The following is a 57,671-nucleotide window of genomic DNA, read 5'->3' as shown; positions in this document are numbered from 1 at the left end:
AGCTCAGGGCGGCGCGCGGTGCCTCGCAGAATCACCTGGGCAGCGGAGACCCCATCGGCGGATTCGAGGTCGGCGGCGACCGCCTCGGCGATGACTTCCGCATTGACCGTCGTCAGTCCCGTCCTGGCGTCGGCCTGCATCCGGAAGGGCTTCGCGAAGTCCTTCCGCGGCACCTGCGCACTCAGCCAGCGCAGTCCGATGACGGCGAGGACGAGTGCTGCGAGTACGGCGATGAGCGCCGAGTAGGGCAGTGCGAGCACCGAGGCGGCCGGAACGAGATCGGCACCCGCCTCCAGGGCAGGGTCGATCGAAGCGGTGAGACCGAAGCCGATGGCGAGCAACGTCAGCCCGAGAGCCACGGCGATGAGGCCGAGGATGATCAGCCCCGTGCGGTTCGCGGCGGCAGCCGTGCGTCTCATGACTGGCTCCTTCTGGCTTGGACCTTCACCGCGGGGGTGCGGTCGAACGAGATCGCGGCGAAACGGTCCTTGACAGCGGCCTCGACCTCGGCGCGGATCGGCTCGAAGTCACGGATCGGGGTCGAGAACGTCACGATCGTCGACTTCGCGTTCGACGATGCCTTGACCCCGCTGACGCCATCGACCCCGTCGGCGGCAGCGGCCGCGATCTGCGACAGCGCCGAGGTGGGCATGGCGACCTCGAAGTCACCGATGTGTTCGGAGCCGTCGGCCCTCACACCCAGGATCCGGCGAGCTCCGGGGGAGAGGCCGAGGATGAGGGAGATGAGTCCGAGCAGAGCGAGGACCACCCCCACGGCGATGACGAGGGCCGAGTTCCAGTGCAGGTTCCCGGCCGCCTCGGCGGCGGAGGTGCCGGAGGTCCCGGTCAGTGGAGCGACGACGGATCCGGTGGCGACGAAAGCGGCGATGCCGGCCCAGCCGAGTGCCACGGCCAAGGCCAGCAGCACGATCGCTGAGAGCGTGGCCGGCCCGATGCGAGAGGGCCGGTTGCGCAGCAGGCGTGTGCTCATTGCAGGCGATTCCTTCCTCGATTCGCACCGGCGGAATCCGGGGCGAGCCACCGCACGCTGATGTCGACCTGACGGACGGTGACACCGGTGAGACGTTCGACTTCGGCGCTCAGGGTTGTGCGCAGTCGTTCGGTCGCCTCGGCGATGGGGGTGGGATAGGCCAGGCCGAGCCGGACGGCGAGCGTGCAGCTGCGTCCGGACAGGGTGACATCCACGGACGGGCGGGTGTCCAGGCCGGAGCTCGCCCCGATTCCGAAGAGGCCCGAGCTCGTGCCGCCGACACCGGGCAGGTCTTTGAGGACCTGCCCGGCGGTGCGCTCCACGACCTTGTCCGCGATCGTCAGGCCGCCTCGGCGCGCGGGAGCGTCGTCGAGTGTGGGGGCCACGGCGCTACCTCCGCGTCGTCGAGCGCGAGCTCAGCGCGGAGAGGTCGAGGCGCCCGTCGAGGACGAGGCCGACGACCAGACCGAGTCCGCCGCAGATGGCGACGACGAGGAACGCGAGGAAGCCGCCGAAGTAGGCGACGATTCCCAGCGTCAGGCCGACGAGGAGTCCGATGAGAGTTTTCGACATGGCATTCCTTCTGCCGAGGTGGTGCTGCGGATGAGGGTCAGTTGAGTTCCGGCGAATCCTTGGCCGGGGCCTCTTCGTCGTCCTCGGGCAGGTGGACGTCGGTGACGTCGATGTTGACCTCGACGACCTGGAGTCCGGTGCCCTGTTCGACGGCGCGGATGACGTTGCGGCGGATCGCCTCGGCGACCTCGACGATGGAGGTGCCGTATTCGACGACGATGGTGAGGTCGATGGCGGTCTGCTTCTCACCCTTCTCCACGGACACTCCGCCGGAGACGTTGGTCTGCGAACCGGGGATGCGGTCGGTGAGCGTATCGAAGGCGCGGCGTGCGGCAGTGCCCATTCCGTAGACGCCGGGAACCTCGCGAGCGGCGATTCCGGTGAGCTTGGCGACGACGTTCTCGGCGATCGTGGTGGTGCCCATCTCGGTGACGAGCGGACTGCGCACGGTGTCTTCGACCGGGGTCTGATTCGACGGTGACTGCTTTGCTTCTGGCATTGCCTCTTCCTTTTCGTCGTTGCTTTCAGAGCTGCTGACATCGGTACAGACGCAGCCTCGCAGGAATCCTCACGCGGATTTCGCAGAATTTTTTCTCCGTGGCCTACGATGTGGATATGACAAGGGGAGATGATCGTATCGACATCGTCACCCTGGTCGTGCGCGCTCGTGAGGGCGACATCGCCTCCTTCGAGGCTCTCGTCGACGAATACGAGCGGAAGCTGCTGCGTTTCGCCTGGCGTACGCTCGGGGATCGACAGGATGCCGAGGACGTCGTTCAGGACACACTCGTCCAGGCGTGGAAGTCGCTGGATGCCCTGGCCGAACCCGCGGCCTTCGGCACGTGGATCTACCGGATGGCCTCGAACCGCTGCACCGATGTGCTGCGCCGCCGCACATCCAGGCCCGCCGACGCTTCGGACCCAGAGGATCTGGGTCATCATGTCGACGGCGCCGCCTCGGTCGAACGGTCCGTCGAAGCGCGCACGGCACTCGAGCATTTCTCCGAGATTCTGCAGACTCTGTCATCGGAGCAGCGTGTAACGTGGGTGCTCCATCGGATGGAAGGTCTCAGCTACGCCGAGGTCGCCGAGACCTTGGGAATCAGTGAAGGCAGCGTGCGCGGACGCATCCACCGCGCCCGGACTGCCATCGCCGAGGGCATGGAAGGATGGGTATGAGCGACGAGTCCGTCAGCGCCACGGACGCCCACCTGCGCGGCATCATCGACGAATACATGGGGGCCTTCGAACCCGACCCCGGGGAGTCCGTCGGCCTGCGCGAGCGCATCTTCCAGATCGTGCGCGAGGACGCGGCTCTGGCGCCGGCCACGAAGCTGACGACCGAACGCGGAAATCCTTTCCGGATCACGACGGCCGAGGTGCGCGAAATCGTCCGCGACGCCGTCGACGCGGTGCCCGGAATCCGCGCCCGCAGCGTCACCGCGACCCCGACCGGCGATCCCGAGGGCAGCGCCGTCGACATCACCCTGACCGTGGCGATTCGTGCGGGGACGGCTTCTGTTCCCGCCGCCGAGGAGGTCCGCCGCAGCGTCGCCGGAGCCCTGACCGCTCAGCTGGGGATCCCCGCGATGCGGATCGACATCACCGTCGAGGACGTATTCGTCGCCGAGGAGGCCGCCGATGGCTGAGAAACCGATCGCTGAGAAACCGATGGCTGAAAACGATACCTCACGCGGATTCGATGAGGCGGAGGTCTCGGCCCGTCTGACCGATTCCGTCACCGGAGTCGACGGCGTCACCGGTCTGGCACCGGGGCTGCGCGACATGGTCGCCAGCGCGGCCGCACGAGTGATGCGCCGATCCGGGTCCGAGCCGCTGCGGGTCGAGGTATGGCGAGCAGACGAGGACTTCAGCGTCCGTGTCGATGTGCACCTCGACGACAGTCGACCCGTGACCGAGATCGTCGATGAGCTCTTCGCCGTCATTGCCGTCGACCTGCGAGCCGCGGTCGACGGTGCCGTAGGGGACATCGACATCGACATCCGCGTCGTCAGCCGCAGGCGCTGAGCCCGGTCCGCCGGCGGGCAGCCACCCGAAAACAGGGGATTCCACCTTCGGTACACCTTTTTCGGTACACCTTGCTCTGAATTGCCCACTGAGGAAACTGTGCACTTCAGAGAAGGGTGTACCACAAACCCGCTTCAGCCGTGACTGGTGCGGGCCGACATGCTTTCGGCACAGAAAAAGGCGAATAGCCCAAGTTTGAAACTGGGCTATTCGCCTTTTTCTGTGCCGTAGCGGGCTGTGCCGTAGCGGGCTGTGCCGTAGCGGGCTGTGCCGTAGCGGGCTGTGCCGCGAACGGGCTGTGCCGCGAACGGGCTGTGCCGCGAACGGGCTGTGCCGCGAATCGGCCGTGCCGCGAACCGGCTCTCCCGGAGGAGCGGGGGGTCAGGCGGTCTTGCTCTTCGACCGTCCGGTGATGAGGCCCCAGACGATGAGCACTATCAGCGAACCGCCGATTGCGCACAGCCAGGACGACAGCGAGAAGAACGAATTCATCTCCGCACCGAAGATCGCGCCGCCGAGCCAGCCGCCGAGCATGGCACCGATGACGCCGAGGATGAGGGTGGCGAAGATGCCGCCGCCCTGTTTGCCGGGCAGGATCGCCTTGGCGATCGCTCCGGCGATGAGTCCGAGGATGAGATATGCGATGAAACCCATGTTGCTCACGTCCCTTCTGAGACAGTTGACCGGCTGGGTTGCACGGTGCTGTTGCCACTGTACAACCGAAGCCCACAGTCAGCGCCAAGCCTCGTTGATTCTTTATGACATCTATACGGACGCAGGACCAACCGGATCCTCACGCACGATTTCAGCCGGTCGCACAGAAGTGCGCCCGGTCACTGAGACGGTGCTGAACGGTCGCAGGCCGACTGCCCCGTAGACTGGAGACCATGACCGACAGCGCTGACACTCGCCGACAACTGCTCGACCTCATCGACGATCTCGCCGTGGTGCGCGGCAGAGTGACCCTCTCCTCCGGCAAGGAGGCCGACTACTACCTCGATCTGCGTCGGGTCACCCTCGACCACCGCTCGGCACCGCTCGTCGGCGATGTCGTCCTCGACCTCCTCGAGGCTCATGATCTGCTCGACAAGGTCAACGCCGTCGGCGGCCTGACCATGGGTGCCGACCCGGTCGGCACAGCGGTCATGCACCGGTCGGTGGTGCGCGGCACACCGCTCGACTCCTTCGTCGTGCGCAAGGAGGCGAAGAAGCACGGCATGTCCCGCCGGGTCGAAGGACCCGACGTCGAGGGCAAGCGCGTCATCGCCGTCGAGGACACCTCGACGACGGGCGGTTCCGTGCTCACCGCCGTCGAAGCGCTCAAGGAGGCCGGCGCCGAGGTGGTCGCCGTGGCCGTGGTCATGGACCGTGACACCGGCGCCAAGGAGCGGGTCGAAGCCGCGGGAATTCCGTACCTGATCGCGCTGACGACCGCGGATCTCGGACTCGACTGAGACCCGCCTCGGCGAGGTGGGGCCGGCACAGTGCCGCCTCGGCGAGGATCAGCTCACCGATCACGACCTGGGACTCGACTGGCAATTCTGTCGAAATCGAGGACGTGGTTTGAAACAAGTCTCTTATTTCAACACGATAGATGAGACACTCCCCAAGAACTGTTTGATGTAAAGGATGACGCGTGCTCACACTGAAAGAGGTTTCCCTGCGCAAAGGGAAGCGGACATATCTGGACGAGGTGAGTTTCACCGCCGAGGCGGGCCGGATCACCGCAATCGTGGGAACCCGCTCGGCGGGCCGCACCGAACTGGTGCGCATCATCATGGGCCTCATCGCCGCTGATGAGGGCACCATCGAACTCGAGGACTTCGAACTCGACTTCGGTGACCGGCAGAACTTCGGCTATCTGCCCGCCGAACGCGGCGGATACCCGAACATGCGCGTGCTCGACCAGATCGTCTACCTCGCCCGCCTGCACGGGATCACCCTGGGCGCGGCCGAACGGAATGCGCTGACCCTGTTGGGCCACCTCGAGCTCGCCGACCGCGGATACGCTCCGCTGAAGAACCTCTCTGGAGCCGAGGTCGCACGCGTCGACATCGCCGCGACCCTGGCCGCCGATCCGGACGTCGTCGTCATCGACGATGCCTTCGCCGGCCTCGACGCGGCCTCGCTGCGACTGGTCACGTCTCTGCTGCGGGCCCACGCGTCATCGGGAGTGCCCGTCATTCTGGCCACCGACGACTGGGAGGCCGCACAGACCTTCGCTGACGACGTCATCGTCCTGGGCCAAGGCAAGGTGACCGTCTCCGGCAGCGTCGAGAAGCTGCTCGGTGACCCGCGCTACCGGGTCGAGACGACCGACACCGAGGCGGCCGCCTCCGCGCTGAGATCCCGGACGGGAATCAGCGACGTGAAGACCGCCGGTCGCGAAGGCGTGAGCTTCCGCGCCGATGATGCGAAGACAGCCGCCGCTGCCGTGGCCGAGCTGAAGAGTGTGAAGAACTTCGAAAGTGTCCGCCCGACACTGGCCGAGCAGTACAAGGAGGCTCTGTAATGGCGCGCAAGGACAAGGGTGCGAATGACGAGCCCCAGGAACCGCTCGTCTCGAAGGGCACTGCCGGTGAAGACATCGACGACCTGGGCCTCCCGGGTGATGACGATGTGATCGAAGACGAGACCACCGCTGACGAAGCCGAGTCGGACGATGCCACCGTTGGTGGGACCAAGGGTGCGGCCGCCTCGGCGAAGGACTCTGCGGCGAAGGAATCGGCTGCGAAAGACCCCGACGCGAAGGAATCGGACGATTCCGGCGCCACCGCCGGCCTCGATGACGTTCCCTTCGAACTCGCCGAGGACACCCCCGACCCCGACGAGCTGCCGGAGACCGGACTGGTCTCGGAGTTCGTCGACGTCGGCAACCGCCAGGCCGCGTGGCTCGTGTCGAACCGTGAGAGCACCACTGCCATGCGCAGTCCGTACTTCCTGGTCACCTCCGCTGTGATCATCCTCGGTGTGCTGGCTGCGATCATCTCCGGAATCGTCGCCGGCGCGCAGAAGGATTCGGGCACCCCGACCATGGCGATGGTCGGAGTCGGCGAGCAGGCTCAGATGTACGAACAGCAGCTGGGTGTGGAGATCACCGATGCCGAGGACGCGCAGGCAGCCGAGAAGCTCGTGCGTGAGGGCAAGGTCGACGCCGCATTCATCCAGGATCCGAGCGGTCAGGGTCAGCCGACGATCATCGCTCTCGACAAGCAGCCCGACGCCCTGCTCGAGAAGCTCGCGCCGAAGACCGAGGCGACGCTGCTCGAGACCCCGGCAGTCGACAGCGCCGTGGCCACCCCGCTGCTGTGGGGAATGGTCGCGCTGGCGCTCCTCGTCGTCGCCACCCTGGGCACTGCGCTGTATCAGAATCTGCGCTTGGAGAAGCGCAACCGAATCACCGAGATCATCGCCGCCACGATTCCGCCGCGTGCCTCGGCCTCGGGCCGGATCACGGGCATGCTGTCCCTGGTCGTCGTCCACCTCGTTGCGGCCGCCGTCGTCACCGAGCTCGGACTCTCGCTGTCGGGCAAGACATCGCTGGCGTTCGCCATGCTGCCGGGCCTCGGCTGGTTCGCTCTGACCCTGCTGCTCACCGCCTGGTCTGTGTTCGCGCTGCTGGTCTGGGCATCGACCGTCGTCGGGTCCAAGGCCCGCGCCACGTTCGTCTCGATCATCGGCGTCATCACCGTGGCAGGTTTCTTCGCCCCGGTCATCATCGGTCCCTCGGGCACCGTAGCGAAGGTGCTGTCGTGGACGCCGTTCACCTCACCGCTGGGCATCGCCGGACGCTTCTTCGCCGGTCAGACCGAGTGGTGGGAGGGGCTCGTCGCCGCCGGCATCGCCCTGGTGCTCGCCGTCATCCTCCACGCTCTGGCCTCGGGCGCGTATGTGCGCTCCGTGCTTGCCGGAGGCGGACGCAGCGGCAAGACCGTGAAGATGAGCAAGCGCGCGCAGAAGGTCGGCGCCGTCGCCTCGGCGAAGGGCTCAGCGAAGAAGTCCGACGAGAAGTCCGACGCGACAGACGAAGAGGACGAGAAGTCCGACGAGAAGTCCGAAGCGACAGACGAAGAGGACGCGAAGTCGGCGGATGAGTCCCGCGACGACAAGTGAGCGAAAGCGCTGAACCGCAGGTGGGGGGCGGTCCGTGGACCGACCCCTGGCCTGTGGCGGAGCACTTCGACCCGGAGCTGCTGAGTGAGGGCGATCGACGCAATGTCGTCGACAAGTATCGCTACTGGAAGCACGATGCTATCGTGGCCGACCTCGATGCTTCGCGGCACGACTTCCACGTCGGTGTCGAGAACTGGCAGCACGACCTCAACATCGGTTCGGTCGTACGCACCGCCAATGCGTTCAACGCCGCGGCCGTGCACATCGTCGGCAAACGCCGCTGGAACCGGCGCGGAGCGATGGTCACCGACAGATACCAGCACGTCATCCACCATCCGAGTGTGGACGACCTGCTCAGCTGGTGTGCCGAGAACGATGTGCCGCTGCTGGGCATCGACAACTTCCCGGACTCCGTGCCGCTGGAGACCTACGACCTGCCCAAGCGATGCCTGCTCCTGTTCGGTCAGGAAGGGCCGGGCCTGAGCGAAGAGGCGCACCAGGCGAGTCGGGACGTGCTCTCGATCGCGCAGTACGGTTCGACGCGGTCGATGAACGCCGCCGCAGCCGCCGCGATCACCATGCACTCTTGGATCCGCCGACACGTGTACAGCCAGCCCGTGAACTGAGTGCCCCGCCGCTACATCTGTTGCCGGTCCGATCGGCTTGTTTGTGGTCAGAGAACCGAGGCGACGTCGCCGAAATCGTCTTTTCGCCTCGGTTCTCTGACCACAAACGGAGTTGGTGCAGAAGAGACGATGCTGATCGCTGCTGACTCGGCAGAGCCGATGAACGAGCAGCGCCGAGGAGGCACGCGAAAGCGCCGAGGGGGGCGCGACAGGCTCCGAGGAGGCATGCGAAAGCGCCGAGGCGGTACGACCGGAATCGTGCCGCCTCGGCGCTTGTCGTTCATAGGCTCTCGCCCGTCTCAGTGGGCGTTCGGCCCGCCTCGGTGGGCGTTCGCGTGGCCCGAGGCTCAGCGCCGCACTCTCGATCCCGAGTCTGCGGCGCTGCAGCGGACGCAGTCTCAGTTCAGATCGGCGGCCCGGGGTTCGATGAGTCCGCCGAGTTCGGCGAGCTCCGCGGTCAGCGAATCCGCGTCGTCGAAGGTGCGGGTCATGACCGTCAGGCGCTTGGCGTAGTGACCGATGGGGTATTCCATGGTCATGCCGATGCCGCCGTGCATCTGGATCGACTCCTGGCTGATGTTGCGAGCAGCCCGGTCGACGATGATCTTCGCGGCGATGACGTCGCGGTGGCGGTCCTTCTCGGCGCCGGGGACCTCGGAGGTCACGGCCAGGCGTGAGTACAGGGCCATGCTGCGCGCGTACTCGAGTTCGGCGTAGAGGTCTGCGGCGCGGTGCTGCAGGGCCTGGTTCGCTCCGATCGGTGCACCGAACTGTTCACGGGTCTTCAGGTACTCGGCGGTCATCGTCAGCGAGGCTTCGAGCGCACCGACGGCCTCAGCCATGATCGCGGCATTGCCCAGGTCGAGGACCTCGGAGAGGACGGCGTTGGCGTGGGCGGCGTCGAGACGCTGAGCGGCGACTCCGTCGAGCTTGAGGTTCGCGCTGCCCAGACCATCGGCCTGACGCTGAGCGACGCGGGACAGACCCTGGGCATCGGCGGCGACGAGGTAGAGGCCCAGTTCGCCGTTCTGCGTGGCGGTGACGATGAAGTGGTCGGCGACGTCTCCGCCGAGCACGTTGTTCTTCTCACCGGTGAGGGTGAAACCGCCGTCGGCTCCCGAAGCCTGAGTCTGCGGAGCGTCGACGGCGTAGCGCAGTCCTGGCTCGAGTGCGGCGAGGGCGAGGAACGTCCGGCCTTCTGCGACACCGGGCAGGATGGCCTGCTTCTGCTCCTCGCTGCCGCCGAGCAGGACGGCGTTGGCGCCGAGAACTGCGGTAGCCAGGAACGGTTCGAGCACGAGTGAACGACCGAACGCCTCGGCGACCACGGCCACCTCGTTGAAGGTCATATCCGCGCCGCCGTAGGACTCGGGGATCGCGAGACCGAGCAGGCCCATCTCGGCGAAGGCCTGCCACTTCTCACGGGAGATGCCCTCTTCGCTGCGAAGGATCTCTTCGCGCTGGGCGGTGTCGTACTCGGTGCGCAGGTACTTATTCAGGGTGCTGGCGAGTTCTTGCTGAATGTCGTTGAGTTCAAGATCCATTGTTGTCCTTCTTCAGAGATCGTGTGAGCGTCGGTATCTCAGAGACCGAGCAGTGCCTTCGAGATGATTCCGCGCTGCACCTCGGACGAACCGCCGTAGATGGTGACCTTGCGGTTGTTGAAGTAAGCGGGCAGGGCATCCACGGCGCCGTGGGGCAGGTCGGACAGACCCTGGCCCTGCACGCGGTCGGAGACGAAGTCGAGACCCTGCGGGCCGAGCACGTCGACGAGGAGTTCGGAGATGTCTTCCTGCAGCTGGGAACCCTTGAGCTTGAGCACCGAGGAGCGCGGATCCGGCTTGTCGGACCCGGCGGCCTGGGTCGAGAGGATCCGCAGCTGGGTCATCTCGAGCGCGGTGAGTTCGGCTTCGATCTTCGTCAGACGAGCGGAGAACAGGGGGTCATCGAGCAGAGTGCCGCGCGCGGTCTTCGTCACCGCGGCATAGGCCTTGGCACGGGCGAGGTTGACCTTCGACCCGCCGATGCGGGCGATTCCGGTGCGCTCGTTGCCGAGGAGGAACTTCGCGTAGGTCCAGCCCTTGTTCTCTTCGCCGACAAGGTTTTCGACGGGCACCTCGACATTGTCGAAGAAGACCTCGTTGACCTCGTGGCCGCCGTCGATGAGCTGGATCGGACGGACGGTGACGCCGGGGGTCTTCATGTCGATGAGCAGGAAGGAGATGCCGGCCTGCTTCTTCACATCCGGATCAGTGCGGACGAGGTTGAAGATCCAATCCCCGTACTGGCCCAGAGTCGTCCAGGTCTTCTGACCGTTGACGATGTACTTGTCGCCCTGTCGCACTGCCGTGGTTTTGAGCGAAGCGAGGTCGGAGCCGGCGTTGGGTTCGGAGAATCCCTGCGACCACCAGATGTCGATGTTCGCGGTGGCGGGCAGGAAGCGTTCCTTGATCTCCTGCGAACCGAAGGTCGCGATGACGGGTCCGACCATGGAGACGTTGAACGGCAGCGGCTGCGGGACGCAGGCCAGCTGCATCTCTTCGAGCCAGATGTGGCGCTGCACCGGAGTCCAGTCCTGACCGCCCCATTCGACCGGCCAGTTCGGAACTGCGTAGCCGTGCTTGTTCAGTATCTGCTGCGAGGTGACCATGTCGTCCTTGCTCAGCTCCTGGCCGGTGGCGACCTTGAAGCGGAGCTCCTCGGGGATCTCCGTGCGGTAGAACTGACGCATCTGCTGCGCGAAATCGCGCTCTTCAGCATTCAGTAGGGTGTCCATGCGAACTCCTTATAGATCGTTCAGTAACTTGATTCCAATGGTACGGTCCGGTGTTCGGGCTCACAAGTGGGTGAAGGCCGAGATCCTCGCCGAGGCGCCCCCGTCCGATCGGATGTTCATGTCACAATCGGCTAACTTTGTTTCAAAAATGTATTACTACACCTATCGCGAGTGGTAAGACTAACTCAGGAATTTCATTGTTGAATCCGAAATGAGAGCGCATCCGGAGTGAACCCCGTGCCGATGGGCTCCGCATTCCCCGCCGCAGAACATCCCCAGGGGTACGGAAAGCTGAGTGACGTGTCAGGTCGGACTACACGCATCCCCCCGGTCGCACCGTCGCGCCGACTCTTCGGATATGGGTCCGAGATGTCGACGGTCGTCGATGCGATCGCCGGTGAGAAGCATCTGGGAGCGCTCATCGTCGGCGCGGCGGGCGTCGGGAAGACCGCGTTGGTCAACGCCGCACTCTCGCGCCTCGACGTCGATCTGTCGGTCACCCGCCTGCGCGGATCGGGCAGCGCTCGAGTCCGAAATCTCGGAATCTTCGAAATACTCCTCTCTCGCGAAGGCCTCGGCACCGACCTTCCGCCCGGTCGAGCGCTGTCGGTGATCGGCGATCTCTTCGAGCGCAGATCAGCGGGAGGACGCCCTCTCGTCGTCGTCGACAATGCTGATCTCGTCGACGATCATTCTCTGGCCGTGCTGGCGCAGCTGACGGACGCGCGTCGGATCAAGATCGTCATCGCCGCCGAATCCGCGCGGCCCCCGGTCGATCTCATCGCCGGGCTGTGGCTGACCGGAAGCGTCGTCAGGGTCGATCTGGACGGAATCGACGAGGCCGATGCGATTGCGATGATCAACAGCGTCGGACTCATGGAGGCAGAGACGAGATCGGTCTCAGAGCTGAGCGCTCTTGCCCATGGCAATCCGCGGCTGCTCGAGAGACTGCTCTTCGGGCGCAGCCGGACCGGTGGAGTCGAGACCGCGATCGCCCGTGCCGATCAGCCCAGCCGAGAGGTCATCGAAACCGTCTCGCTCATCGAAGCAGTGCCCTATGACGTGCTCGTCGGACTGACCAGTCCCCGGATCATCGATTCTCTGGCCGAGGATGGCCTCCTCGCGATTTCGAAGGGGAGAGGCGGAGAGGTGAGCATGCATGAACCAGTCACGGCCGAGAATGTCCGCGCGGCGGTCCCGCCCTCTCGCAGCCTCGAACTGCTCACCCGGTTCGATACCGGAGTCGACCATGCGGCTCTCCACGGAAGGGCGCTCTTCGGTTATGCAGCGTGGTCGATCTCCTTGGGTCGGGTGCCGACTCCCAAGCAGGTGCTGGACGCCGCCACCTGGGGAAACTCACGTGGCAGGTACCTCGGAGCCGCGGAGATCATCCGCACCAGCGGCTACCGGGGGCCCGAGCTCGACCTCGAACTCTCCCGTTGCGAATGGGGCGCCGGCCGACTCCGACAAGCCAGGGAGATCATCGACCCGCTCGTCTCCGAGGCCTGCCTGAACCCAGGGTCCGGGGCAGAGGAGTACCTGTCTCGGCTCGCCTCGATGGAGTTGCGGCTGACGGACCCGCGCGCCCCTGAACGACTGCAGTTGGCATGGGTCCGTGACCGGCTGGCCTCGCCTGCTGATCTCGGCCGGCTCGACGCCACGCGGGCCCGATTCGAACTCAAAGGCGGTCGGATCGCCGCTGCCTGCTCGCTGGCCGAAAGCGTCTATCTCAACCATGCCAGTCTGGTGCGCCACCGCCTGCGGGCATGTGCGTTCCTCGGCGTTGCCGAAGTGTTGGCCGGCCGGATCGAACTGGGACTGAGCTATATTGCCCAAGCCCGGCTGATGTTCGAACTTCCAGGGCCCGAATCTTTCGAACGGGAAGACGCCGTTCCACAGTTCTTCGTGGCGAACTTCGTCGCCGGAGACTGGGCCGATGCGCGGACCGCCATGGACGAACTGACCTCCAGCCGGCGACTGACCAGATTGACGAACGCGCTCATCGACCTGCGCACCGGAAATGTGGCGAATGCCCATCGCACCCTCAGCGCACTCAATCTCGTCACCGACCCATCCGACATCGTCGATATAGCGGGAATGGCCAGATCGGCGCAGAGTCTCTCTGCCGTGCTGACACATCAGCGGACCGACGTCATCTCAATCGCTGTCGACGAGGAGGCCGAAGCCAGCCGGCATTCGTGGTGGGCTTCATTCGAAGCCAGACTCTTCGATCTTCAAGCACTGGCGCAGGCTTCGCCGGTGCCCGCGGCTCCTCAGCTGAATGATCTCGGAACGTGGGCCGAAGACCACGGCGCCCACACTCTTGCCTGCCTCGCGTGGCTCGAAGCCGGTCGACTCGGGCATGAACAGGCCATCTGCAGCTTGTCCGCGTCGGCAGGCAGAATCGATGGCGCACTCGGTCGCCTGCTGCGTGCCATGGCTCATGCCTTCAGCACAGACGATCTGCAGGCCCTCATCGGTGCGGCGCGTGAGGCACTTCTGTTCGGCGCCGTCGTGCTCTGTGCCCAGCTGTCCGGCGAGGCCCGAAAGCGCGCTGTCGGCGCAGGCGATGCCGCAGCCGCCAAAGAAGCCCGGGCACTCCTGGGGAGGAGCCGACGGGTGCTCGACTTCGACGCCGACGGGAAGCGATTCGCAGAGAGCCTGAGCGAACTCGAGCACTCGATCATCACCGGCGTCGTCGAAGGCCGGACGAGCGCAGAGATCGGAGAGGAGCTGCATCTGTCGGCCAGAACCGTCGAATGGCACCTCGGTCGTCTCTACCGCCGGACGCATGTGGTCAATCGGCACGAGCTGCGAGAGGTGGTGGCGGAATGGCTGAGGAAGTGAGCATTGCATCGGCCGCGAGCACCCAGACCGGGACGAAGATCTTCGGTCGCACGGCCGAACTCGACCTGATCCATGAGACTCTGCGCTGCTCGGAATGCTCGGGCATCCTTATCGAAGGCGAGATCGGCGTCGGCAAGACCCTCCTGGCGCGAACGGTCTTCGAAGACGCGGGCGACGCGATCTGGATCTGCGGAGACCGGGTCCATCAGAACGTCGAATTCGGCGTCTTCGGTCTGCTCGTGGATCTCGACGGAGACCCGTCCACGCTCCTGGGGCGTATCGTGTCCCGACTCACCTCGACCCGAGCCCCGCGGGCGGTGTTCGTCGATGATGCCCATCTGCTCGATTCCCGTTCGCAGGAGATCCTGACGGACCTGGCCAGCGTCGGATCGATCCGGCTCGTCGCGATGTCGCGCGCCAACATCGACGATGGGCTGATTCCGTTCTCGGCCCTGGTCGAAGACCATGTCCTCCAGCATCTCGTTCTCGGCCCGCTGCCGCGCGAGGACTATCGGTCGATGATCGAACACCGCCTCGGCCATATCGTGTCCCAGGCCGTGGTCGACATCGTCGACTTCCATTCGAGGCGCAACCCCGGGAGGCTGATCGAACTGCTCGAGTACACCGGAAGGCGTTCGCGTTTCCTCATGCGTCGAGGAGTGTGGATTCTCGACGGACTCGACATCGACTACGATGCGCGTGCCCGCGACTATGCACGGATCGGTCTTGCCGACCATTCGCCGAAAGAGGCAGAAGCCCTCGAACTGGTCGTCCTCGCAGGAGAGGTGGAGCTTGCGACGCTGCTCGAGGCTGGACTCGGAGAGGCCGCAGACGAGCTCGTGGCCGCCGGAGAGCTGAAGACCGATCCGAGGAGAGCTCATATCTACGAGGCGGTGGAGAACCACACCTCGGACACGATCAGGTACACAACGCCGACCGGTCGGAGCCGAGAGCGGTTCGATTTCATCGATGCGTGTGGAGATGCGCCTTCGGAGTGGGCACAGATGGTCAGGGCCGAATGGGGACTGATCTGCGGGGCAGAGATCAGCGAGTCACGGACCATCGAAGCGGCACTGATCGCTGCCCGCCTCGGGGATTGGCATCGGGCCATGCGGCTGATCGCGGAGATCCCGACGGAGCGGATGGGCCCGCACGACCTGCTCGCGGTCGCTCTGCTCTATTGCGGATGCAATAAGATTCCGCTCGGCCTCGACCTCGTGGCCCACGGTGTTCGCACCGCCTGCTGTGCTCAGCTCGTCGTCGACTCCCTCGTGGTCTGGATGAACCGGGCCTTCAGCACGATGTCTCCCGCTCTGCGGCTTGCGGATTTCCGCACCGCTCTGGAACGGCTTCAACTCGATGGTGATGGGCATCCCGGGGCGGGAGTGGATGCAGAATTCGGACTCAGGCTGCTCGATCGAGTCGCTGCAGTCGTGGCTGAGGGCCGACCGCTCACCGTCGATGTCTTCGCCGGGCTCTCCCACGAGACTGCGGCGCCGGGCAACTTCCACCTCCTCGATACCATGCTGCATGCAACGGACATGCTCGACTCGGGCCGCACCTTGGAAGCACTCGCCCTCCTCGAATCCGCTCAGACCGAATTCCACTTCGAAAGCACGGGGGTGCTTCACCTGATCATGCTGCGGGGACGCACATTGCTGCAGCTGGGACGGATCGCCGAAGCGAAAGAGCTGATGACAACATTGCCGACGCATGACATCGCATATCTGTCAGCCCGTTCGGGTCCGGTCGATCTGCTGTGGGCGCAGACCCACCTGCTTGAGGGCAACCTCCCGGGGGCGATGAAGGCACTCCGTGCAGCGATCGAATCGCTCACCTATTGGAACCAGGGCACTCAGCTCGCCATCGCCTTGGCCGAGGCCGAATATGCGGTTTCACGTGTCGGAACCCCGGCTGAGGCCGATGACCTGCACGCCCGCTTCGACGAGCTGCCCGTCACGGCTCCCTACCACGAATACCGCCGGGCACTCGTGCTGCGAACCACCGCACGAGCGATCCGAACAGGAGAGCCCCGGTACGAGCACGAGCTGCGACGGAGGCTGAGAGAAGCCGAAGCCGATGGGGCCGCAGCGATCGTCGTGCTCATCCGTCTGCACCTCTTCCTGCACTTCGACGAGATCGCGCCGGAGGCGATGTGCGAAGCGGCCACGCACGGAACCGGGCGGGAGTTCGATATCGTCGGCCGCCTCGGCGCAGCTCTGCGGAACGCTGATCGGGCAGCGCTGACGGCTCTCGCGGAAGAATACGGACCGTCGATGCCCGACCTGGCCGGCAAGTGCATGGCATTGGCTGAGCGATTCGGCTCTCACGGAGTTCAGAATCGCGGCTCGGGCGGTCGGCTCGCGGAGCTGACTGCACGAGAGAAGCAGATCAGCGCACTCATCGTCGCAGGCCGATCGAATGCGGAGATCGCGTCGGAACTGGGGGTGCGGGTACGCACGGTCGAGGGTCACACCTATCGACTGTTCCGCAAACTCGGTGTCGAGCGCAGAGAACAGGTCGCCGAGGCGATGCGGAATTCCGAAGGTCGAATGCGGGCCTGAGCCGGAAGCGAGTATCCGCAACTGCGGGATTTCGGCCACGAGCGAGTACTCGATGCGATGGTCCAGTGGTGACCTGGTGGTGACTGAGTAGTTACCCGTTGGGGACTCCCGTGTCGGCCACCTGGTTGCGGAGGGCTCCCGGCGAGCACCATCGGTGTATGGACATCAAACTTCAGCCTCCTCTGCGAACCGTTCACCGCGCTGCACGAACGGCAGCGTCCGTCCCCGTACCGGGAATCATTCTCCGAATGATCTCCCCGGACTCCCTGACCGGAGGTGGATCATGCGTCAGGTGATTCGTCGCAAAGAAGTCGGCGACCTCCGCTCCCTCCTCTCCCGGCATCGCTCCGCAGCTCTCACCGGCGGCTTCGGGACCGGCAGGCGTTCGATCCTGCGCGCACTCGAATCGGAGTGGGAGGGGACAGTCATCAGGGTGGCATCGAGCCCGTTCGACGAGGACACCCCCTTCTCCGGGATCGGCGGTCTGCTCGCCGCCGTCAGCGCATCCGCCGACGGGCCCTCGGACCCGGCGGAGCTCGCCGCCGATGAGATCGTGCCGAGCATCATGACGGCCCTCCGATCGATCCCGGGAGAGGAGGACACGCTCATCCTCGTACCCAATGCCGACGAGATGGACATGGACTCGCAGCGGGTGCTCGGGCAGGTGCTCCGCCGTCTGAAGATCGGACGCCTGCATATCGCCATCACCTCACGGTCGATCGACGATGACGGTCCGTTCGCCTCGGTGCCGGAGATCGAACTTGCGGAGCTGAGCATCGCCGAACTCATCGAGCTTGCCCGCGACCTCGCGCTCGTCCGCTTCGGACACACGAGGATCGCCGAGGAGGCGGCCCAGATCGCCGCCCACGCCGCGTCGGGCCGGCCCTTGGCGGTCAGCCACATCCTCGAGGAGATGGCGCCGAGTGAGATGCGCGGTGAGATCGCATTGACGATCCCGGTGCGAGTGGGACCGGCCAGCCGTCCGATGATCGCCGACTATGTCGAGGGGCTGACGCCCGATGCCGATGAGCTGCTCAGGTGCCTGTCCCTGTCCCCGCTGACTCCTCTGCGGCCCCTGGCCAGGAGAATGCCCGGGTTCTGGGAAGCTGTCGACGAGTTGGAGTCGCGCGGGACGATCGAACGCCGGGGAGCTTTTCTGCGGATACCGCACGGATTCGTCCGCGCCATGGTGCAGCAGTCGATGGGGGCGAGCGAGCGCCGCAGAACCCATCTCGCACTGGTCGAGGACTGTGCCGACACCTGGCCGCAGGTCGAGGCGTGGCATGTCTCGTTCGTCGACCCGGGGGAGGAGACCGCGCAGCATCTGGCGGCGCACGCTCTCGGATTGGTCCGACGCGAACTCACCGCCGGCGGCGTCGAATTCGCCGAACGAGCCATCCGGGTCTGCAGCGATCTCGAAGAGGTGCGCGGTCAGCTGGTCGAGATCGCCGAGACATTGTCCGATCACGGGCAGTTCGCCTTCTCCCGTCGCTATGTGCGAATCGCCTCCCGATCGAACCGGGCAGCGGTCGTCGTCCGCGCTCGGGCCCTCGAAGTCCGCAACGTCTTCCTTGAGACGCAGACACTGCCTTCCTCACTGTTCACGTCGTGGAGCAGGGACGAATCGGAGCAGGCGCCCGTCGAAGTGGCGCGCCTGCAGCTGACTCTGGCGCTCTGCCACTGTGAACGAGGAGAATTCTCCCGAGCGCAGGAGCTCCTGACGCTCGCCGAAGCCGCCAGCGAGCACTTTCGCGCAGGAGAGCAGCAGCTTGCGCAGGCAGTTCGCATCCTGCTCGACAGCAACAGCGGACAAGACGGATCGGCACTCGCCGGATTCGCGAGCCTGCAGGAACACCAGGATTCGATCAGACCGAGCTTCGGACTCGCCGTCGCCACCGGGCTGATGCTCACCGAACACTACGAAGCCGCCGCAGCTGTGCTCGACCACATCGGTGAGACGAGCGCTGCGAACCGAGTCTGGAAGCGACAGGTTGACTGCGTCCGCGCCGATCTGGAAGTGCGCCTCGGCCGTGTCAGCCAAGCCGTCGACATCATCGACAGGATCATCGGGGAATCGGCCGCCGACAAGAGCAGAGGACTCGCCGTCGTCCGTCGGGACCGGACTCTGCTGCTGCACGCCTGGAAGCTGCTGCTGACCGGACGTGTCGGAGAAGCGGGGCCGGTCGAAGAGCAGACCGCAGCTCTGGCTTCGGCGACGAACAATCACCGCCTGCTGGCCGAACTCAATGCGCTTCAGGGCAGATACCTGCTGCGCACCGACTGTCCGGCCGAAGCCCTCGGACACCTTCGGCGCTGCGAACAGCTCTCCGCGGCTGTGACCAATCCGAACGTGCGTCGTTTCGAAGGCGATCTCATCGAGGCGTTGGTGAGTGTCGGCAGAAGGGAACATGCGACTCTTCTGCTGCAGAAGCTGCGCGGCCGCGCGAAGACATGCCCTTCTCAGTGGACCGAACTGGTCGTCGGCCGGAGTGAAGCACTCCTGGCCGCCGGGGATACCGCCACCGATCTCTTCGGGCGAGCACTGCGACAGGCCAGCTCCTCCGAATTCGTCTTCGAGAAGGCAGCCACTCATGCTGCTTTCGCATCGAGGCTCACCGACAACGGCTCGAAGCTGAGGGCGCGCGAACAGAGGCTCGCGGCTGCGGCACTGCTTCGCGAAATCGGGGCCGGTCGGCTCGCCGAACACCTCCGCACCGGGCAGATCGTCGAAGAGCCTCAGGCGCCGGCAAGACCTGAGCTGCCGCGCCTCGGCGAACTCAGCGATGAGGAGCTCAAGGTCGTCGAGCTGGTCCGTGCCGGACTGAAGAACCGGGAGATCTCCGAACGGATCTTCGTCTCGCTGCGCACCGTCGAACTCCGACTCACCGCTGTCTACCGCAAGCTCAACGTCGGTTCGCGAACCGAACTCGTGTCCCGCTTGGCGGGCAATCCGAGTCTCGCCGCCGTCTGAGCACCGGCGGAGGAGGAACCCTCTGAGCGGCATACCGCACGGCCGTCGCGGATGACCGCAGTCCCTCCTCCGCAAGCGGCGGAGCAGCCACCGAACCCCCATAGCGTGAAGTCGACGCATTCCGCAGTTGGAATCGCTGCATCGCCGGCTCTCACCGACGATGCCCGGCTACCACAACGACTGGGCCGGATCAGTCGAGCATGGGAGATCACGATGACTGTGTCAGAACATCCGAATCCACTCACCCGCACGGGAACTGTGAGCGCGCCACCACCGGCCCCGGTGACCTCCGGTGCGTCGTGGCCGGCGCGACTGGTGACGCGGATCTGGAGGCGCAAGACCAGATTCCAGCTGGTCTTCGACGTGGCTGCATGGGCCATTGCCGGACTGCTCGCATCGGCCGTCATGGGCACCGGCGTCGTCAGCGGAGTCGAACTCGGTTCCGCGCTCACGGCCGCGCCGGTCCTGCAGCTGCTCCTCGGCCTGCTCATCGGTCTCTACCGCAGCCGCTACCATTACGGCAGCTTCGCCGAATACGGCGGTATCGCCATCATCGCCCTGATCATCGCGTGCGGTCTGATGGCTGTCACCTTGGGGGATTCCCCGTTCGTTCTGCTCACCGTGTTCTCCGCAGTCATCTTCATGACCGGCAGCCGTTACCTCATCCGTTGGTCCCACCAGATCGCAACGCGCCCTCTGCAGGGTGAGCGAGTGCTCGTCGTCGGCGCCGGTACCGCGGCCGAGTCCCTCATTCGGCAGATGCTCTCTGATTCGGATGGCGCATATCTTCCCGTCGGGCTCATCGACGATGACCCCCACAAACGTCAACTGAGTATCCACGGGGTCCGTGTCCGCGGGACGAGTGAGGACATCGCCGAGGTGGCCGGATGGCTCAATGTCTCCGGCGTCATCGTCGCGATCGCCGATTCGGAAGCGGAATTCCTGCAGACCTGCCGTGATCGTCTGCAGCCGACAGGGAAATGGCTGAGGACGATCCCACCGCTGGCAGAGATGGTCAATCGAAGGGTCGAGATCGGCGATATCCGCGATATCAAGGTCGAGGACCTCATCGGCCGTGCCCCGGTGCACACCGATCTGGCAGAGATCGCCGAGAAGGTGGCCGGCAAGAGGGTGCTCGTGACCGGGGCAGGGGGATCGATCGGCAGCGAGCTCTGCCGGCAGCTCTTCGCTCTCCACCCCGAGAGCCTCGTGATGCTCGATCGGGATGAGACCGCGCTGCACGGAGTCGAACTCACTTTGTACGGCTCGGCGCTGCTGATGTCGCCGAACACCGTGCTCGCTGATATCCGCGACCGGAGCGCCCTTGACCAGATCTTCGCTGAAGCGAAACCGCAGATCGTCTTCCATGCGGCGGCACTCAAGCATCTGCCGATGCTGCAGCGGTTCCCTGAGGAGGCCTGGAAGACGAACGTCCATGGCACTCTCAACGTCCTCGAAGCCGCGCATGCTGTCGGAGTCGAAACCTTCGTCAACATCTCGACGGACAAGGCCGCCGCACCGACGAGTGAACTGGGCCGGAGCAAGAGGATCGCCGAACGACTGGTCAGCGGATTCGCTGCGAAGTCTCCAGGCACCTATCTCTCGGTCCGCTTCGGCAACGTCCTCGGTTCGCGCGGATCGGTGCTCCTGTCGTTCCAGGAGCAGATCAGACAGGGCGGTCCGATCACGGTTACCGATCCGGAGGTCCGACGCTTCTTCATGACGATCCCGGAGGCCTGTCAGCTGGTGCTGCAGGCGGCGACGATCGGCGAAGACGGCTACGTCATGGTCCTCGATATGGGCGAACCGGTGCGCATCGTCGACATCGCCCGCAGCCTGGTTGCGATGTCGAATCAGGACACCGAGATCGTCTACACCGGTCTGCGCGAAGGCGAGAAGCTCGATGAGGAGCTCTTCGGCGACTACGAAGGCACAGTCATCCGAATCCACGACAAGATCAGCCGGGTCGAAGCGCCGGAGCTCTCACCTGCCGATCTGCCGGTCGTCATGGCTGAGCGAGGCGTCATCGACGAGTTCTGTGACCGCAGCTGCCGTCCCCAACCGGAACTCGGTCATCAAGTGGACCGCCGAGAACCCGTCGGCGGAGCTGTCCACCTGCCGGTGCCGACCACATTGATTTCGGACGAGGTCAGGCCATGACGATCTCGGACGCGGCACCGACGAAGCCGCAGACCGCACCGGAGCCTCAGCCTGTCCCGGCCGCCGGCCGGATCCTCCTGTCGGGCCCCGACGTCGGGGAGCTCGAAGAGGAATTCCTGCTGCGCGCGTTTCGCAGCGGCTGGATAGCACCTGTCGGTCCGGACCTCGAAGCGTTCGAGACCGAGCTTGCGGCAAAAGTCGGAGTCTCTTATGCGGTTGGGCTCTCATCCGGCACGGCGGCTCTCCACCTCGGCCTTCTCGGTCTCGGAGTGCGGCCGGGAGACCTGGTGATCACGTCGACGATGACTTTCGCCGCAACGGCGAACGCCATCACCTATTGCGGAGCCGAACCTGTATTCGTCGACTGCTCCTCGGACGGAAACATGGATCCGGCACAGCTGCACCGGGCTTTGAAGAACTCGATCCGAGGTAAGAAGAAGCCGGCGGCAATCGTCCCGGTCGACCTGCTCGGACGGCCCGCCGACTACGACCGGATCTTGCCGATCGCGGCCGAATTCGAAGTCCCCGTCCTCGTCGACGCTGCCGAATCGCTGGGATCCCGCTATGGAGCTGTCACCTGCGGCAGCTTCGGCGACGCCGCGGTCGTGTCATTCAACGGCAACAAGATCATGACCACCTCGGGCGGTGGAGCACTGCTCACCGACGATTCCCGACTGGCAGAATACGCCCGTTTCCTGTCGACCCAGGCCCGGGAGCCGGTGGCCCACTACGAACACCGGGAGATCGGGTTCAACTATCGGCTGAGCAATCTGCTCGCCGCTCTCGGACGGGCGCAGCTGACCCGGCTCGACACGATGGTCGATCGTCGCCGGGAGATCCGTCGACGCTACAGCGACACAATCGCCGCGGTGCAGGGGGTTTCTGTGTTCGGCAACGACAACGACCACCGCGACAATGCCTGGCTGACTGCGATCCTCGTGGACGAGCGTCGGACCGGATTCAGTGCGGCCGAGTTGGGAGCCTGGCTGGCCGAACACGATATCGAAACCCGACCGCTGTGGAAGCCGATGCACTTGCAGCCGGTCTTCGCCGAGGTGCCGATATACGGCGGAGAGGTCTCCGAACGCATCTTCTCCACCGGCCTCAACCTGCCGAGCGGATCGAAGATGACCGATGCCGACATCGATCATGTCATTGTCACTGCGACTGCGTACTTCGAGCTTCGAAGCGCAGCCGTCGATGGAGCTGCACCGTGACTCAGTCCCGTGGCAGACGGTCCCATACTCGAATTCCCCAACGCGCCAACGCAACCTGACACAGATACTCGGAAGAGGAGAAGGGAAACTTCATGTTGTCCACGGCCCGCCGATTCGCGGCTCAGATGCTGCCGAACGGAGTCTCACCGTCAGTCGTCGAAGAGGTCTATTCGACGCTGAACAACCCCGCATCCCGTTCTTCCTCTGCCGCATTGGAACAGATCGCGCGGCATGCTCGCACTCATGTGCCCTTCTACCAGAACTTGAAGGGCGAGGGTTTCGAGTCACTGCCGGTGGTCACGAAACCGATGATGGTGGCGGACCGTTCGCAGTTCTTCGATGAGCGGGTGAATTCTGACAACCTTGCCAGCCGTTATTCGTCTGGGACTTCTGGTGTACTCTACGATTCCTACTTCGACGCCGACCGGATCTCTCATCACAGGGCCGAAATGGTAGCTGCTTTTCGATTCCTCGGCGCCGACCCGTTTGCCCCGACCCTCCACGGCACGACATGGTTCGACGTTTCGGTCAGATCGAAGCTGGTGTATTTCCTACAAGGCAAGCGGATGTACAGCGGAGAGCACGATGAGCAGAGTATTCGGGCGATCGCTCGATGGCTGAGGCGCCGACGCGGCACCATCGTCGTTGCGCTGTGCTCCTATCTGGATGCGCTCTTCGAGGGCTTCCGCAAGTACGACATCGAGTTCGCAGAAGGAGTCGTCGGTGCAGTGCTTGGAATCGGTGAGCCCGCTACCAGCTCATTGAACGAACTCATCCGGGCCCAAGCAGGAGTTGATCTCGCTATGAGGTACTCCAATACCGAGAACGGGATCTTCGGGATCTCGGACGGCGCGCTGACCCGTTACAGGCTCAACACTGCGACCTTCCATTTCGAGATCCTGGACCTGGACTCGGACCGCCCGGCTCCGCCGGGCGGAATCGGACGAATTGTGGTCACAGACCTGTTCAATCGTGCTTCGCCCTATATCCGATATGACACAGGGGACGTCGGGCGGTTCGCTCTCGACGACGCCGGTGCGACGATTCCCGGCATATTGCAGGAGCTCAGTGGGCGCAACCGGGATTTCTGCATCGGCGGTACCGCAGAGGTGCCTCAGAGGATACTGCATATGGGCATGATGGAACTTGCTGACCAGCTCCAGGAGATCCGACAGTTCCAGCTTCGTCAGAACGATATTGGGAAGTTTACGTGGGTGCTCAATGCGCCCCGATCCGCAGCCCTCGAGCTCCGTCTTCGCAGTATCCTCGACGACTGCGTCGGAGACATCGTGCGCTGTGACTTCACCTATGATTCGCAGCAACTCGTCGTCGGGTCCGGTAAGCGTCAGAGCTTCGTCAACGAGATTCCCAATCCAGAGAGTCTGTTCAGGTCCCGATCACTCTACTGAACTGGTAGGAGTCACCGGCACCCTTCCGGCGACTCGAATGCTCTCGTACTTCGCCGAGACAACGCCGGGCTCATAACGACCCCACTCGAACCCGTCGTCTCTGCCCATGGCCTGGGCCAGATAGTACAGCGGGACATCGGCTCCGGCGAGATGCACGAATGGATATCCGCCGCCGAAGCGCGGATTGATGTCGATGACAGTGCTGTGTCCCTCCCCGTCGAGGAACATGTCGACATCGATGAGTCCGGTGAGTCCAGCCGCTTCCGCGATGAGAGCCGAATTCGCAACGAACGGGGCAGGATCCACCGTAACCGCTTTGTCTGTCTCGCCCGCTCTCATCCGCAGCTTGCGTCGGGCAAGGACAGCGGCGAGGTCACCGGGGGCATGGAGTGCACCGACGATATCGACACCGTGTTCGGTGCCGGAGAGTTTGGGCTGGACCACGACATCGTCGGCAGTCGGCTCACCGCCCGATTGCGCAGGTGCGGAGAGCAGCGATTCGGCCACAGCTTCTTCTGCCCGGGCAGCGGACACGATTGCGAGACCCGACGAACCGCTGCCGAACCGGTGTTTGACGACGACGTCATCGGTATACGCTGCAAGTGCCGACAGGCCTGCACCGTCTCCGCCGGTGACCGTCGGCGCAGTTCGCACGCCGATCGCGGTGAGCATCTGCGCCATCCGTAACTTGTCGACGCATCCGCGCTGCCATTCGGCGGACACACCGGGGACGAGCACTCCTAACTGCCGCATTCGGTCCGCGAGGTCCGTATTCACATGGAGATGATGGAGCTCATAGTCGTTGACGGAGATGAACAGCTGCGGTTCGAGGTCGGCGATGAGGTCCAACAGGGCGGTCTCATAAGCAGGGTCCGAGAACTTCGGCATGATTCTGCCGATGTCGCCATAAGTCGCGGACGAACTCGTCTTGTCGTTCTCAGTCACGACCACTCGACCGTCGATCTCGAGTGTGTCGAAGGCTTGCCGGAACCAATCGATGAGATACAGGCGGCGGCCGGCCGAGCCGATCACGACTGTGGCTGGAATCGACGTCATGTGGTCCTCCTGCAATCACTCAGCGTAGTGCGAGCTATGGGCGTATGTTTCCTCGGCGCGAAGAAGGCTGACACCTTTGAACGACCGTCTGAACGACCGTCGTCGGCCTGTTACTCAGAAGCTTATCCGCCTCTGAGACGACGAACCAGGATTCGCTCCGCTCCAGACCCGTTCGAGCGGGTCACCGCAGGGTCACTGCGGGTCACCGCAGGCTCATGTGGAGCCCCGGTCCGAGCTCCTTCCGCGCCGGTAGCGTGAACCCCGAAACGCCGAGCTCTCCGAGCCGGTCAGAACGGTGCAGAAGAGTCTTTGAGAGCTCGCCGGTGTCGTCGGTCGCAATCATCGACAGCAGTCCTGCGCGCAATGGTTCCGCAGTGTGAAAGGACACGTTCATGGGCAAGTTCGAAGTGGATCCGCTGTCGGCGGTTGCTGTCGACGCAAAGGTGACGATGCAGAGTACGGAGGAGCAGTGACACCTCAGACGTTCCATGTGCTCGCTGTCTGCACCGGCAACATCTGTCGGTCGCGCATCGCAGAGCTGGCGCTCGCAAAGAGGTTCGCCGACGTATCCGAGATCCGTCTGCGTTCGGCCGGGACACGGGCCGCCTCGGGGTGGCTGATTCCGGAGGAGGTGCGAGAGATCGCCGGTTACATGGGCGTCGAGGAAATCCGTACCCGTCGCACGAAGCAGGTGAGCGAGCAGACTCTCGGCGATGCCGACCTCGTCCTCGTGATGACACGGGACCACAGGCGGGAAGTGGTCGAACTCAATCCGCGAATCATCCGCAGAACCTTCACGATCCGTGAACTCGCCAGCCTCGCCGCGGTGACCCGCGACGCCGACATCATAAGCGAAGGCGGCGGGCCATCAGCAGACCGGGCCGCGCGCCTGCGCGCGGCAGTCGGAGCAGCCGCACGGCGACGCAGCCGGCGGCGGTCCCCGAAACAGGTCACAGTCGACGATGTCATCGATCCTTACGGCTGCGATCGTGACACCTACGCCCGCTCGGCGCTTCAGCTGGCTCCCGCGGTCGAAGGGGTCGCGGCTCTGTTCCAAAGGGCGCTCAACCTCGGGGAGGGAGAATGATGGGCGAGTTCGATCCGAAGACGCCGAGCCGGCGGCGAGGTCATCAGACCGTGGTACGCCGGAGGCGGCCGTATGACACGGTGAAGCGGACGATCGATGTCTGTGCCAGCGCGCTCGGAATCATTGTGACGGCACCGGTGCAAGCGGGAGTCGCTGTGATCGTCCTCGCCGTGCACGGCCGGCCGGTGATCTTCCGCCAGCCTCGTCCGGGGCGAGGGGAGGAGATCTTCGAGATCCTCAAGTTCCGGACCATGCTCCATCCCGACGACAAACATGTCACCGACGGCCAGCGCCTGACCCCGCTCGGACGGTTTCTGCGGGCTTCGAGTCTCGATGAGCTGCCCTCGCTGTGGAACGTCCTCAGGGGCGATATGAGCCTCGTCGGACCGCGGCCGCTGCGGGTCGAATACCTCGAGCGCTATACGCCGGAGCAATCGCGACGGCACGAGACTCTGCCGGGGATCACCGGTCTGGCACAGGTGCGAGGCCGCAATGAGCTCGACTGGGATGACAAGTTCCGGCTCGATGTGGAGTACGTCGACCGCCGGTGCCTGCGTCTCGACCTGCACATTCTGCTGCAGACGGTGCAGACCGTGCTGGGCAGACAGGGCATCAACAAAGGCGGATTCGATACGATGCCGACGTTCACCCGAGAGAAGGACCCCGGCGATGAACGTACGTGACCGCTTCGGCGGCGCCAAACTCGCCGCCGCGGTGCTGGTCGCTTCGCAGGTGTTGGCCGCCGGCGGCGCCGTGGCAGTGAACCTGCTGGCCGCTTTCGTGCTCAGCCCCGCCGGGCGCGGTGATCTCGCATTCGCACTTCAGCTTGCGTACTTTCTCTCAGTCTTCGCGATCATGGGCCTCGAACGACCCTTCATCGCGGCACGCTCCGGGGGATTCGGCACCGAGTACCGAGTCTTCTCCAAAATGGTGACACCGGGAACTCTCTGCATCCTGCCGGTCGTGGTCCTTGCCGCCATGTTCTCGCCATTCAGCACCGACTGGCTGTGGCTGGGCGTCATCGCGATCGCCGGCTATGTCGCACTCAATTCCCTGGTGCGGGCACTGCGCGTCGCCTATGTCTGCAGCCGTGAATGGAAATGGTTCACGGTCAATGCGGTCGTCACCCAGGTTATCATCGTCATCGGTGCCATGCTGCTGGTGCTCTTCAAAGTGGACGATCCGGTGCTGTGGATGTGGGCCTACGCCGCCTCAGCGCTGCCAGCCGTGGCGCTGCTGTTCCTCGTGCCCAGGTCGTGGAAGTCTGCGACCCCGTCGCGGGAGGAGAGTCGGGGGCTGCGCCGCCGCGGCCTGGTCCTGCTGCCCTCGGATTTCAGCAACACTGCAATGCTCCGCTCGGACCGACTGCTGCTGCCCGTGCTGAGCAGTTCGGCGGCGCTCGGTCTCTACGTCACCGTGGCCACTGTCCTGGAGATGGCCACCTGGCCGGTGCAGCAGTGGGTGGATGCCTCCCTGCGCAGCTGGTCGACGTCGTTCTCATCGCGTCCGCTCCCCGTCGTCAGGCTCATCGGCGGCAGCCTCCTCCTGCTCGCCGTCTTCGCCGGGCTGCTCGGGGCCGCAGCCTGGGCCATGATCCTCTTCGTCCTCCCGGAGTCCTACCTTCCGGCGACCACGGTGATCATTCCCCTCGCAGTGTCCGCCATCGTATTCGGCCTCACCCGTGTCCAACAGGGACTGCTCATCGCCGCGGATGCACCGGGAACCGTGTCGATCGTCGAGATCATCGGCACCGCAGCCTCGCTGCTGGCCTACCTCGCTCTGATTCCGCCCTTCGGAATGCTCGGCGCGGCCTACGGATCGATCATCGGCTACAGCGTCTGCGCTGCGGCCGGTGCGATCGCCCTTGCCAGGGTGCTACGGAGCAGAAATGAGGGAACGATGCGAGCACAACCACCGGAATGTGAGCCGGTTGGTGCGGTGAGCGACGCAGAGACGCCCGCGCTGATGGCGGCGACCGAGGAATCTGCCCCTGAGACGACCGACCGATTCACAGACGAGACGAGGAAGTGAACCCATGGACATCCTGATGATCGCTCATTTCACCGGTGGTGGAAGCCACCCCAATGACCGTTTCGACACCTTGGCGAGCATACTCGCTCGGCGTGGAGCGCAGGTGGAACTCGTCACCTCGTCATTCCATCACCTGTCGAAGTCGCAGCGGGATCTCACTCTCATCCGGAACCCGCAGTATCTGACGACGTATCTGGCTGAACCGGACTACCGAGGCAATGTCTCCATCGGACGTCTGCGCAGTCATCGTGTGCTGGCCAAGAGACTCAGCGAGTATCTGCAACAGCGCAGAGTCCCTGATGTCGTCTACTGTGCCGTCCCCTCTCTCGAGGTCGCGCAGGTCGCTGCCGACTATGCCGAACGGCACGGAGTGCGATTCGTCATCGATGTCCAGGACCTGTGGCCAGAGGCCTTCGAAATGGTGCTCAGACCGCAGTGGGCAGGTCGTCCTCTGTTCGCGCCGCTGCGCCGAACGGCCGAACGGATCTACCGGGCAGCCGACGCAGTGATCACCGTCTCCGAGACCTATTCGAGCCGAGTCGCCGATGCACGCGGTGACGATTCAGCAGTGAGCACCGTCTACCTGGGAACGGATCTCAGCCGCTTCGACCGATTCACAGCAGAGCGACCGAGCGACGACGGATACGTCGAACTCGCCTATATCGGGACCCTGGGCCACAGCTATGATCTGCCCACCGTCTTCGGTGCTGTCCGCAAGCTGAACCACGATGGCATCCGCATGCGGCTGCACGTCATGGGCACCGGGCCGTTCGAAAGCCAATGGAGGCGTGAACTGGCCGATCTGCCGGACGAAGTCATCTTCTACGGACGACTCGAATTCCCGGAGATGGTTGCCCGCCTGCGCGGTTGCGATATTGCGATGAATCCCATCGTCGCCGGGGCCGCACAGTCCATTACCAACAAGATCGGTGACTACGCGGCGGCAGGCCTGCCCGTGGTCAACTCTCAGGAATGCGAAGAGTACCGCGACCTCCTCGAGGACTACGGTGCCGGCATCAGCTGTGATCCGAGCATCGAATCCATGTACCAGGCCCTGGTGGAGATGGCGACCGGCAGGCAGCTGGCCGAACGCGGACGCGGATCCCGCCGCATGGCCGAAGAACGGTTCGACCGTGCCGTGACCTATGAACGACTGGGTGAGGTGGTCCTCGATGCCAGCTGAACTCGCACACCCCGGCATGCTCCACCGGAACAGAGCCGGGAGCCCAACAGACAACCATCAGAATCCCTCCAATGGAAAAGGCCGATCATGAGCGTTCAGCGTTATCTCACAATTCTCCGCGAGCGGTGGGTTGCCGCATTGTCGACGGTTGTTCTTGTATTGGCCGCCGTCGGCGGGGTGACTGCACTGCAGCCGCCGACCTACGAGGCATCGGCGAACGTCTTCGTGCGCACGGACCCCGGAAGCTCTGTTGCGGACCGCTCCGCTGCCGCCGATTATGCGCGCCAGCAGATCTCCACCTACGCCGACCTGGTGAGCAGCCCGATCGTCCTCGACCCGGCGATCGACTCGCTCGGACTGACCACCGATGCCGGAGAACTCGCGAAACGAGTCTCGGCCACGGTTCCAGAAGACACCCTTCTCATCTCGATCACGGCTCAGGCCGGCGATGCCCGATCCTCGGCAGAACTGGCGAACGCAGTGGCAGCGAGTCTCCGGTCGCAGGTGGCGGAGCTCGAAACGGCGAGTGGACCGGCAACCGTCCAACTCACGGTCGTCACCCCCGCCACCGCTCCGAGCAGTCCGGCGTCACCGAACCTGGTGCAGAACTTCGTCCTCGGTCTGCTTGCCGCGCTGCTGGCCGGACTCCTCGCTGCTGTGCTGCGAGATCTCCTCGACAACAGGGTCCGCAAGACCAGCGATGTCGAGGCTCTGACCGATGCAGCGGTCATCGGCACCGTGGCCCGGATGACGGCAGGAGACGATCACACCCTCGTTTCGCAATACGGAACTGAAGTTGATCAGTCCGAGTCCTATCGGGAACTGCGATCCAATCTGCGGTTCCTCGAATTGGGCGAGACGAGTCGCTCACTGCTCGTGACCTCATCGGTGAAAGGAGAGGGGAAGTCGGTGACGTCCATCAACCTTGCTGCTGCGCTCGCCCGTGCCGGCTGCAATGTCCTTCTCGTCGACGCCGACCTGCGGGATCCCTCACTGCACAGCTATCTGGGGCTCGAAGGAGGAGCAGGGCTGTCGACGGTGCTCATCGGCGATTCCGATCTGGACAATGTGGTGCAGCCCGTGGAACTGCCGAACCTCACTGTCCTGGCCAGCGGTCGGGTTCCTCCCAACCCCGCTGAACTCCTCGACAGCGACCAGATGACGGCCTTCCTCGACGAAGCCGCAGCCCGGTATGACGTCGTCATTGTCGACTCAGCTCCGCTGCTGGCGGCCACGGACGCCGCCGCGCTCGCCCGGCGGGTATCCGGGACGATCTTCGTTGCCGGCAGCGGAACCGTCCGCCGGACCCAGATGTCGCAGGCACTGCGGAAGCTGCAGCTCGTCGATCGGCGCCTCCTCGGCGTGGTGCTCAACGGAATGCCGAAGACCGACAGCACGACCTATTCGCAGATCTACAGAGACGCCCATGCAGCACGGGCCTCGCAGACTGATGAAACGGCAGCGCCGCGACGTCGTCTGCGCCGTGGAGCGCGCGCATCGGAACAGCGTGCAGACGTGTCAGCCGTCGAACCGGATGTTCGCGCAGCCGTGGACGAACTGACGGAGAGTCTGCCGGGGCGCAGCCGGAGTCGACATTCGGCATCGCACGGGCTGTGGGCTGCCGGCGATGACTGAGCACCTGGCTGTTCATACAGCAGAGAGAGCGGCAGGAGGTGAATGGTTGTGTCCCTGACATTGGTGGAGAAGAAGCTGTCAGCCGATCGCCCGGCTGACTCGGATCCGCCCGTCCATTCTCCGCTCTTCGTCATCGTCTTCACGTCTGTCTGCCTCCTCGTCGTCATCGTTGCTCGTCTGTGGTTCTCGACAGACTCCTCAGTCGTGAACGTCTCCAGCGAGGTGATGTCGATCGTCTCGTTCGTCCATGGAATGACGCTGTTCGTGTTCCTGGGCCGTGACCGCATAACGATGCCCGGTTACTTCATGGCCTCCAGTGCCGCCATCGTCGGGATCAGCGGACTGCTCGTCATCCCCGACCCCTACTTCATCGAAGGAGCCCGCCCCGAGGTCTACCTCAATGCGGCACTGTTCGCCAGCACTCTCACTCAGATCGGCATCGGAGCGCTGTGCCTGCGATCAGACTCGACAGGACGCCCAGAGCCGGTGGTGCTGCCGCTGCGAACTGTGCAGTGGGCGCAGGGCACCGGAGCCGTCGTGCTCACAATCGCAGCGGTCCTCGGTGACCGGCTCGAGCCGGTGCTCGACGGCGTCGGGTTCTCAGCCATCCTGCTCATCTGTGTCGCGACGCTGCTGAGCCCGAAGGGTCTGCAGAGTGTGTGGAACATCGTCCTCGTGCTCGGCGCACTCGTGACCTACCCGACGCTGATCATCTCCGGTACGGGCAGACTGCGAGCGATCGCTCTCATCTTGGCCCTCGCCTATGTCTTCTTCCTCCGCTACGGACGGCGCTGGATGAAGACCGTGGGTGTCATCCTCGCGCCCATCCTCTTGGCGGGGTTGGGGGCCTGGAGGAAGGAATACGAGGTGTCATTGAGCGGGGACTACGGCAACGACACCGGACTGTCATCCATGTTCGTGGCCATCGGCAACTTCGGCTCGTTGATCCATGACTCCGAACTGGGACGCCTGCCCACCCTCGGCGCTTCTCTTCTGTCTCCGCTGCGATCCGCACTGCCCGACGACCTGGCCCCGCATTGGATCCCCGAAGCCATCGGCTACGAACTCGCGGCGCTCACCGACCCGGAACTCTACGGAACGGGGTTCTCCACTGTCGCCTCCATCTACGGAGACCTGTGGTGGAACTTCGGCGCACTTGGGCTGGTCATCGGGGTCCCGCTGCTCGCTCTGATGCTTGACCGCATCGATGTGTGGACGGTCCGCAGCTATCGGAGAGCGGCACAGGGTCCGCGCGACCTGCTGTACTTCGTGTTCTTCGCCTCGCTGCTCGGCGGGGTCGGCGACATCGTCTGGGCAGGATTCCACACCTGGATCGTGCGCATGTACGCCCGGATCGCAGCACTGCTTCTGCTCTGGGCGGTCACGTTCTATTCCCCGGCGCAGATCTTTCCCTCCTACGTGTCCTTCGGAACGCAGGAACGGCGCACATCGCCCAGGTGTTCGCTCTCGCGAACTTCGATTCACAGTGAATGAAGGACTGTCCATGACCGTCACCGAGCCCCTCACAATCGCCATCGCCTCCGCCGCCTATCGAGCGCACTATGTGAGCTGGTTCAAGGATGCTCTGGCCTCGCAGGGCATTCGGGGTGAGGTGATCGCGCTGGAGTATCGGTCATCGGCGCCGACGTTGGCAGCGGCAGATTGCAGCGTGATCCTGCCAGCTTACAACTCACCGGAGTATCGCGGCGCAGTGCTGGAGTGGGCCCGAAGCGAGTCTCCTGACCTCTTCATCTCGCTCAATGACTATGAACTGCAGATCCTTGCGGATGGTCTTGCCGATGATCTCCGGGAACTCGGATGTACGGTGGCCTCCCTCGGCTCGGCTGCCCAGAAGATCGTCCTCGACAAACGCCTCTTGGCTGCGACTCTCCATGACTGCGCCATCCCGACTCCCACGACGTGGCTGGGCAGCGAAGCCGAGCAGGCGATCCGCGTGAACCCCAGCGGCGACTTCGTCGTCAAGCATCGATTCGGCAGCGGCTCGGCAGGTTTGGGGTTCGCCTCCGCGAAGACTCTTCGCGCGGCTGTCGACGAGTCGGCGCAATCCGCGAAGAACCCGGACGGCAGAACGAGCTCGGCCGGTCTCGACGCAGTGATCATCCAAGAACAGCTGCCAGGCACCGAATACGGTGTCGACGGGATCTTTTCGCTGCATGGGACCGGAGAGCTGCGCGGAGTGCTGGCACGCCGCAAGGATCGCATGCGGAACGGAGACACAGACGTCGCCACAACAGTGCCCGCTGAACGATTCGCGGCTTCCCTGGGCGCTCTCGGCAGAGTCCTCACACCGGTCGGCCCCATCGACGTCGATTTCAAAGAGTCAGCCGATGGTGAGCCGCTCATCATCGACGTCAATCCGCGTTTCGGAGGAGGCTACCCGTTCTGCCATCTCGCCGGAGCCGACGTCCCCGCTGACATCGTCAGAACGTTGGTCGGGTGGGACGATGATCCGTCTCTGCTGCGGTGTGAACCCGGACTCACCTCGGCCCGACGAGACGACTTCATGGTGCTCGGCCGGGCCTGAAGGCTTCGCGGTGCTCGGCTAAGCCGATTCTGACCAGATGTTTCCTCTCAAACAGTCTTCTGCGGTGCCCTTTCTCCTGACCTGTTCCAAGGACTCTCCGTGACGGACGAAGACCGCGGGCGGAAACTCGATGAATGACGACTGATAGGACATGGTGTAGGCGCCCACCCGCTCGAAGATGATCCGATCGCCTTCGCACAGCAGCGGGGCGTCTTTGAGGACGGTCAGCCGGTCATTCTCCATGCAGGTGAATCCGCAGATCACCTGCTCAGGAACGGACTCCGTCGATGCCGTTTCAAGGCGGAGCCCGAAATCCTTCTCGCGCCGGAACTGCGGATCGATGTCGGTGCGGCTCGCATCGGTGATGACGAAGCGCTGACCTCCGATCTTCTTCGCATCGATCACCTGTGCGTGGAATTCGACGGGAACGGCAATGAGCGACCCTCCGGGCTCAACGATCAGGCGAGTCTGTTCGAAATCGATCGTGGCATCGAGCTCCTCGCGGATGGCAGACACATACTGACCGAAGGTCGGGCTCCCTCCGGGACTGTTGAAGAACCCGCCGCCGATGTCGATCCAATCGAGGCGAAGCTGATGAGAGGTGATGACCTCTGCGGCCACCGCCGCTGCGGCGCGGAACACCTCGAGGCTCTGCGTGCGCGAGTTCCTATGCATATGGAGGCCCGTGACTTGAACTCCAGCGGACTTCAATGTGGTGATCGCCTGACTGAGCTCTCCGCTCTCAGCATTGAACCCGAAACGGCTGCTGGCCCCCGCCAAGGTGTTCTCTCCGGGGCAGCGGGCATCAAGATCCCAGTTCACACGCAATCCTGCACGCAGCACACGGTCCGGATCTTCCGCCGCCAGTTCGGCCGCCCAGCGAACCTCCCGCTTCGAATCCAGATTGATCACGGCCCCGTAGAGCAGTGCCTGCCGGAGACGATCACGGCCTTTGACCGGACCGTTGAAGACGATTCGATCAGGTGAGAAACCGACCGCCAGCGCCAATTCGTACTCGGAATCCGAGACCACTTCGGCCCAGACCCCTCGTCTGTGCATGAACGAGAGCAGCCAGGGCAGGGAATTGGTCTTGAACGAGTACGACAGAATCGCGTTCGGCCAGTGACGGTCGAGCGCACGGCGAAAACCACCGACCTGCTCTTCAAGGACCGGGAGGTCGAGGACATACGACGGTGTCGGCGGCTCACCCGGTCGGACCAGTTGCTTCAGCACATCAGCCATGCTTCTCTGTTCCTCATCTCCAGGCAGCAGGTGCAGCCACTTGGGCACACCTCACTGCCAACGTTCTGCCAACGTTCGGCACTTCTTTGGGGCTCGCAATCGCTGCTGTCGGGGATTGGACCGACCTCGGCATGTGCGTGGTCATCTCCGCGACAGAGGCCAGCGACCTGGGCAGACGAACCTGGGCAGACGGTCCTGGGCAGATATGAGAACAACGATAGTGAAGCGGCAGACCACGATCGGCTTCCGCTGATTTCGACGGTACCAGGATGTGTGCTCCCCAGCGGTTCGTGCATCCGCATTCCCATGGCGGACTACCGCAGAAGAGGCGTGGAGGGGCACATAATCGTCTGCTGAGCGGGCACATTGGTAGTCCGAGACCGACCGCAGTCGATGGGCTGATGGAGCAGTCGGGTCAGGTTGGGGAGGAGCGGAGGAGTTGAGATGTACGTCGACGAATGCGACGCGGGCTTGGTCCGCCGAGGTGAAGGATGGGTGGCCATGAGCTCGAACGCCGAGGGTGGGAGACAGGATCCTCGTCGCAGTCTGGGCGACTTCATCGTCGAGCTCGAGTCCGCAGGCACCGGGCCGGTCGACCCCGAGCTCTGTCGACGACTCTGGGTCGGGAGTGCCGGTCGTGCTCGATTCGCCATGTCGGTACTCCGCGCTGCAGCAGCGGCCGGCGTCAGCGCAGATCCTGAATCTGCGACCTTCTCCGAGTGGGTGGCCGAGCTGTGCCCGCCGTTGACATTGGAGCTCGGGCCCGGCGACGCAACGGCAGCGGCAGTGCTGGCGCAACTCAGCACCGTATCCGAATCGACCACTCTGCGAGTGCTGACGGCGGTGTCCGATGATCTTCTCGGCGGCACCGGATTCCATGATCCGGAAGGAGTCATCGACAGGCTCGAGACCAACGGGGTCCTCATCCGAGTCGACGACGTCGCGCGCGGAACGCTGCTGCAGATCCCGACTCTCATCGCGGCCAAGCTGCGTCACGATCTCGTCGCCGAGGCCGGGGCGGGACCGGTGGTCGCCTCGCTGCTCGACGTGCTCATCGAGCATATGGAGTCGGCGGGAACCGTCGACGCGGACCTTCTCGGGGATGTGCTGCTCCTGGCTCGACACGGTGGGCACTGGGCCCTGCTGCAACGGGTGACCGAGGCGGTGGGCATACCGATGTTCCTGCTCGCACCCCGGCCCGCCTGCACCGCGTTTCGCCTCCTGCCGCCCAAGGTCCGTGCGGCCTGGTCGGGTCTCGAATTCTTCGGAACACTTGCCGAGGACATCGTTGCAGACACCACTGCCGGAACGCCCGCTGAGATTCGGACGGCGACGGTGAGACAGACAGGGCCGGGAATGCTGAGATCTCGGCTGCCCGGAACACTAGAGGCGCCGGATCCCGCGGCGGTCGAGCACGGCGACATCAGACGAGAGGAGCAGCCGACCATATTCGTCGGCACGGTCCGCTCCATGATCGGACTGGCCGATGCCGGTCGCCATGGTGAGGCTGCGGAAATGGGAATGCGGGCCGCCGCGACTATCCGCAGCGCACGTGCGCGTTCCATCGTCCGGCTCCTCACCGCGATCGCTCTCCACCACACGGGAGCGTCCCGCCGCGCATTGTCCCTTCTCAACGAAATCGAAGGACCGGCCCGTGCCGGGCATATCGACGGCGACTTCCTTCTGCCGACGATCAGCGCCTGGACGGCCCTCATCTCGGCGATCAGCGGCGATCATGAACGAGCCGACGCGCACCTGGTGGCGGCCGTGGAGCCTTCGAGCGCAATGCGCCCCGGTCCCGGCCCCGGCGAGACCTCAGCCGAGCCGTTGCCGCAACCTGCAGTCATCATCGACGAACTGGTCACCCCAGCCAGACACATCGCTTCAGCGCTGCGGGCCCTCGACCGACTCGATCTCGCCCGGGCGAAACGCGAACTCGATGCGCTCTCGACGTATCCGGAACTGCGGACGCTGTGGGTCTACCTGCCGTACATCGCCCGGTCACTGGCGATTCTGTCGGCCGAGGCGGAGTCCGGGCTGCTGTTCGTCAACGACGATGCGGAACGGTTCCGAGACTCCGGTGTTCTGTCCGAGGCAGAGAAGGATCTGCTGGCGCTCGGACGCAGCATGGTCTTCATTGCTCTGGGACAGCTGCGTTGGGCCGAGATCGACCGCGAGCGACTCTCCCCGTCATGCGACGCCCGCATCGTCCTCGACGTCAGATCGAAGCTCGTCGCCGGGCGCAGCTCTGAGGCGATTTCGTGCGCCGACACTTGGTTCTACCATCGTTCGCTGAGCCCGCACAGCCGGGCCGAGCTCGCCGCGATCAGAGCGGCGGCCGAACTGCGCAGCGGAGACGAGGCCGCGGCGAGGAGCGATTTCGTGATGGCCGTGAGCCTCTCGGCCTGGGTGAGCTCTCTGCTTCCGCTCGCACTCCTTCCCCTGTCCGACCGCAAGCTGCTCGTCGAGCTCACCGCTGACTCGCCCGCATGGACGGAAGCCGCGGCGGAATTCTCCGACACCTTCGCAACGCCGGAAGAACTCACCACCCGGCTGCGCACGATCGGCCCGGTCTCCGTCGACATAGCGTCGATGCCCCAGCTCAGTGCGGGAGAGGCCCAGCTCATCGACTTTCTGGCGCGAGGTCTGACCGTCGCCGAGATCGCCGTCGAACTGCAGCAGGTCACCGGCACCGTGAAGAACCGGCTCTCGGTGCTCTACCGCAAGTTCGGGGTGTCGAGCCGGGCGGAAGTGCTCAGTCGTGCCAGGTCCTTCGGCTACCTCGCCTAGGAACACAGTCGAGGCCCATCGACCCTGCCACTTCACGCCGTGACGAGATCCCGCCTCCGGAACCCGACCGTCCCCGCCCCGACGAGGACCACGGCGATCCCGACGAACCACAGGACCGCCTCGGCGGAGAGATCCTGAGCCGGATACTGCCCGATATGGGTGAACAGGGAGAGGTCGAGGACCGCGTCGTCGAGTTGCATCATCCCGCCGAAGAGGGCGAGCACCGCCGACGCTCCGAAGACGATCCAGCTCAGGCTCATCAACCGCGGGGCGAAGCCGTAGAGCAGGTAGGCGAAGCCGAGCAGGGCCCAGATCGACGGCGTCTGCGCGAGGTGCCCGAGGGTCGTCGGCCACAGCAGCGACCAATCGTCCATCGACACCGCCGCACCGAGACCTTCGCCGAGACCCGCCGTGCCCATCAGCCAACCGGCTCCGGCCAGCGTCACGGCGGCCCAAGAAGCCAACCAGCCGTTGCGGGAGACCGCGGTCGCGAGCACCGGGTCGGTGTGGAAGGCGGATTCCTCGGACCGCAGGCCTCCTGCGGCGATGACCGCATACGCGGCGACGATGATCGCGAAGTACAGGGCCATATAGCCGAGGTAGCCGTCGACGATTCCGGACCGACCGCCCATGATCGCCAGAATCTCCGGGGGCATTCCCGCCGCGCCCTCGTCCATGGCTGCCGTGAACGAACCGAACACCACGCCCATGACCAGCATGCTGATCGACCACCAGATCAGATTCGATGCCTGCAGGCGCAGCGCCAGACCGAGGGGTGTCGCCAGCAGCGGTCCTGCCTGCGACCGGCCCAGCCGTTCGGCGACGATCCCCGCGCCCAGGTCACGACGTGACTGCAGCACCACGGCAACGACGAGGAGGACCGCGAACAGGCCGGCCGAGTACAGCAGCGGCCACCAGCGGTCGAGTGTGAACGGTGCCGTCTGCTGCGCCCACCCGAAGGGTGAGAGCCAGGACAGCCAATCGAGCGAACCCCCGGACACCGCCGACATATCGCCGATACCGCGGATGACGAAGCCGAGCGCAAGCACCGCACCGGCCATCGACGAGGCGGCCCTGGCGAAGGCGCTCAGCTGCACGGTGACCGCGGCCACCGCCGCGAACACGCATCCCACCGCGCCGATCCCGACAGCGAACAGGAACGTCGCCGACCACGATTTCGGCTCGGCCTGCGAGAATCCGAATGCCGCCGCCATTCCCGCGCTGAGCAGGACATTCATGAATACCGTGAGCACGAGGGCGGCGATGAGCTGAGTGTGCCGACCGGTGACCCCGGCGCGGACGAGTTCGGCCCGCCCGGTCTGCTCTTCGGCACGAGTGTGCCGAGAGACGGTGAGGATCGACATCAGGGCCGACCCGATCATGAGGAACACCCCGTACATTCCGACGATGAACCGGGGGATCGTCACCTGGTCGAGCCCGTACCCCGGCCCCGTGATGAGCGCCATCACCGGATTCTTCGCAAAGGCCGTCATCGCCTGCAGCGAATCCGAGTCCATGACCACCGCGATCGCATTCGCGAAATACGCGGTGAGAGCGGAAAGGGCGAGCACCCAGATCGGCAGCCACAGCCGGTCCCGGCGCAGCATGAACCTCAGCAGGTGACCCAGCCCGGCCAGGCTTGACTCGCCGAGGCGGCCGCCCCGCTCGCGTTCATGTGCACCATGATGGCGCCCGGATCGTCGTGCCGTCGTGGCACCGCCGTGGACGGGACGATCCCCGGCTTCCGTGTGCGCAGCCAGCAGATTCATGACTCATTCCTCCTTGCCGTAGTGGCGCAGAAGCAGCTGTTCGAGGGTCGGCGGGGTGGCGGTGAGCGATTCGACATCATGCTCGCCGAGTGTCCGCATGATACGGGGCAGCTGAGCGGTATCGGCGCTGAAATGCAGCCGCGACCTCTCGCGCACGAGGTCGTGGACACCTGCCATCTCGGACAGAGCGGGCACATCGTGTTCGAGTCCGACGGTGATCGTCGTCCGCGACAGGTGCCGAAGCTCGGACAGGGTCCCCGTCTCGACGATGCGCCCGGAGCGGATGATCGACACCCGGTCGGCCAGCGCCTCCACCTGGGCGAGGATATGGCTCGAGAGCAGTACAGTGCGCCCGGCGTCCTTCGCTGCTCGGATGCAGTCCTGGAACACCGCCTCCATGAGCGGATCGAGCCCGGCTGTCGGCTCATCGAGGAGGAGCAGTTCGACGTCCGAGGCGAGAGCGGAGATGAGCGCGACCTTCTGCCGGTTGCCTTTCGAATAGGTCCGGCCCTTCTTGCGCGGATCGAGGTCGAAGGCTTCGATGAGCTCATCGCGGCGGCGCTTGTCGACCCCTCCGCGCAGCCGGGCGAACAGGTCGATCGCCTCACCGCCGGTCAGCCCCGGCCACAGTTCCACATCGCCGGGAACATAGGCCAGACGGCGGTGCAGCGGCACCGCTTTCGCCCAGGGATCCTCGCCGAGGAGGCGCACCGTTCCTGCATTGTGCCGCAGGATGCCGAGCAGGATCCGAATCGTCGTGGACTTGCCGGCGCCGTTGGGGCCGAGGAAGCCGTGGACTTCGCCGCGGGCGACCTCGAGGTCGAGGCCGTCGAGCGCGCGGACGCGGCCGTAGGATTTCACGACGTCTCGCATCGAGATCGCCGCCGAGGCGGGTGCGCTCTGGTCGTGGGCGCGGCGGGTGCTGGTCAGTGTGCTCATGATTCCTCTTCTCGCAGATCGGATCGAGCGGATGCTTCCGGGCGAGTCCGCTCGGAGTGCTGAGTGTTGGGAGACGTGCTGATGTCGGCGTCCGCCGGGACGGTTTCGAGGACGCCGTGCAGGTAGAGATCGAGCAGATGCGGTGCCAGTCGGGTCATGGTGCCGGTGGTGTTCTCGGTGCCGAGGTTGGTCTGCAGGCGCTGATCGAGTATTGCAGGCGCCAAGGCCATGACCGCGATGGTCGCCGCCTGCCCGCGCGTGTCCTCACTCTGCCGGAAGGTGTAACCGGCGAAACCGTCGGTGATGTAGGACTCGACGAGGTCGACGTAGTGGTCGAAGTAGCGCTGACCGTGCGCGCTGGGGTCGAGCAGGGACTTGACGAGGTAGTCCACTGCGGTGGTCATCTCCGGATCGTCGAACATCATCTGCACGGCCATGGTGGCGTATTCGGCGTTCTTCGCTTTCGAGTCAGCGATTCGTTCGAACACGTGCTCATCGCACGCGGTGCGCAGCCCCTCCTTGGACCCGAAATGGTGGATGACCAGGCCTGGGGAGACCTCGGCTGCAGCGGCGATGCCGCGGATCGTCGTCTTCGTGAACCCGTGCTCGGCGAACTCGGCGACGGCCGCCGAGAGGATTCTCTCGGCTGTCTCCGGGGAAGCATTGGGAGAGCGGCGAGGGCGGGAATCAGGATTCGTTGAACACATGTTTAATATTAAACGCGTGTTCAATCGCGGATGTCAATGGCCGGGCTCAGAAAGTTCGTGCCCTTCTGTTTACATACAACCAGTCGGTTGTATGATAGATCGCATGAAAGGTCTTCTCGATGACGAGGCGGATGCGCTCTTTCAGGCATTGGCCGACCGCACCCGGCGCGATATCGTGCGCAGGGTAGCAGGGGAGGGGCTTTCGGTGTCCGATCTGGCAGCCGACTACGACATGAGCTTCGCCGCGGTGCAGAAGCACGTCGCCGTCCTCGAACGCGCAGGACTGGTGACGAAGAGACGAGTCGGCAAGCGGCAGATCGCTCACGCAGAGGCGGGTCCGCTCCGTGCCGTGAGGAGCATGCTCGTCGAACTCGAAGACCAGTGGGTCGAACGAGTGCAGAGAATCGACGACCTTCTGGCCGAGGACGAACGGGCCGGGTCGTGAAACCACCCATCACAATGCTCGAGGAGCAGCCATGCCGGTCATCGACACAATACAAAACGAAGAGACACTGACGCTGACGATCGTCGCCGAATTCGCGGCGCCGCCCGAAAGGGTGTGGGAGGTCTACGCCGACCCCCGCCAGCTCGAGCAGATCTGGGGCCCTCCGACGTACCCCGCGACGGTCGTCGACCATTCGCTCGAACCCGGCGGCAGAGTCACCTATTTCATGACGAGCCCCGAAGGAGAGAAGTTCCGCGGACTGTGGGAGATGATCTCCGCCGAGCGTCCGCAGCGCCTGGAATTCCGCGACTACTTCGCCGATGAGGACTTCACGGTCGTCGAGTCGATGCCCGGAAGTCGGTGCGTCTATACCTTCGAAGCGACCGAGACAGGAACGCGTGCGACTTATGAATCGGTCTTCGACTCGGTCGAGGGACTGCGCACTGTGCTGGAGATGGGCGTCATCGAAGGCTCGACCGGGGCGATCAACCAGATCGACGGGCTGCTGGCTCGCGGCTGAGCCTCGGTCCGACCGAACTCGCATAGGACGATTCTGCGGGAGGCGAATGTCGGTTTTCCCCGCTGAAATCAACATTCTTCTCCCGCGGAGTAACGCGCAGGTCCTATGGTGGCCAGCCGTTCGCCTGCCGTAGGCGTGCCAGCGGTACAGCGGCCGCACTGCTGCGGTCGCCGTGCCTCGAGTCAGCCTTCTTGGCGCGCCTGCATCGAGTGCCTCGGAGCATCCGGTCTGACCGGGATGATGAGGACCAACCCGACGGCGAGGACGAGGAGGATGCCCAAGGTTCCGGCCCGCTGGAAGCCGAAGATCGTGATGGCCAGGGCGAACATCGCCGGGCCCAAGAAGCTCACGGCCCGTCCGGTCGTGGCGTAGAGTCCGAAGTTCTCTCCTGCCGACTCCGGCGGGGTGATGCGTGCCAGGAACGACCGGCTCGACGCCTGGACCGGACCGACGCAGAAGCTGAGTATCAGGGCACAGACCCAGAACACGGCCGCCTCGGCGCTGAAGAGGATCGGCAGCCCGCCTGCGATGATGACGATGAGCCCGGCGATGATGACAGGCTTCGGTCCGAGCCGATCATCGAACCAGCCGGCGATCATCGCGCCGGCGCCCGCGGCGACATTCGCGGCCACTCCGAGGACGATGATCTCCGAGGCGGAGAAGCCGTAGCTGCCGGCGGCGAGCACCCCTGCGAAGGAGAAGATCGCGGCCAGGCCGTCGCGGAAGACCGCCGAGGCGATGAAGAACCGCAGCGTCTGATGCTCGGTCGACCACATCCGGATCAGACGTCGCACGAGGCTTGCGTAGTCGGACAGGAACGCCCGGATCGGATGTCCGCCCGAGGTGCCCTTGACCTTCGCTCCCGGTGCAGAGAACAGGGCGGGGATCGCGAAGATCGCGAACCACACCGCAGAGAGCACAGCGACGATGCGGAACCTCAGCCCCTCCTCGTCGCTGGCGCCGAGGAAGCCGACCTCGGGTTGGATGACGAGGACGAGGAGGAGGACGAGGAGGACCAGCCCGCCGACATAGCCCATGCCCCATCCGAACCCGGAGACCTTGCCGACGTTGTCGGGATTGGTGATGCGGACCATGATGCCGTTGTAGGACACCTCGGCGAATTCGAAGAACACGCTGCCCACAGCGAGAAGCAGCAGACCCAGCCACAGGTAGTCGGGGGAGTCGCGGACGAAGAAGAGCCCGAACATCGTGAGCACGACGATTCCGGTGTGCACGCCCAACCACAGCCGATGCCGACCTCCGGCGTCGGCTCGGGTGCCGGCGGCCGGAGCGACGACGGCGATGACGAACCCGGCCGCGGCCATCGACCAGCCCAATGCCGAGGAGCCGGCTTCCTCGGTGGCGGCCACGGACTTCGTCAGGTACGGGGCGAAGACGAAGGTGATGATCACGGCGTTGAAGGACGCCGAACCCCAGTCCCACAGCGCCCAATTGAAGATGCGCAGGCGATTGCCCTCAGCGGGCGGATTCTTCGTCGAGGCCATGAGGCCACTGTACTGAATGCCCGAGCCCGGAGCCCGATTTTCGCAAGAGGTCGATCACGGTCGCGACCAGGGAGTTTGCAGGAAGTGCCGGGTGCGATGCTGGAAGTTTTCTTGAAGCGACCTGGGGAATACGGCAGAGTGTGCTCAGTGAACGACAACCGATCAGGAGGAATCATGAGCGATCCCGACACCAGTGGGGAATCGGGGACCGGGCTCGGTCCGGGCCCCGAAGAGCAGCTGCTCTTCGGTGAACCCGACCCGGTGGAGCTGCACCTGCCCGAGAAGCTGCATATCGGGGAGGGCGACTCCGACGACGCCATCACGAAGAAGCTGCAGCGTCAAGGGGTGCGCATCGGCAAGGGGATGATCGCGCCGCGCGTCTTCTGGCCGGCACTGATCATCATCGTCGCCATCGTCGTGTTCTCCGTGGCACTTCCTGACGGCACGGGCAAGGTCATCTCAAGCATCCAGAACTGGATCGTCACCCAGCTCGGCTGGTACTACATGCTTGTCGTCGGACTCTTCGTCGCCTTCGCCATCGCCGTCGGCTTCTCGAAGTTCGGCAAGATCAAGCTCGGCAAGGACGACGACAAACCCGAATTCGGTGTGATGTCCTGGTTCGCGATGCTCTTCGCCGCCGGTATGGGCATCGGCCTCGTCTTCTACGGTGTGGCCGAACCGCTGACCTACGCCACCACCGGGCCGAAGCCCGGCTGGCCGGGCGGTGAGGTCGAGAATGCGCAGATGGGCATGGCGCAGACCTTCGTCCACTGGGGTCTGCACCCGTGGGCGCTCTACGCCGTGCTCGGCATGGCTCTGGCCTATGCCATCCATCGCCGCGGCCGTCCCCTGTCGATCCGCTGGGCGCTCGAACCGCTGCTCGGTAACAAGGTCAAGGGCTGGGCCGGTGACGTCATCGACATCATTGCGATCTTCGGCACCGTCTTCGGCATCGCCACCTCGCTGGGCCTCGGCGTCCAGCAGATCTCCGCCGGGCTCAAGCACATCGGAGTCGTCGGCGACTACGACAACACCTTCCTCATCATCCTCATCGTCATCATCACCTTCCTCGCCACCGCCTCGGTGGTCTCTGGTGTGGGCGCAGGCATCAAATGGCTGTCGAACATCAACCTCACGATGGCCGGCGTTCTGCTGGTCACGGTTCTCGTGCTCGGACCGACGCTCTTCCTGTTCCAGAACTTCGTCGAATCGCTCGGCGTCTGGTTGGCGAACGTGCTCAACATGACCTTCGACATCGGGGCCTACTCGGGAGAGGAAGGCGCCGAGTGGAACTCGACGTGGACGCTGTTCTACTGGGGCTGGTGGATCTCCTGGGCGCCCTTCGTCGGCGTCTTCATCGCCCGCATCTCCCGCGGTCGCACCGTCCGAGAATTCATCGCCGGTGTCCTCCTCGTCCCCTCGATCGTGGGCTTCTTCTGGTTCTCGGTTCTCGGTGGAACGGGCATCCACAGGCAGATCTTCGGCTCCGGCGACCTCGTCGACCCGGACGAGGGGGTCGTGGCCGAACGAGTCCTCTTCGACGTCCTCGGGAACCTGCCGCTGGGGTCGATCCTCTCGGTCATCGCGATCATCCTCGTGGCGATCTTCTTCATCACCTCCTCGGACTCGGGTTCGCTCGTCGTCGACATGCTCGCCTCGGGCGGACACCCGAACCCGCCGATCTGGTCGCGTGTGCTGTGGGCTCTGATGGAGGGCGCGATTGCGATCGCACTGCTCGTCGCCGGCGGACTGACCGCGCTGCAGGCGGGTTCCCTGATGACGGCGCTGCCATTCTCGATCGTGCTCCTGCTCATCTGCGTGTCCACGCTCAAGGCCTTCGGCATGGAGGCCAAACGCAATGCGGCGATCGAACGGGCCGCGCGGTTCCGTCAGGTCGGTGAGCACCTCGCCGATGACTTCGACGAGTACCTCGGCGAAAAGGTCGACGAACGCATCGACTACCGGCTGACGCGAAGTCAGAGTCTGCTCGGCAAGCAGCGAGCGAAGTCGGCCGGTCGCACCGAGAAGCGCGGCGGACGCGACGTGCCGGCCCGGGACAGAGGGACATCGGACTCCGAGTCCTGACCGTCCCCTCGTCGAGGCGGTCCCGCGCCGAGGTGCGGATCAGCTTACAGCGAGGCGGCCCCGTTCCGGCGGGGCCGCCTCGCTGCGTGAAAGGGCACCGCCTCTCCGCGCCGAGGTGGCGCTTCACTGCTCGATGTGGCTCGGTCACGAGCCGGGGAAGCGTCCGGCCGCCTCGGTGAGGGGATGTCGCTTCGGGGACGTCCTGCCACGCGCGGGACGGAACGAGTAGGCTGGTGGGAGCAGAAACGGCCGACCCCGACCAAGGAGCATGTATGCCCATCGCCAGTCCCGAAGTGTATGCCGAGATGATCGACCGCGCGAAGACTCAGAGCTTCGCATATCCTGCGATCAACTGCACCTCCTCGCAGACGATCAACGCGGCCATCCGCGGATTCGCCGAGGCCGGATCCGACGGCATCGTGCAGATCTCCACCGGCGGCGCCGAATACATGTCCGGCCCGACGATCAAGGACCGCGTGCGCGGTGCGATCGCCTTCTCCGTCTTCGCCGCCGAGGTGGCCAAGAGCTACGACGTCAACATCGCCCTGCACACCGACCACGCCCCGAGGAAAGAGGTCGAGGAGTGGGTCAAGCCCCTTCTCGCCGCGTCGACCGAACGTGTGAAGAACGGCGGTCAGCCCTACTTCCAGTCGCATATGTGGGACGGCTCGGCTGTTCCGTTGGAAGAGAACCTCGTCCTCGCCGAGGAGCTGCTTGAGCTCTCGGCGGCTGCGCACTCGATCCTCGAGATCGAGGTCGGCGTCGTCGGCGGCGAAGAGGACGGCGTCGAGAACGAGATCAACGACAAGCTCTACACCACCGCCGAGGACGGACTGGCCACAGCACGTGCGCTCGGCACCGGTGAGAAGGGCCGCTACCTCACGGCTCTGACCTTCGGAAACGTCCACGGCGTGTACAAGCCCGGCAACGTCAAGCTGCGCCCCGACCTCCTCGGTGAGATCCAGTCCGCGGTCGGCGCCGAGGTCGGCAAGGACGCTCCCTTCGACCTCGTCTTCCACGGCGGCTCGGGTTCGAGTGCGGAAGAGATCGCCGAGGCGGTCCGCCACGGAGTCGTGAAGATGAACATCGACACCGACACCCAGTACGCCTTCACGCGCCCGGTCGTCGAGCACATGTTCCGCAACTACGACGGTGTGCTCAAGATCGATGACGAGGTCGGCGATAAGAAGCTCTACGACCCGCGCTCCTACGGCAAGGCCGCAGAGAAGGGCATGGCCGAGCGCATCGTCGAAGCCTGCCAGAACCTCGGCTCGGCAGGCACCAGCCTGAAGAAGTGAGTTGAGTCGCGGACTCAGCGAGCTGACAGCGGCCGTCGCCCGATAGGGGCGGCGGCCGTTTCTGTATGCCTGCCCGCGGCTGGTCCACCGCTGAGTCTGCGCGTGGCAGGGCCTGCGCGCGACAGGGCTGCACGCGACAGAGCCTGCGTGCGACCTGTGTTTCTGCCTGAGGCTCGGTGGGCCCGGGTGAATGACGCGAGGTCCGGGACGCCATTGTCCCGGACCTCGCATTGTCAGCGACGGGGCATCAGCCCTGCGGCACGGCTTTGCCCGCCTTGAGCAGGGCGACCCGCTGATCCCAGAAGTCGGCATTGCGCACGCCGATCTTCTCGGGTTCGAACACCGGGTCCAGACCGAGCTTGGTCTGGCGCTCGAAGTCGCGCAGGAGCTTGAACGCCGGCTGCTGCAGGATGAGGATGCCGATGATATTCAGCCAGGCCATGAGTCCCACGCCGATGTCACCGAGCGCCCAGGCGCTGCCGGCCGTCGACATCGCACCCACGGCGACTGCGACCAGGATGACCAGCTGCAGCACGCGCTTGCCGACCGCGAGCACCATGGTGTTCTTGGCCTTGCCGAGCAGGTACACGAGATTCGTCTCCGCCATGTAGTAGTAGGCGACGATCGTGGTCAGCGCGAAGAGGAAGATCGAGATCGCGATGAACCCGGCACCGAAGCCGTGGATCATCGAGTCGAGTCCCGCCTGCGGCCACTTCTCGCCCGGGGTCGCGGCGACCTCTTCGACCATCTGGCCGCGGCCGGTGCCGATGATCGTGGTCCCGTCGGCGTCGAAGACCTTGTACATGCCGGTCGAGAGGATCATGAATGCCGTGGCCGAGCACACGAAGAGGGTGTCGATGTAGACCGAACCGGCCTGCACGAGGCCCTGCTTCGACGGGTGCGAGACCTCGGCGGCCGAGGCCGCGTGCGGTCCGGTGCCCTGTCCGGCCTCGTTCGAGTAGATTCCGCGCTGGACGCCCCACTGCACGGCCATGCCGATGATGCCGCCGAAGGCAGCTTCCGGTCCGGCATCGATGCCGAAGGCCGAATTGAACATCAGCTGGAAGACCGGGATGAACTGGTCGGCGTTGATGATGGTCACGGCGATGGCAGCGATGATGTAGATGACGGCCATGAACGGAACGGCCAGCGAGGCGAAGTGTGCGATGCGCTTGATGCCGCCGACGACGATGAAGCCCATGATGATGACGAGCGCGATCGCGGTGCCCCAGGTCGGAACGCTCCAGGCGTTCTCGACGGCGCCGGAGATCGCGTTGGACTGGATGCCCGGCAGCATGAAGGACATGGCGATCACGGTTACGGCCGCGAAGACCATGCCGTAGACCTTGAACAGGCCGCGGGCCTTGCTGTGGCGGTAGGCCTTCTCGAGGTAGAAGGCCGGACCGCCGCGGTACTCACCGGTGCGGGGATCCTGTTCCTTGAAGATCTGGCCCAGCGTGGATTCGACGTAGGACGTTGAGGCACCGAGCAGCGCCGAGATCCACATCCACACGACAGCACCGGGACCACCGAAGCCGATGGCGGTGGCGACACCGGCGATATTGCCGACGCCGACGCGGCCGGCCAGCGAAATCGCCAGGGCCTGGAAGGACGAGACTCCCTCATTGGAGCTCTTTCCCGTGAACATCTGCTTGAAGATCGCAGGGACCTGACGAATCTGAACCGCGCGTGAGCGGATCGTGAAATAGACACCGGCGCCGAGGCACAGGTAGACGAGGGCGGAAGACCACACAACCCCGTTGAGCCAGTCGATGAAAGCGGACACGCTTCTCCATTCGTTCTTCCGTGCCGGGATCGCCGACACGGTGTTGCTTATCTAGCGTCTGTGCCAGAGCGCCGGCCAGCGATCGAGCGGCCGGATTCACGAGAGTTCTCCGAGCGTTCTCTGTGATGCACCTCATAAGTGAAACCGATTGTGACCTGTCGCGCAAATCGAAATCCCGCAGGCGCCCCATGCGCGGTCCTGCGGGTCACCCCGCTGTTCCCCGCGCTGCGGCAAGGGAGGTTTCGCTGTATCGGGCAGGGTCGCCTCGGCGAATGATTGCGATGTGATTGCGAAGTGGGTCACCTTCTGTGGGTCAGTTCACTATTTGGGACGGAGATCGTAAGATGTGGTGCGGATCTCTTCGAGCAAAGACGACACGAAGAGCACTTTTGAAACGACAGGAACACCATGAAACGACGAACTGGCGCTAAGGCCGTGGCCATCGCTGCGGCGGGCGCTCTGCTCCTCTCCGCCTGCTCGACCTCGACGACCGGAGGCGAGGGCGGAGACGACGAGGGCGGCATGCTCACGGTCGGAACCACGGACAAGGTTGTGGCGTTGGATCCGGCTGCCGCATACGACAATGGAAGCTCCCTCGTCGAGCAGCAGGTCTACCCCTTCATCCTCGCGTACAAGCCGGGCACCGCCGAGCTCAACCCCTCGATCGCGGAATCGGCCGACTTCACCGAACCGACGAAGTACGAGGTCAAGCTCAAGGACGGGCTCAAGTACGCTAACGGCAACGAACTGACCTCCTCGGATGTGAAGTTCTCCTTCGATCGGCAGCTGAAGATCCAGGACCCCAACGGACCGTCCTCGCTGCTGGGCGGACTGAAGTCGGTGGAGACGCCTGACGAGAAGACCGTGATCTTCAACCTCAAGCGCAAGAATGACCAGACCTGGCCGGGAGTGCTCGCCAGCGCTGCCGGACCGATCGTCGATGAAGACGTGTTCTCGGCGGACAAGGTCACGAAGGATCAGGAGATCGTCGACGGCAAGGCCTTCGCCGGTCCGTACACGATCGACGGCTTCAAGTTCAACGAACTGCTCACCTACAAGTCCAACCCGGACTACAAGGGCTTCATCGAGCCCGCGAAGACCGAGACCGTGCAGATGAAGTACTACTCGGACGCGAACAACATGAAGCTCGACGTCCAAGAGGGCACCATCGACGTGGCATGGCGTTCGCTGTCGGCCACGGACATCGACGACCTCGGCGAGAACGACGACCTCAAGGTCCACAAGGGTCCCGGCGGCGAGATCCGCTACATCGTGTTCAACATGGACACGATGCCCTTCGGTGCGAAGACCGACGAAGCCGATGAGAAGAAGGCGCTCGCCGTTCGTCAGGCCATGGCCGACTCCGTCGACCGCCAGGCGATCGCCAGCCAGGTGTACAAGGACACCTTCACCCCGCTGTTCTCGCACGTGCCCGAGGGGCTGCCCGGTGCCGACGAGCCGCTGAAGTCCGAATACGGCGACGGCAAGGGCGGTGCCGATGTCGCGAAGGCGAAGAAGGCGCTCAAGGACGCCGGTGTCGAGACCCCGGTCGAGCTGAAGCTGCAGTACAACCCGGACCACTACGGTCCGTCCTCGGGCGACGAGTACGCCCTGGTGAAAGACCAGCTGGACAAGACCGGTCTATTCAAGGTCGACCTCCAGTCGACCGAATGGGTGCAGTACAACAAGGACCGCACCGATGACGTGTACCCGATGTACCAGCTGGGTTGGTTCCCGGACTACTCGGATGCTGACAACTACCTCGTGCCGTTCTTCTACGACACGGACGAGACCCCGTCGTTCCTCGGCAACCACTACCGGGACGAGACGATGAACAAGGAGCTCAACGCTCAGTCCTCCATCGCTGATGAGGGCAAGCGCGAGGAAGCTCTGAAGAAGATCCAGGGTCAGCTCGCCGATGAGCTGCCGACCCTGCCGCTGCTCCAGGGCAACCAGATCGCCGTGTCCGGCAAGGACGTCAAGGGTGTCGACGACACCCTCGACCCCGCGTTCCAGTTCCGACTGGCACTGCTGAGCAAGTGATCACCCACACGAGGTGCAGGTGAGCCGATCGGGCCGCCTGCACCTCGTGGTGCGTTCGCGGTGAGGTCCGTGCACCTGCAGACCATCGCCGAGGTGTCTCCTGCCGCGAGCGCACCGAAACACACATAAGGAACACATGTCTGCTGCCATCAGCGAACCAGGGGCGGAGGCCGCCGAGACCTCGGTCGCGGTCAAGAAGCCCACTGGAGGCGGACTGGGACGCTACGTCCTCATCCGCTTCCTGCTCATCATTCCCACCATCTTCATCCTCACCACTCTGGTGTTCTTCCTCATGCGCATCACCGGTGACCCGATCACCGCAGCGCTGGGCGGACGCCTGACGAAGGCCCAGCTGGCCGAGCGCGTCCACGCCGCCGGCTACGACCGGCCGCTCCTCGTCCAGTACTTCGAGTACATGGGCAATCTGCTCAAGGGCGACTTCGGCACCGCGGTCTCCGACGGTCAGCCCGTCTCGTCCATTCTGGTCAACTACGGTGCGGCCACCGTCGAGCTCGTCTTCTACGCGCTCATCGTCGCGTTCATCCTCGGCATCCCGCTGGGCATGCTCGCCGCCTACCACCGGGACAAGGCCCCCGACGCCGCACTGCGTGTGCTCGCGATCCTCGGCTATGCGACCCCGGTGTTCTTCGCCGGCATGGTCCTCAAGCTCATCTTCGGCGTCTTCCTGCCCGTCCTGCCGGTGGCCGGCCGCGGCACCACGGAGACCGAATACATCATGTCCGGCGTCGTCGGCCCGACGCACTTCTACCTCATCGACGCATTGCGCATCGGCAATCTCTCCGTCCTGTCCGATGTGCTCGCCCATGCGGTGCTGCCGGCGATCGCCCTCGGCGTGCTCACCGCCGGAGTCTTCCTCCGACTCGTGCGCACGAACCTCATCGGCACGCTCGAACAGCAGTACATCGACTCCGGCCGATCCCGCGGAATCTCCGAATACCGCCTGGTCACCAAGCATGCCTACCGTCCGGCACTGATCCCGATCATCACCGTCATGGGCATGCAGATCGCGCTCATGCTCGCCGGCGCCGTGCTCACCGAGACGACGTTCGAATGGAAGGGACTCGGCTTCAAACTCGCCGAATACCTCACCGCCCGCGACTTCGTGGCGGTCCAGGGAATCGTCGTGTTCCTCGCCGTCATCGTCGCGGTCACGAACTTCCTCGTCGACGTCATCGCCGCATTCATCGATCCGAGAGTGAGGTACTGATGTCCACTCCACAGAATCCACGCAGCCAAGGCCCGGATGAGACGGCAGAGACCTTCGCCGAGGCGGCCCCCGGCGCAGGTGTCCCCGCTCTGGCGTTCGATGACCGGGCCAAGAGATCCTGGTTCTCCCGACTGCCGATCGTCTCCCATCTGCGCCAGTCCGTGGGGCTGCAGCGCGGAATGCTCATCACCGGGCTCATCCTCAGCGGAATCGTCATCATCTGCGCGATCTTCGCTCCGCTCATCGCCCCGTACGGCTTCAACCAGCTGGGCACGTCCGAAGGCAACTTCGGGTCGAAGCTGCCTCCCGGCGGCACCCATATCTGGGGCACCACGGTCGGCGGCTACGATGTGTTCTCCCGTGTCGTCTGGGGCGCGCAGACCGCAGTGGCCGTCATCGTCGTGGCCGTGGTCATGTCCCTGTTCGCCGGTGTCATCCTCGGACTCATCTCCGGTTACATCGGCGGCTGGCTCGACCGCATCCTCGTCGTCATCGCCGATGCCGTCTACGCCTTCCCGACCCTGCTGCTGGCACTGGTCATGTCGATCGCGATCTCCGGCGGACAGTCGAGTGCCTGGGGCGGGATCGCGGCGGCCGCGTTCTCGATCACGGTCGTCTTCATCCCGCAGTACTTCCGTGTGGTGAGGGCGGAGACCCTGCGGCTGAAGGCCGAACCGTTCGTCGAATCGGCGATCGTGCTCGGTGCCTCGAAGACTCGCATCATCTCCAAGCACATCTTCCGCAACGCCACCCGCACCCTGCCGCTGATCTTCACACTCAACGCATCCGAGGCGATTCTGACTCTCGCCGGCCTCGGGTTCCTGGGCTTCGGAATCGAACCCACCTCGGCGTCGGAATGGGGATACGACCTCAACAAGGCACTGCCGGACGTCACATCCGGCGTGTGGTGGACGGCGGTGTTCCCGGGTCTGGCGATCGTGCTCACGGTGCTCGGGATCACCTTGGTCGGTGAGTCGATGAACGACCTCAACGACCCGCGTCTGCGTGTGCGACGCAAAGCCAAGGTCAAGAACGTCAAGTCCGCGGAGGTCACGGCATGAGCAGGAAAACACACGAGCAGACAGCCTCGACCACCGGCAGCATCCTCGACGTCGACGGCCTCGACGTCACCTTCTCCACCGACGGCGGGGACGTCCACGCCGTCAAGGACGTGTCGTTGAGCGTCTCACCCGGTGAGGTGCTTGCGATCGTGGGCGAATCGGGGTCCGGCAAGACCGTGACCGCCCGGTCCATCCTCGGCCTGCTGCCGGAGACGGCGCAGCGCTCAGGCGCCATCGTCATCTCGGGCGCGAACGTGCTCAGCGTCTCGACCGACGAGCTGCGGGCCATGCGCGGACGCGATGTGGCAATGGTCTTCCAGGAGCCGTCGACCGCGCTCAACCCCGTCTACACGGTCGGGTGGCAGATCGCCGAGGGCCTGCGCGCACACGATAGGAAGGCGAGCAAGGCCGACCTCAAGGCGCGCGTCGTCAAGGCGATGCGGCAGGTCGGAATCCCGGATGCGGACAGCCGATTCGACTACTACCCGCATCAGTTCTCGGGCGGGCAGAAGCAGCGCATCGTCATCGCCATGGCCTTGGCGCTGGGGGCGAAGCTCATCGTCGCCGACGAACCGACCACTGCACTCGACGTCACGGTTCAGGCGGAGATCCTCGACCTGCTGCGTGAGCTGCGGGATGAGACGGGCACGGCCATCGTGCTCATCACCCACAACATGGGTGTCGTCGCCGACCTCGCCGATCGGGTGGCCGTGATGCTGCGCGGCGACCTCGTCGAGGTCTCTCCCGTCGAGCAGCTCTTCAGCGATCCGCAGGAGCAGTACACACGAGAACTGCTCGCCGCGGTGCCGAGGATCGGATCGACAGTGGCCGGAAGCCGCAAGGCGGCCGCCGCCGAGGCCACACCTCGGGCCGGTGCGACCGCGGGGGATGCGCCGACGACGGATCCCGAGTCGGTCGGCAGCCGCTCACCGCGCACCGCCTCGGCGGGGGACCGGGACGGGGCCGCCTCGGGCGGGGACGATCAGCCCGGGGCCGCCTCGGCGAAGGACCGGGACGCACGCGAATCGATCGTGTCCGCCCGCGGTCTCGACATCGTCTACCCGGGCGGCTTCGGCAAGTCGGATTTCCACGCGGTGAAGAAGGTCAGCTTCGACATCAAGGCCGGCGAAGTCTACGGACTCGTTGGTGAGTCGGGGTCGGGCAAGACCACGATCGGGCGCGCGATCGCGGGCCTGACCAGGGCCAGCGGCGGAAGTCTCACGGTGCTCGGGCATGAGATGGTCGGGTTCAAGGAGCGGGAATTCACGAAGATCCGGCGACGGATCGGGTTCGTGTTCCAGGACCCTGCGGCCTCGTTCAATCCGCATCTGTCGATCGGGGAGTGCATCGCCGAACCGTTTGCGATCCACCGTCGGGAGATGAGCCCGTCCGACCGCTCGCAGCGAGTGCTCGAACTCCTCGATTCCGTGCAGCTGCCGAAGGCGTATGCGGCGAGGTATCCTCACGAGCTCTCCGGCGGGCAACGGCAGAGGGCGTCCTTGGCCCGTGGTCTCGCGCTCGATCCGGAGCTGCTCATCGCCGATGAGCCGACGTCGGCGCTCGACGTGTCGGTGCAGGCGAAGGTGCTCGAACTCTTCGTCGAGCTGCAGAACCGCTTCGACTTCGCGGCCCTGTTCATCAGCCACGACCTCGCGGTGGTCGATATGCTCTCCGACCGCATCGGCGTGCTCTTCCACGGCGAACTGCTCGAAGAGGGCACGGGTGAGCAGGTGCTCGGATCACCGGACAACGACTACACGAAGCGTCTCATCGCCTCGCTGCCGGTCCCGGATCCGGCGGAGCAGGCCGAGCGTCGTGAGCTGGCCCGCACCCTCCGCACCCCCTAACTGCTACCCGACGGCGGCGCAGCAACCTCGCGCGAGGTTGCTGCGCCGCCGTCAGGTAGTGGTGGAGGGAACTATTTGGTGTCGGCGATGAAGTCGAGCATGCCGTCCTGATTGACCGGCAGGGCCAGCAGGCGGTCGAGTTCGGTGTCATCGGGATCGAGGCCGAGGATGCGCATCGAGTACTGGGTGAAGTCGCGCTCGATCATGTCGGGCGTCAGATCACCCGTCGGCCGGTACCACAGCGACAGCGAATTGCAGATCGAGTGGATCGCGCGAGTGGCCAGAGCGGCGTTGGCGATCGTGAAGTGTCCGGTGTCGGCGCCGGCCTGGACGATATCGCCCATGATCTCGCGCGCCTCCCGCTGGAGATCCTTGACGCGGACGGCATTGTCGCCGGTGAGGCGTTCGGTGTCACGCAGCAGAACGGTGGAGACCGACACGTTCTCCATCCGATAGCGGGCGAGATAGCGCACCGCCACGGCCAGCTGGTCGACAGGATTGTCCTCGACTTCGGCGATGACGGCCCGGCAATGTTCGATGTACCAGGAATATGCTGTGTGGACGAGCTCGTAGAGTGCTTCCTGCTTGGACGGGAAGTAGTAGTAGAGCGCGGAGAGGCTCAGACCTGCCGTCTGTGCGATATCGCGGATGGACGCGCCGTCGAATCCCTTATCCGCGAAGGTGTCCCGGGCCGAGCGGAGAATGTTGTTGCGGCCGTTGGTTGAGCGCACGATGACCGGACTCCTTGCCTAGTTTTCCGTCGTAGCCGACTTTTTAACGAACAGTCTTTCACTTGCCCCACGACCTTACACGACAGCTGGTGCCTGCGAGCCTGATTTCGCGGGGAACTTCGCAGGAGCGCGGTCGAATCGATGAGCGCCGAGGCGGCCGGCCCGGTCGCGACCACCGATCGTCCGATGTGGGCGGCGTCACTCCGAAAGAGGGAATGATTGAGTGTTCAACGATGTTGGTGGGGGTGGAGTTGCAGACGATCCGGCGTGCCGGAGGCGCAGGCTCCACCCGTGAACTCGACCGCCTCGGCCGCCCGGCCGGCGGACACCGCTCAACGATTTGAGGACGCATATGCTCAACATTGCCATCATTCCCGGAACCTCCCGCCCGCAGGCGCTCAACCCGCAGATCGTGAGCTGGGTCGAGCAGCAGCTGGCCGCCAATGACGATGTCCGCGCCGAGGTCGTCGACTTCGGCAGCTTCGACCTGCCCCTGCTCGACGAGGTCGTCCCCGCCGGTGCGAAGATGTACGCCAACGACCACACGAAGGCCTGGGGTGCGAAGCTCGAGGAGTTCGACGCCTTCATCTTCGTCACACCCGAGTACAACCACTCGATCTCCGGCTCGCTGAAGAACGCGCTTGATTTCGTCGCCACCGAGTTCAACCACAAGGTCGCCGGCATCGTGAACTACGGCGCCGACAAGGGAGTGCGCGCCGCCGAGCACCTGCGCCACATCCTCGCGAACTACAAACTCGCCGTCGTCCGCGACCAGGCCTCGTTCTCGATCTTCACCGACGTCGCCGACGGCAATTTCGCCCCGACCGAGGTCTCGGCCGCCCCGTTCGCATCCATGGTCGGCGACATCGTCGCCTGGGGCGAGGCCCTGAAGTCCGTGCGCGAAGCCGGCGCCGAAGAGCAGGCCGCCTGAGTCTGGCTGCATCGCTGAAGTGAGACAGGCCCGCCGGTCGCCCGACCGGCGGGCTTCGTCGTCCCCGCCGCGACCGACGCTTCCGCACGGGCGAACCTCTCGCCGAGGCGGCCCTCTCCCGCCCGTGCATCGTGACCGTCCCCACACCTGCGTTAGAGTCGCAGTGATAAATCGTTCGCTCAGCGATGCAAAGGACACTCATGGAACTGAAGAACACCGTCGCCCTCGTCACCGGCGGAGCCTCCGGGCTCGGCCGTGCCACCACTGAACGCCTCCTGGCCGCCGGAGCCCAGGTCGTCATGGCCGACCTCAACGCCGAGGTGGGGCAGCAGGTCGCCGCCGAACTCGGCGATTCCGCCCACTTCGTCACCGCCGACGTCACGAACGAAGAGCAGGTCCAGGCCGCCGTCGACACCGCCACCGGGCTCGGCACCCTGCGCGTCGTCGTCAACTGCGCCGGCGTCGCGACCCCCGGAAAACTCGTCTCCCGCAAGGGGCCGCTGCCGCTCGACGCCTTCCAGAAGGTTCTGAACATCAACATCGTCGGCACCGTCAACGTCTGTCGCCTCGCCGCCGCGGCCATGCAGAGCCAGGAAGCGCAAGGCGAAGAGCGCGGCGTCATCGTCAACACCGCATCGGTGGCCGCCTTCGACGGTCAGATCGGCCAGATCGCCTACTCTGCGTCCAAGGGTGCCGTGGCCGCGGTGACCCTGCCGATGGCCCGCGAGCTCGCCGCCTCCCTCATCCGCGTCGTCACCATCGCCCCCGGCATCTTCGAGACCCCGATGATGGCCGGACTGCCCGCCGAGGCGCAGGAATCCCTCGGCAAGTCCGTGCCGCATCCGGCCCGACTGGGCAAACCGGCCGAGTACGCCCAACTCGTCGAGTCGATCGTGGCCAACCCGATGCTCAACGGTGAGACGATCCGCCTC

General features: G+C 64.7%; 47 protein-coding genes and 1 pseudogene (2 of these 48 cut by a window edge). 32 read left to right on the top strand and 16 right to left on the bottom strand.

Annotated features, from left to right (window positions below):
* The 5 genes in view from FHG09_RS07910 to FHG09_RS07890 are tightly spaced (at most 37 nt apart) and all read right to left on the bottom strand, a layout consistent with a single transcriptional unit that may run on beyond the window.
* On the bottom strand, nt 1-419 hold the 5' portion of the coding sequence (locus FHG09_RS07910) for an alkaline shock response membrane anchor protein AmaP (RefSeq protein ID WP_152347094.1). The gene continues 178 nt to the left of window position 1, outside the view; only the first 419 of its 597 coding nucleotides appear in the window; the start codon lies at nt 417-419; its stop codon lies off the left edge, out of view.
* A complete protein-coding gene (locus FHG09_RS07905) occupies nt 416-991 on the bottom strand; it encodes a DUF6286 domain-containing protein (protein ID WP_152347093.1) in 576 nt (191 codons plus the stop codon). Before FHG09_RS07905 ends, FHG09_RS07910 begins: the two co-directional genes overlap by 4 nt.
* On the bottom strand, nt 988-1,377 hold the full coding sequence (locus FHG09_RS07900; protein WP_152347092.1) for an Asp23/Gls24 family envelope stress response protein: 390 nt from the start codon (nt 1,375-1,377) through the stop codon (nt 988-990). The genes FHG09_RS07905 and FHG09_RS07900 overlap by 4 nt, the downstream gene beginning before the upstream one ends.
* Before the next feature lie 4 nt (nt 1,378-1,381).
* Nucleotides 1,382-1,564: a hypothetical protein gene (locus FHG09_RS07895; RefSeq protein WP_062862592.1), complete on the bottom strand. Its 183-nt coding sequence runs from the start codon at nt 1,562-1,564 to the stop codon at nt 1,382-1,384.
* Nucleotides 1,565-1,601: 37 nt separating this feature from the next.
* Nucleotides 1,602-2,063 (bottom strand): Asp23/Gls24 family envelope stress response protein, encoded by a 462-nt coding sequence (locus FHG09_RS07890; RefSeq protein ID WP_152347091.1) that lies wholly within the window; start codon nt 2,061-2,063, stop codon nt 1,602-1,604.
* A gap of 116 nt (nt 2,064-2,179) precedes the next feature.
* Here FHG09_RS07890 and FHG09_RS07885 point away from each other — a divergent pair, with 116 nt between their 5' ends.
* Genes FHG09_RS07885 through FHG09_RS07875 form a run of 3 tightly spaced genes read left to right on the top strand, consistent with a single transcriptional unit; the run spans nt 2,180 to nt 3,592 of the window.
* Nucleotides 2,180-2,743, top strand: coding sequence for an RNA polymerase sigma factor (locus tag FHG09_RS07885; RefSeq protein WP_152347090.1), 564 nt, complete (start codon nt 2,180-2,182; stop codon nt 2,741-2,743).
* Nucleotides 2,740-3,213, top strand: coding sequence for a hypothetical protein (locus FHG09_RS07880; RefSeq protein ID WP_227492626.1), 474 nt, complete (start codon nt 2,740-2,742; stop codon nt 3,211-3,213). Before FHG09_RS07885 ends, FHG09_RS07880 begins: the two co-directional genes overlap by 4 nt.
* Nucleotides 3,206-3,592: a hypothetical protein gene (locus FHG09_RS07875; RefSeq protein WP_152347088.1), complete on the top strand. Its 387-nt coding sequence runs from the start codon at nt 3,206-3,208 to the stop codon at nt 3,590-3,592. Before FHG09_RS07880 ends, FHG09_RS07875 begins: the two co-directional genes overlap by 8 nt.
* Before the next feature lie 381 nt (nt 3,593-3,973).
* Here the strand turns inward: FHG09_RS07875 and FHG09_RS07865 are convergent, their stop codons facing one another.
* Nucleotides 3,974-4,246 (bottom strand): GlsB/YeaQ/YmgE family stress response membrane protein, encoded by a 273-nt coding sequence (locus tag FHG09_RS07865; protein ID WP_152347086.1) that lies wholly within the window; start codon nt 4,244-4,246, stop codon nt 3,974-3,976.
* A gap of 233 nt (nt 4,247-4,479) precedes the next feature.
* On the opposite strand from FHG09_RS07865, the gene pyrE reads away from it, so the two are divergent.
* From pyrE to FHG09_RS07845, 4 genes are all read left to right on the top strand, one after another.
* A complete protein-coding gene (gene pyrE, locus FHG09_RS07860) occupies nt 4,480-5,046 on the top strand; it encodes an orotate phosphoribosyltransferase (protein WP_152347085.1) in 567 nt (188 codons plus the stop codon).
* Between the two features lie 182 nt (nt 5,047-5,228).
* Entirely contained in the window at nt 5,229-6,104 is an 876-nt protein-coding gene (locus FHG09_RS07855; RefSeq protein ID WP_152347084.1) for an ABC transporter ATP-binding protein, read from the top strand.
* Nucleotides 6,104-7,705 carry an ABC transporter permease gene (locus FHG09_RS07850; RefSeq protein WP_152347083.1) on the top strand — a complete coding sequence of 534 codons (1,602 nt, stop codon included), beginning with the start codon at nt 6,104-6,106 and terminating at the stop codon, nt 7,703-7,705. Before FHG09_RS07855 ends, FHG09_RS07850 begins: the two co-directional genes overlap by 1 nt.
* Nucleotides 7,702-8,331: a TrmH family RNA methyltransferase gene (locus FHG09_RS07845; protein ID WP_152347082.1), complete on the top strand. Its 630-nt coding sequence runs from the start codon at nt 7,702-7,704 to the stop codon at nt 8,329-8,331. The genes FHG09_RS07850 and FHG09_RS07845 overlap by 4 nt, the downstream gene beginning before the upstream one ends.
* Before the next feature lie 398 nt (nt 8,332-8,729).
* Here the strand turns inward: FHG09_RS07845 and FHG09_RS07840 are convergent, their stop codons facing one another.
* Together FHG09_RS07840 and FHG09_RS07835 are read right to left on the bottom strand one after the other, a co-directional pair.
* On the bottom strand, nt 8,730-9,875 hold the full coding sequence (locus FHG09_RS07840; protein WP_152347081.1) for an acyl-CoA dehydrogenase family protein: 1,146 nt from the start codon (nt 9,873-9,875) through the stop codon (nt 8,730-8,732).
* Nucleotides 9,876-9,913: 38 nt separating this feature from the next.
* On the bottom strand, nt 9,914-11,107 hold the full coding sequence (locus FHG09_RS07835; RefSeq protein ID WP_152347080.1) for an acyl-CoA dehydrogenase family protein: 1,194 nt from the start codon (nt 11,105-11,107) through the stop codon (nt 9,914-9,916).
* A gap of 243 nt (nt 11,108-11,350) precedes the next feature.
* Here FHG09_RS07835 and FHG09_RS20365 point away from each other — a divergent pair.
* The 7 genes and pseudogenes from FHG09_RS20365 to FHG09_RS07805 all read left to right on the top strand — a co-directional run.
* A pseudogene (locus tag FHG09_RS20365) lies at nt 11,351-11,845 on the top strand (AAA family ATPase); the annotation flags it as partial.
* Between the two features lie 1,359 nt (nt 11,846-13,204).
* A complete protein-coding gene (locus FHG09_RS20360; RefSeq protein ID WP_413773146.1) occupies nt 13,205-13,954 on the top strand; it encodes a helix-turn-helix transcriptional regulator in 750 nt (249 codons plus the stop codon).
* On the top strand, nt 13,939-16,518 hold the full coding sequence (locus tag FHG09_RS07825) for a helix-turn-helix transcriptional regulator (RefSeq protein WP_193627316.1): 2,580 nt from the start codon (nt 13,939-13,941) through the stop codon (nt 16,516-16,518). The genes FHG09_RS20360 and FHG09_RS07825 overlap by 16 nt, the downstream gene beginning before the upstream one ends.
* A 283-nt stretch (nt 16,519-16,801) precedes the next feature.
* Nucleotides 16,802-19,489: a LuxR C-terminal-related transcriptional regulator gene (locus tag FHG09_RS07820; protein ID WP_152347077.1), complete on the top strand. Its 2,688-nt coding sequence runs from the start codon at nt 16,802-16,804 to the stop codon at nt 19,487-19,489.
* Nucleotides 19,490-19,702: 213 nt separating this feature from the next.
* Nucleotides 19,703-21,649 (top strand): nucleoside-diphosphate sugar epimerase/dehydratase, encoded by a 1,947-nt coding sequence (locus FHG09_RS07815; RefSeq protein WP_193627315.1) that lies wholly within the window; start codon nt 19,703-19,705, stop codon nt 21,647-21,649.
* Nucleotides 21,646-22,866, top strand: coding sequence for a DegT/DnrJ/EryC1/StrS family aminotransferase (locus FHG09_RS07810; protein WP_152347075.1), 1,221 nt, complete (start codon nt 21,646-21,648; stop codon nt 22,864-22,866). The genes FHG09_RS07815 and FHG09_RS07810 overlap by 4 nt, the downstream gene beginning before the upstream one ends.
* A gap of 125 nt (nt 22,867-22,991) precedes the next feature.
* Nucleotides 22,992-24,275 carry a hypothetical protein gene (locus FHG09_RS07805; RefSeq protein WP_152347074.1) on the top strand — a complete coding sequence of 428 codons (1,284 nt, stop codon included), beginning with the start codon at nt 22,992-22,994 and terminating at the stop codon, nt 24,273-24,275.
* Here FHG09_RS07805 and FHG09_RS07800 read toward each other — a convergent pair.
* Entirely contained in the window at nt 24,264-25,331 is a 1,068-nt protein-coding gene (locus tag FHG09_RS07800; RefSeq protein WP_152347073.1) for an ATP-grasp domain-containing protein, read from the bottom strand. The two genes, FHG09_RS07805 and FHG09_RS07800, sit on opposite strands and share 12 nt — an antisense overlap.
* A 469-nt stretch (nt 25,332-25,800) precedes the next feature.
* Between FHG09_RS07800 and FHG09_RS07795 the strand changes: the two genes are divergently transcribed.
* The 7 genes from FHG09_RS07795 (at nt 25,801) to FHG09_RS07770 (ending at nt 33,812) form a co-directional block, all read left to right on the top strand.
* Nucleotides 25,801-26,418: a low molecular weight phosphatase family protein gene (locus FHG09_RS07795; protein WP_193627314.1), complete on the top strand. Its 618-nt coding sequence runs from the start codon at nt 25,801-25,803 to the stop codon at nt 26,416-26,418.
* Nucleotides 26,419-26,498: 80 nt separating this feature from the next.
* On the top strand, nt 26,499-27,101 hold the full coding sequence (locus tag FHG09_RS07790) for a sugar transferase (RefSeq protein WP_227492625.1): 603 nt from the start codon (nt 26,499-26,501) through the stop codon (nt 27,099-27,101).
* Nucleotides 27,088-28,449, top strand: a complete 1,362-nt coding sequence (locus tag FHG09_RS07785) for a lipopolysaccharide biosynthesis protein (protein ID WP_152347071.1) — start codon at nt 27,088-27,090, stop codon at nt 28,447-28,449. Before FHG09_RS07790 ends, FHG09_RS07785 begins: the two co-directional genes overlap by 14 nt.
* Nucleotides 28,450-28,453: 4 nt before the next feature.
* On the top strand, nt 28,454-29,632 hold the full coding sequence (locus FHG09_RS07780; RefSeq protein WP_152347070.1) for a glycosyltransferase family 4 protein: 1,179 nt from the start codon (nt 28,454-28,456) through the stop codon (nt 29,630-29,632).
* Nucleotides 29,633-29,719: 87 nt separating this feature from the next.
* The gene (locus FHG09_RS07775) at nt 29,720-31,267 is read left to right on the top strand and encodes a polysaccharide biosynthesis tyrosine autokinase (protein ID WP_152347069.1); all 1,548 of its coding nucleotides are present in this window, start codon (nt 29,720-29,722) and stop codon (nt 31,265-31,267) included.
* Nucleotides 31,268-31,309: 42 nt separating this feature from the next.
* Nucleotides 31,310-32,761, top strand: coding sequence for a hypothetical protein (locus tag FHG09_RS19795; RefSeq protein ID WP_193627313.1), 1,452 nt, complete (start codon nt 31,310-31,312; stop codon nt 32,759-32,761).
* Between the two features lie 10 nt (nt 32,762-32,771).
* Nucleotides 32,772-33,812 (top strand): ATP-grasp domain-containing protein, encoded by a 1,041-nt coding sequence (locus FHG09_RS07770; RefSeq protein WP_193627312.1) that lies wholly within the window; start codon nt 32,772-32,774, stop codon nt 33,810-33,812.
* An 18-nt stretch (nt 33,813-33,830) separates the two neighbouring features.
* On the opposite strand, the gene FHG09_RS07765 is transcribed toward FHG09_RS07770, so the two are convergent.
* Nucleotides 33,831-35,054, bottom strand: coding sequence for a hypothetical protein (locus FHG09_RS07765; RefSeq protein WP_152347067.1), 1,224 nt, complete (start codon nt 35,052-35,054; stop codon nt 33,831-33,833).
* A 501-nt stretch (nt 35,055-35,555) separates the two neighbouring features.
* Between FHG09_RS07765 and FHG09_RS07760 the strand changes: the two genes are divergently transcribed.
* A complete protein-coding gene (locus FHG09_RS07760; RefSeq protein ID WP_193627311.1) occupies nt 35,556-37,844 on the top strand; it encodes a helix-turn-helix domain-containing protein in 2,289 nt (762 codons plus the stop codon).
* 32 nt (nt 37,845-37,876) lie between these two features.
* Here the strand turns inward: FHG09_RS07760 and FHG09_RS07755 are convergent, their stop codons facing one another.
* The 3 genes from FHG09_RS07755 to FHG09_RS07745 are packed head-to-tail and all read right to left on the bottom strand — an operon-like array spanning nt 37,877 to nt 41,259.
* Nucleotides 37,877-39,613: an ABC transporter permease gene (locus FHG09_RS07755; protein WP_227492624.1), complete on the bottom strand. Its 1,737-nt coding sequence runs from the start codon at nt 39,611-39,613 to the stop codon at nt 37,877-37,879.
* A gap of 3 nt (nt 39,614-39,616) precedes the next feature.
* Nucleotides 39,617-40,552 (bottom strand): ABC transporter ATP-binding protein, encoded by a 936-nt coding sequence (locus FHG09_RS07750; protein ID WP_152347065.1) that lies wholly within the window; start codon nt 40,550-40,552, stop codon nt 39,617-39,619.
* Entirely contained in the window at nt 40,549-41,259 is a 711-nt protein-coding gene (locus FHG09_RS07745) for a TetR/AcrR family transcriptional regulator (protein WP_152347064.1), read from the bottom strand. The genes FHG09_RS07750 and FHG09_RS07745 overlap by 4 nt, the downstream gene beginning before the upstream one ends.
* Before the next feature lie 103 nt (nt 41,260-41,362).
* On the opposite strand from FHG09_RS07745, the gene FHG09_RS07740 reads away from it, so the two are divergent.
* Nucleotides 41,363-41,704 (top strand): ArsR/SmtB family transcription factor, encoded by a 342-nt coding sequence (locus tag FHG09_RS07740; protein WP_152347063.1) that lies wholly within the window; start codon nt 41,363-41,365, stop codon nt 41,702-41,704.
* Between the two features lie 31 nt (nt 41,705-41,735).
* Nucleotides 41,736-42,224 (top strand): SRPBCC family protein, encoded by a 489-nt coding sequence (locus FHG09_RS07735; RefSeq protein WP_152347062.1) that lies wholly within the window; start codon nt 41,736-41,738, stop codon nt 42,222-42,224.
* 182 nt (nt 42,225-42,406) lie between these two features.
* Here the strand turns inward: FHG09_RS07735 and FHG09_RS07730 are convergent, their stop codons facing one another.
* On the bottom strand, nt 42,407-43,729 hold the full coding sequence (locus FHG09_RS07730; RefSeq protein ID WP_152347061.1) for an MFS transporter: 1,323 nt from the start codon (nt 43,727-43,729) through the stop codon (nt 42,407-42,409).
* A gap of 174 nt (nt 43,730-43,903) precedes the next feature.
* On the opposite strand from FHG09_RS07730, the gene FHG09_RS07725 reads away from it, so the two are divergent.
* Both FHG09_RS07725 and fbaA read left to right on the top strand, forming a co-directional pair.
* Entirely contained in the window at nt 43,904-45,814 is a 1,911-nt protein-coding gene (locus tag FHG09_RS07725) for a BCCT family transporter (RefSeq protein WP_152347060.1), read from the top strand.
* A gap of 272 nt (nt 45,815-46,086) precedes the next feature.
* Complete coding sequence (gene fbaA / locus FHG09_RS07720; RefSeq protein WP_152347059.1) at nt 46,087-47,112, top strand: class II fructose-bisphosphate aldolase; 1,026 nt, start codon at nt 46,087-46,089, stop codon at nt 47,110-47,112.
* A 247-nt stretch (nt 47,113-47,359) separates the two neighbouring features.
* Here the strand turns inward: fbaA and FHG09_RS07715 are convergent, their stop codons facing one another.
* The gene (locus FHG09_RS07715) at nt 47,360-48,898 is read right to left on the bottom strand and encodes an alanine/glycine:cation symporter family protein (protein WP_152347058.1); all 1,539 of its coding nucleotides are present in this window, start codon (nt 48,896-48,898) and stop codon (nt 47,360-47,362) included.
* Nucleotides 48,899-49,306: 408 nt separating this feature from the next.
* Between FHG09_RS07715 and FHG09_RS07710 the strand changes: the two genes are divergently transcribed.
* The 4 genes from FHG09_RS07710 to FHG09_RS07695 all read left to right on the top strand — a co-directional run bounded on the left by FHG09_RS07710 (nt 49,307) and on the right by FHG09_RS07695 (nt 55,077).
* Nucleotides 49,307-50,941, top strand: a complete 1,635-nt coding sequence (locus FHG09_RS07710; protein ID WP_152347057.1) for an ABC transporter substrate-binding protein — start codon at nt 49,307-49,309, stop codon at nt 50,939-50,941.
* A 136-nt stretch (nt 50,942-51,077) separates the two neighbouring features.
* On the top strand, nt 51,078-52,169 hold the full coding sequence (locus FHG09_RS07705; protein WP_152347056.1) for an ABC transporter permease: 1,092 nt from the start codon (nt 51,078-51,080) through the stop codon (nt 52,167-52,169).
* Nucleotides 52,169-53,230 (top strand): ABC transporter permease, encoded by a 1,062-nt coding sequence (locus FHG09_RS07700; RefSeq protein WP_227492623.1) that lies wholly within the window; start codon nt 52,169-52,171, stop codon nt 53,228-53,230. Before FHG09_RS07705 ends, FHG09_RS07700 begins: the two co-directional genes overlap by 1 nt.
* A complete protein-coding gene (locus FHG09_RS07695) occupies nt 53,227-55,077 on the top strand; it encodes a dipeptide ABC transporter ATP-binding protein (RefSeq protein WP_152347055.1) in 1,851 nt (616 codons plus the stop codon). Before FHG09_RS07700 ends, FHG09_RS07695 begins: the two co-directional genes overlap by 4 nt.
* Nucleotides 55,078-55,148: 71 nt before the next feature.
* On the opposite strand, the gene FHG09_RS07690 is transcribed toward FHG09_RS07695, so the two are convergent.
* Nucleotides 55,149-55,808, bottom strand: a complete 660-nt coding sequence (locus FHG09_RS07690; protein ID WP_152347054.1) for a TetR/AcrR family transcriptional regulator — start codon at nt 55,806-55,808, stop codon at nt 55,149-55,151.
* Between the two features lie 352 nt (nt 55,809-56,160).
* Between FHG09_RS07690 and FHG09_RS07685 the strand changes: the two genes are divergently transcribed.
* Together FHG09_RS07685 and FHG09_RS07680 are read left to right on the top strand one after the other, a co-directional pair.
* Nucleotides 56,161-56,739, top strand: coding sequence for an NADPH-dependent FMN reductase (locus tag FHG09_RS07685; protein WP_152347053.1), 579 nt, complete (start codon nt 56,161-56,163; stop codon nt 56,737-56,739).
* Between the two features lie 200 nt (nt 56,740-56,939).
* Nucleotides 56,940-57,671, top strand: partial view of a 3-hydroxyacyl-CoA dehydrogenase gene (locus tag FHG09_RS07680; protein ID WP_152347052.1) — the 5' portion only. It continues 30 nt past the right edge of the window; the window shows 732 of its 762 coding nt (coding positions 1-732); the start codon lies at nt 56,940-56,942; the stop codon falls past the right edge of the window.

It is taken from the genome of Brevibacterium sp. CFH 10365, from assembly GCF_009299785.1.
Classification (GTDB): domain Bacteria; phylum Actinomycetota; class Actinomycetes; order Actinomycetales; family Brevibacteriaceae; genus Brevibacterium; species Brevibacterium limosum.
This window is presented reverse-complemented; position numbering and strand designations above follow the sequence as displayed.

Excerpts from the sequence above, each read along its gene's own strand:
- FHG09_RS07685 (WP_152347053.1), top strand. The coding sequence starts at position 56,161 with ATGCTCAACATTGCCATCATTCCCGGAACCTCCCGCCCGCAGGCGCTC.
- FHG09_RS19795 (WP_193627313.1), top strand. The coding sequence starts at position 31,310 with ATGGTTGTGTCCCTGACATTGGTGGAGAAGAAGCTGTCAGCCGATCGC.
- FHG09_RS07800 (WP_152347073.1), bottom strand. The coding sequence starts at position 25,331 with ATGACGTCGATTCCAGCCACAGTCGTGATCGGCTCGGCCGGCCGCCGC.
- FHG09_RS07700 (WP_227492623.1), top strand. The coding sequence starts at position 52,169 with ATGTCCACTCCACAGAATCCACGCAGCCAAGGCCCGGATGAGACGGCA.
- FHG09_RS20360 (WP_413773146.1), top strand. The coding sequence starts at position 13,205 with ATGGCCAGATCGGCGCAGAGTCTCTCTGCCGTGCTGACACATCAGCGG.
- FHG09_RS07885 (WP_152347090.1), top strand. The coding sequence starts at position 2,180 with ATGACAAGGGGAGATGATCGTATCGACATCGTCACCCTGGTCGTGCGC.
- FHG09_RS07765 (WP_152347067.1), bottom strand. The coding sequence starts at position 35,054 with ATGGCTGATGTGCTGAAGCAACTGGTCCGACCGGGTGAGCCGCCGACA.
- FHG09_RS07730 (WP_152347061.1), bottom strand. The coding sequence starts at position 43,729 with ATGGCCTCGACGAAGAATCCGCCCGCTGAGGGCAATCGCCTGCGCATC.
- FHG09_RS07750 (WP_152347065.1), bottom strand. The coding sequence starts at position 40,552 with ATGAGCACACTGACCAGCACCCGCCGCGCCCACGACCAGAGCGCACCC.
- FHG09_RS07770 (WP_193627312.1), top strand. The coding sequence starts at position 32,772 with ATGACCGTCACCGAGCCCCTCACAATCGCCATCGCCTCCGCCGCCTAT.
- FHG09_RS07760 (WP_193627311.1), top strand. The coding sequence starts at position 35,556 with ATGAGCTCGAACGCCGAGGGTGGGAGACAGGATCCTCGTCGCAGTCTG.
- FHG09_RS07825 (WP_193627316.1), top strand. The coding sequence starts at position 13,939 with ATGGCTGAGGAAGTGAGCATTGCATCGGCCGCGAGCACCCAGACCGGG.
- FHG09_RS07735 (WP_152347062.1), top strand. The coding sequence starts at position 41,736 with ATGCCGGTCATCGACACAATACAAAACGAAGAGACACTGACGCTGACG.
- FHG09_RS07780 (WP_152347070.1), top strand. The coding sequence starts at position 28,454 with ATGGACATCCTGATGATCGCTCATTTCACCGGTGGTGGAAGCCACCCC.
- FHG09_RS07805 (WP_152347074.1), top strand. The coding sequence starts at position 22,992 with ATGCTGCCGAACGGAGTCTCACCGTCAGTCGTCGAAGAGGTCTATTCG.
- FHG09_RS07710 (WP_152347057.1), top strand. The coding sequence starts at position 49,307 with ATGAAACGACGAACTGGCGCTAAGGCCGTGGCCATCGCTGCGGCGGGC.
- FHG09_RS07850 (WP_152347083.1), top strand. The coding sequence starts at position 6,104 with ATGGCGCGCAAGGACAAGGGTGCGAATGACGAGCCCCAGGAACCGCTC.
- FHG09_RS07840 (WP_152347081.1), bottom strand. The coding sequence starts at position 9,875 with ATGGATCTTGAACTCAACGACATTCAGCAAGAACTCGCCAGCACCCTG.
- FHG09_RS07905 (WP_152347093.1), bottom strand. The coding sequence starts at position 991 with ATGAGCACACGCCTGCTGCGCAACCGGCCCTCTCGCATCGGGCCGGCC.
- FHG09_RS07745 (WP_152347064.1), bottom strand. The coding sequence starts at position 41,259 with ATGTGTTCAACGAATCCTGATTCCCGCCCTCGCCGCTCTCCCAATGCT.
- FHG09_RS07740 (WP_152347063.1), top strand. The coding sequence starts at position 41,363 with ATGAAAGGTCTTCTCGATGACGAGGCGGATGCGCTCTTTCAGGCATTG.
- FHG09_RS07815 (WP_193627315.1), top strand. The coding sequence starts at position 19,703 with ATGACTGTGTCAGAACATCCGAATCCACTCACCCGCACGGGAACTGTG.
- FHG09_RS07895 (WP_062862592.1), bottom strand. The coding sequence starts at position 1,564 with ATGTCGAAAACTCTCATCGGACTCCTCGTCGGCCTGACGCTGGGAATC.
- FHG09_RS07785 (WP_152347071.1), top strand. The coding sequence starts at position 27,088 with ATGAACGTACGTGACCGCTTCGGCGGCGCCAAACTCGCCGCCGCGGTG.
- FHG09_RS07820 (WP_152347077.1), top strand. The coding sequence starts at position 16,802 with ATGCGTCAGGTGATTCGTCGCAAAGAAGTCGGCGACCTCCGCTCCCTC.
- FHG09_RS07890 (WP_152347091.1), bottom strand. The coding sequence starts at position 2,063 with ATGCCAGAAGCAAAGCAGTCACCGTCGAATCAGACCCCGGTCGAAGAC.
- FHG09_RS07875 (WP_152347088.1), top strand. The coding sequence starts at position 3,206 with ATGGCTGAGAAACCGATCGCTGAGAAACCGATGGCTGAAAACGATACC.
- FHG09_RS07835 (WP_152347080.1), bottom strand. The coding sequence starts at position 11,107 with ATGGACACCCTACTGAATGCTGAAGAGCGCGATTTCGCGCAGCAGATG.
- FHG09_RS07755 (WP_227492624.1), bottom strand. The coding sequence starts at position 39,613 with ATGAATCTGCTGGCTGCGCACACGGAAGCCGGGGATCGTCCCGTCCAC.
- pyrE (WP_152347085.1), top strand. The coding sequence starts at position 4,480 with ATGACCGACAGCGCTGACACTCGCCGACAACTGCTCGACCTCATCGAC.
- FHG09_RS07695 (WP_152347055.1), top strand. The coding sequence starts at position 53,227 with ATGAGCAGGAAAACACACGAGCAGACAGCCTCGACCACCGGCAGCATC.
- FHG09_RS07865 (WP_152347086.1), bottom strand. The coding sequence starts at position 4,246 with ATGGGTTTCATCGCATATCTCATCCTCGGACTCATCGCCGGAGCGATC.
- FHG09_RS07810 (WP_152347075.1), top strand. The coding sequence starts at position 21,646 with ATGACGATCTCGGACGCGGCACCGACGAAGCCGCAGACCGCACCGGAG.
- FHG09_RS07705 (WP_152347056.1), top strand. The coding sequence starts at position 51,078 with ATGTCTGCTGCCATCAGCGAACCAGGGGCGGAGGCCGCCGAGACCTCG.
- fbaA (WP_152347059.1), top strand. The coding sequence starts at position 46,087 with ATGCCCATCGCCAGTCCCGAAGTGTATGCCGAGATGATCGACCGCGCG.
- FHG09_RS07725 (WP_152347060.1), top strand. The coding sequence starts at position 43,904 with ATGAGCGATCCCGACACCAGTGGGGAATCGGGGACCGGGCTCGGTCCG.
- FHG09_RS07880 (WP_227492626.1), top strand. The coding sequence starts at position 2,740 with ATGAGCGACGAGTCCGTCAGCGCCACGGACGCCCACCTGCGCGGCATC.
- FHG09_RS07775 (WP_152347069.1), top strand. The coding sequence starts at position 29,720 with ATGAGCGTTCAGCGTTATCTCACAATTCTCCGCGAGCGGTGGGTTGCC.